This window comes from Mariniflexile fucanivorans (assembly GCF_004341235.1).
Lineage (GTDB): Bacteria > Bacteroidota > Bacteroidia > Flavobacteriales > Flavobacteriaceae > Mariniflexile > Mariniflexile fucanivorans.
Map to the genome: position 1 here is coordinate 230,685 of NZ_SLUP01000005.1, position 57,671 is coordinate 288,355.

At 34.9% G+C, this 57,671-nt stretch carries 35 protein-coding genes (2 of these 35 cut by a window edge); 5 read left to right on the forward strand and 30 right to left on the reverse strand.

The genetic code is table 11. The features are described 5' to 3' along the window. A protein-coding gene (locus tag EV196_RS11745; RefSeq protein WP_132217954.1) for a 3-deoxy-D-manno-octulosonic acid transferase crosses the window boundary here: on the forward strand, positions 1–1,221 show its 3' portion. Its footprint begins 15 nt before the window's first position; the window shows 1,221 of its 1,236 coding nt (coding positions 16–1,236); the start codon falls outside the window, past its left edge; it ends in the stop codon at positions 1,219–1,221. Positions 1,222–1,281: 60 nt separating this feature from the next. Here the strand turns inward: EV196_RS11745 and xylE are convergent, their stop codons facing one another. The 30 genes from xylE to EV196_RS11895 form a co-directional block, all read right to left on the reverse strand. Next, positions 1,282–2,700 carry a D-xylose transporter XylE gene (gene xylE / locus EV196_RS11750; RefSeq protein WP_132217955.1) on the reverse strand — a complete coding sequence of 473 codons (1,419 nt, stop codon included), beginning with the start codon at positions 2,698–2,700 and terminating at the stop codon, positions 1,282–1,284. A gap of 12 nt (positions 2,701–2,712) precedes the next feature. Further along, positions 2,713–4,038 (reverse strand): xylose isomerase, encoded by a 1,326-nt coding sequence (gene xylA / locus EV196_RS11755; RefSeq protein WP_132217956.1) that lies wholly within the window; start codon positions 4,036–4,038, stop codon positions 2,713–2,715. A 258-nt stretch (positions 4,039–4,296) separates the two neighbouring features. Next, the gene (locus tag EV196_RS11760) at positions 4,297–5,787 is read right to left on the reverse strand and encodes a xylulokinase (protein WP_132217957.1); all 1,491 of its coding nucleotides are present in this window, start codon (positions 5,785–5,787) and stop codon (positions 4,297–4,299) included. Between the two features lie 6 nt (positions 5,788–5,793). Further along, on the reverse strand, positions 5,794–6,780 hold the full coding sequence (locus EV196_RS11765; protein WP_132217958.1) for a GntR family transcriptional regulator: 987 nt from the start codon (positions 6,778–6,780) through the stop codon (positions 5,794–5,796). Between the two features lie 90 nt (positions 6,781–6,870). Next, complete coding sequence (locus EV196_RS11770; RefSeq protein WP_132217959.1) at positions 6,871–9,096, reverse strand: GH92 family glycosyl hydrolase; 2,226 nt, start codon at positions 9,094–9,096, stop codon at positions 6,871–6,873. 14 nt (positions 9,097–9,110) lie between these two features. Continuing rightward, a complete protein-coding gene (locus EV196_RS11775) occupies positions 9,111–11,411 on the reverse strand; it encodes a family 20 glycosylhydrolase (RefSeq protein WP_132217960.1) in 2,301 nt (766 codons plus the stop codon). A gap of 98 nt (positions 11,412–11,509) precedes the next feature. Then, positions 11,510–12,721 carry a tRNA modification GTPase gene (locus EV196_RS11780; RefSeq protein ID WP_132217961.1) on the reverse strand — a complete coding sequence of 404 codons (1,212 nt, stop codon included), beginning with the start codon at positions 12,719–12,721 and terminating at the stop codon, positions 11,510–11,512. Between the two features lie 61 nt (positions 12,722–12,782). Continuing rightward, positions 12,783–14,084, reverse strand: coding sequence for an alpha-L-fucosidase (locus EV196_RS11785; RefSeq protein WP_165876155.1), 1,302 nt, complete (start codon positions 14,082–14,084; stop codon positions 12,783–12,785). A gap of 21 nt (positions 14,085–14,105) precedes the next feature. Further along, positions 14,106–16,439, reverse strand: a complete 2,334-nt coding sequence (locus EV196_RS11790) for a GH92 family glycosyl hydrolase (RefSeq protein WP_132217962.1) — start codon at positions 16,437–16,439, stop codon at positions 14,106–14,108. Positions 16,440–16,465: 26 nt separating this feature from the next. Further along, the gene (locus EV196_RS11795) at positions 16,466–17,953 is read right to left on the reverse strand and encodes a sulfatase family protein (RefSeq protein WP_132217963.1); all 1,488 of its coding nucleotides are present in this window, start codon (positions 17,951–17,953) and stop codon (positions 16,466–16,468) included. 93 nt (positions 17,954–18,046) lie between these two features. Continuing rightward, on the reverse strand, positions 18,047–19,876 hold the full coding sequence (locus EV196_RS11800) for a beta-N-acetylhexosaminidase (RefSeq protein ID WP_165876156.1): 1,830 nt from the start codon (positions 19,874–19,876) through the stop codon (positions 18,047–18,049). Between the two features lie 84 nt (positions 19,877–19,960). Continuing rightward, entirely contained in the window at positions 19,961–21,391 is a 1,431-nt protein-coding gene (locus tag EV196_RS11805) for a glycoside hydrolase family 30 protein (RefSeq protein ID WP_132217965.1), read from the reverse strand. Positions 21,392–21,398: 7 nt separating this feature from the next. Further along, positions 21,399–24,089 carry a glycoside hydrolase family 3 protein gene (locus EV196_RS11810; protein ID WP_132217966.1) on the reverse strand — a complete coding sequence of 897 codons (2,691 nt, stop codon included), beginning with the start codon at positions 24,087–24,089 and terminating at the stop codon, positions 21,399–21,401. Between the two features lie 10 nt (positions 24,090–24,099). Beyond that, positions 24,100–25,470: a sulfatase family protein gene (locus EV196_RS11815; RefSeq protein ID WP_132217967.1), complete on the reverse strand. Its 1,371-nt coding sequence runs from the start codon at positions 25,468–25,470 to the stop codon at positions 24,100–24,102. 9 nt (positions 25,471–25,479) lie between these two features. Then, positions 25,480–27,792 (reverse strand): glycoside hydrolase family 95 protein, encoded by a 2,313-nt coding sequence (locus EV196_RS11820; protein WP_132217968.1) that lies wholly within the window; start codon positions 27,790–27,792, stop codon positions 25,480–25,482. After that, positions 27,785–29,386 (reverse strand): sulfatase family protein, encoded by a 1,602-nt coding sequence (locus tag EV196_RS11825; protein ID WP_132217969.1) that lies wholly within the window; start codon positions 29,384–29,386, stop codon positions 27,785–27,787. Before EV196_RS11825 ends, EV196_RS11820 begins: the two co-directional genes overlap by 8 nt. 5 nt (positions 29,387–29,391) lie before the next feature. Then, positions 29,392–31,977, reverse strand: a complete 2,586-nt coding sequence (locus EV196_RS11830; RefSeq protein ID WP_132217970.1) for a beta-glucosidase — start codon at positions 31,975–31,977, stop codon at positions 29,392–29,394. 5 nt (positions 31,978–31,982) lie between these two features. After that, complete coding sequence (locus EV196_RS11835) at positions 31,983–33,632, reverse strand: alpha-L-fucosidase (RefSeq protein WP_132217971.1); 1,650 nt, start codon at positions 33,630–33,632, stop codon at positions 31,983–31,985. Between the two features lies 1 nt (position 33,633). Continuing rightward, entirely contained in the window at positions 33,634–35,151 is a 1,518-nt protein-coding gene (locus EV196_RS11840) for a sulfatase-like hydrolase/transferase (RefSeq protein WP_132217972.1), read from the reverse strand. Between the two features lie 24 nt (positions 35,152–35,175). Beyond that, a complete protein-coding gene (locus tag EV196_RS11845) occupies positions 35,176–36,774 on the reverse strand; it encodes a sulfatase family protein (RefSeq protein ID WP_132217973.1) in 1,599 nt (532 codons plus the stop codon). A 438-nt stretch (positions 36,775–37,212) separates the two neighbouring features. Then, positions 37,213–38,310: a LamG-like jellyroll fold domain-containing protein gene (locus EV196_RS11850; RefSeq protein WP_132217974.1), complete on the reverse strand. Its 1,098-nt coding sequence runs from the start codon at positions 38,308–38,310 to the stop codon at positions 37,213–37,215. A 170-nt stretch (positions 38,311–38,480) separates the two neighbouring features. Next, entirely contained in the window at positions 38,481–39,665 is a 1,185-nt protein-coding gene (locus EV196_RS11855) for a PNGase F N-terminal domain-containing protein (RefSeq protein WP_132217975.1), read from the reverse strand. Beyond that, positions 39,662–41,887 (reverse strand): GH92 family glycosyl hydrolase, encoded by a 2,226-nt coding sequence (locus EV196_RS11860; protein ID WP_132217976.1) that lies wholly within the window; start codon positions 41,885–41,887, stop codon positions 39,662–39,664. Before EV196_RS11860 ends, EV196_RS11855 begins: the two co-directional genes overlap by 4 nt. After that, positions 41,888–42,910, reverse strand: a complete 1,023-nt coding sequence (locus tag EV196_RS11865) for a N(4)-(beta-N-acetylglucosaminyl)-L-asparaginase (protein WP_132217977.1) — start codon at positions 42,908–42,910, stop codon at positions 41,888–41,890. It lies immediately after the preceding gene. Positions 42,911–43,071: 161 nt separating this feature from the next. Next, complete coding sequence (locus tag EV196_RS11870; RefSeq protein WP_132217978.1) at positions 43,072–44,184, reverse strand: family 10 glycosylhydrolase; 1,113 nt, start codon at positions 44,182–44,184, stop codon at positions 43,072–43,074. 7 nt (positions 44,185–44,191) lie between these two features. Next, a complete protein-coding gene (locus EV196_RS11875) occupies positions 44,192–45,262 on the reverse strand; it encodes a carbohydrate-binding family 9-like protein (RefSeq protein WP_132217979.1) in 1,071 nt (356 codons plus the stop codon). 8 nt (positions 45,263–45,270) lie between these two features. Continuing rightward, positions 45,271–46,236 carry a glycoside hydrolase family 130 protein gene (locus EV196_RS11880; RefSeq protein ID WP_132217980.1) on the reverse strand — a complete coding sequence of 322 codons (966 nt, stop codon included), beginning with the start codon at positions 46,234–46,236 and terminating at the stop codon, positions 45,271–45,273. Between the two features lie 11 nt (positions 46,237–46,247). After that, positions 46,248–46,457 carry a hypothetical protein gene (locus tag EV196_RS11885; RefSeq protein WP_132217981.1) on the reverse strand — a complete coding sequence of 70 codons (210 nt, stop codon included), beginning with the start codon at positions 46,455–46,457 and terminating at the stop codon, positions 46,248–46,250. Positions 46,458–46,459: 2 nt separating this feature from the next. Continuing rightward, positions 46,460–48,337, reverse strand: coding sequence for a sodium:solute symporter family protein (locus EV196_RS11890; RefSeq protein ID WP_132217982.1), 1,878 nt, complete (start codon positions 48,335–48,337; stop codon positions 46,460–46,462). A gap of 20 nt (positions 48,338–48,357) precedes the next feature. Then, positions 48,358–50,640, reverse strand: coding sequence for a GH92 family glycosyl hydrolase (locus tag EV196_RS11895; protein WP_394343245.1), 2,283 nt, complete (start codon positions 50,638–50,640; stop codon positions 48,358–48,360). A 90-nt stretch (positions 50,641–50,730) separates the two neighbouring features. Here EV196_RS11895 and EV196_RS11900 point away from each other — a divergent pair, with 90 nt between their 5' ends. The 4 genes from EV196_RS11900 to EV196_RS11915 form a co-directional block, all read left to right on the forward strand. Next, entirely contained in the window at positions 50,731–51,789 is a 1,059-nt protein-coding gene (locus EV196_RS11900; RefSeq protein WP_132217983.1) for a sensor histidine kinase, read from the forward strand. Positions 51,790–51,843: 54 nt separating this feature from the next. Continuing rightward, entirely contained in the window at positions 51,844–52,554 is a 711-nt protein-coding gene (locus EV196_RS11905; RefSeq protein WP_132217984.1) for a LytR/AlgR family response regulator transcription factor, read from the forward strand. Positions 52,555–52,756: 202 nt separating this feature from the next. Further along, the gene (locus EV196_RS11910; protein WP_132217985.1) at positions 52,757–55,252 is read left to right on the forward strand and encodes a T9SS type A sorting domain-containing protein; all 2,496 of its coding nucleotides are present in this window, start codon (positions 52,757–52,759) and stop codon (positions 55,250–55,252) included. Positions 55,253–56,079: 827 nt separating this feature from the next. Beyond that, positions 56,080–57,671: the beginning of a SusC/RagA family TonB-linked outer membrane protein gene (locus tag EV196_RS11915; protein ID WP_132217986.1), read on the forward strand. The gene runs 1,744 nt beyond the window's last position; 1,592 of the gene's 3,336 nt are visible here — the first part of the coding sequence; its start codon is at positions 56,080–56,082; its stop codon lies beyond the right edge, outside the window.

Consider the following 57,671-nt stretch of genomic DNA (forward strand, 5'->3'; position numbering starts at 1 on the left):
AACATAGGAATTGCACTTGCTGGTTTTGGTTTAAAAACCACCTCTTTATTTAATGAAAAAATAAAAAAAGGGGTCGTTGGCCGCCAAAAGACATATTCAACTTTACAAAAAAACCTAAAACCTTCCGATAAAACACTTTGGTTTCATTGTGCCTCTTTGGGTGAATATGAACAAGGGCTACCTGTTTTTAAAGCATTAAGAAACCGTTATAAAGAACATAAAATTATATTAAGTTTCTTTTCGCCTTCTGGATACGACATACGGAAAAATTCACCCATAGCAAATGTGGTAGTTTATCTTCCTTTGGATACCAAAAAAAATGCAAATAGATTTTTAGATTTATTAAACCCAGAACTTACTGTTTTTGTAAAATATGATATTTGGCCTAATTTTTTAAATGAACTTAAGCGCAGGCAATTAAGAGCCATTTTAATTTCGGCTGCTTTTAGAGAAAACCAGTCATTTTTTAAATTCTATGGCAAACAAGTACGTGAAGCTTTATTTGCTTTTCAACATATTTTTACACAGAATGACCATTCAAAAAAACTACTGCAATCCATAAATTATAATAATGTAACCGTTTCTGGAGACACCCGTTTCGATAGGGTTTCCAGCCAGTTAGAACAAGACAATACATTAAAATTTATTGAAACATTCAAACAAAATAGACTCTGTGTTGTTGCAGGCAGCACGTGGCCAGAAGATGAAATTTTACTCATTAATTTCATTAATTCTGAAGATTCAAAAGGTGTAAAATTTATTATAGCACCTCATAATATAAAATCGAACCAGATAAAAAATATTCAAGAAAAGTTAACAGTTGAAAGTGTATTGTTTTCTGAAAAAGACAACAAAAACCTTGAAATAGCTGAAGTTTTTATTATTGATACGATTGGTATTCTTTCAAAAATTTATAGTTACGCCCATATTGCCCATGTAGGTGGCGCCGTAGGAACAACCGGACTGCACAACACTTTAGAACCTGCAGTTTTTGGAGTGCCTATTATTATTGGGACTCATCACTCAAAATTCCCTGAAGCCCAAGACATGATTGATAAAGGTGGTATGTTTTCAATTTCAAACCAAAAAGAATTTGATGCTATTTTGAATGAATTAATTCAAAACGACCAAAAGCGATTTCTTGCTGGAAACAATAATTTAAAATATATTGAAACCAACAAAGGTGCTGTCACTAAAATATTGAAGTATTTAAATTTATAAGCATAATAAAAGGGACTCTTTTATTGAATCCCTTTTATTATTATATTCTGAAAAAAATATTTATTTCTTCTTCCAGATTTCCTCCAATTCCTCTAAGGTTTTTCCTTTTGTTTCTGGTACAAATTTCCAAACTAACCACATGGCTAGTAAGCCCATAATACCATAAATCCAATATGCAAACCCATGGTTGAATTTTTCTAAAAGGTATGAGTTTTTATCCATCATTGGGAAAGTCCATGATACTAAATAATTTGAAATCCATTGCGCAGCAACTGCTACTGCCAAAGCTCTTCCACGAATTTTGTTTGGGAAAATTTCAGACAATAACACCCAACAAACAGGTCCCCAACTCATGGCAAAACTCGCCACATACAACAACATAAAAATCAAAGCTCCAAAACCAACCGATTCCATAAAGAAGGTGGTTCCTAAAGCAAACATAGAGATTGCCATACCTAGAGCACCAATAATCATTAAAGGTTTTCTACCGTACTTGTCTACGGTCATTATAGCTAATACCGTAAAAAGCAAGTTAACTGCACCAACAATTATGGTTTGCAATAAGGCTACATCGGTGCCTGAACCCATACTTTTAAAAATTTCAGGGGCATAATATAACACCACATTAATACCTACAAATTGCTGAAATACAGACAACAAAATACCAATTACTATAACGGGTACACCATAAGAAAATAATTTTCCGGAATGGCTTGTTACCGTGTTTTGAATGTCTGCCAATATTTTTTTAGCTTCATCAAGACCATTCACTTTTGTTAAAATATCTAACGCTTTTTCAGGTTGCGACTTCAATACCAAAGATCTTGGGGTATCGGGTACAAAAATTAACATAAATAAAAATAGTGATGCTGGTATTACTTCTGAAGCAAACATCCATCTCCATCCAACGGTATTTAACCAAGTATCATCACCCTGCCTTGCAATGTAGTAGTTAACGAAATAAACCACCAACATACCAAATATTATAGCAAACTGATTTAACGACACCAGTTTACCTCTAATTTTTGCCGGCGCAATTTCGGCAATATATAAAGGCGAAAGCATAGAAGCTAAACCTACCCCAATACCACCGATAATTCTATAAACAATAAAAATGTAAATAAATGTATGATCTGCTTCACCAATTGGTTTTAATAACATTTCTGGCATTGCAGAGCCTATAGCGGATAATAAAAATAGCACTGCTGCTAAAATTAAACCGTTTTTACGGCCTAGTTTTTTACTGATAATCCCACCTGATATACCTCCAATAATACACCCAATTAAAGCACTGGAAACAACCAGCCCTAAACGAGCATTAGCTTCCATTTCCCCTAATCCAAAAGGAAGGACGAAAAAACTTTCTAATGAACTTACTGTTCCAGATATAACGGCTGTGTCATATCCAAATAAGAGCCCTCCTAGTGTTGCAACTAAGGTTAATTTTAATAAATAACTCGTGTTTGCTGATGTTTCCATATTGCTAACTGATTAAATATATTGGTTAATAATATTTTCGAACAATTCTTGTTTGCCACTAGTTAATGGTAATTCGCCATTTTCTTGAGCTATTTTGTATAAATCTTGTAGGTTTAATTTTCCATTTTCAAAATCTTTTCCTTTACCAGAATCGAATGAAGCGTAACGTTCTTTTCTTAATTTTTCGTAAGGTGAAGATGTGATGATTTTATCTGCAATCAATAAAGCTCTTGCGAAGGTGTCGGCGCCACCAATATGTGCGTGGAATACATCTTCTAAATCGGTTGAGTTTCTTCTGATTTTAGCATCAAAATTAACACCACCACCTTGTAAACCACCTGCTTTTAGGAACACTAACATCGCTTCAGTCGTTTCTTGAATGTTATTTGGAAACTGATCTGTATCCCAACCATTTTGGTAATCGCCACGGTTAGCATCTAAACTTCCCAACATACCTGCTTTTGCAGCCGTTTCGATTTCGTGTTGGAAGGTGTGTTGCGCTAAAGTAGCGTGATTAACTTCAATGTTGATTTTGAAATCTTTATCTAAACCATAATTTTTCAAGAAACCGATAGCTGTTGCTGTATCAAAATCGTATTGGTGTTTTGATGGTTCCATTGGTTTTGGCTCGATAAAGAAGTTACCTTTAAATCCTTGCGCACGAGCGTAATCTCTACACATGGTTAAAAATTGCCCCATATGGTCTAACTCACGACCCATATCGGTGTTTAAAAGTGTCATGTAACCTTCACGACCACCCCAGAATACATAGTTTTCTCCTTTTAATGCGATGGTAGCATCTAAAGCTAATTTTATTTGTCCGCCAGCACGTGCAACCACATTAAAATCTGGATTGGTTGAAGCACCATTCATGTAACGTGGGTTTGAAAAACAGTTGGCTGTTCCCCAAAGTAATTTTACACCCGAATCGGCTTGTTTTTGTTTTAAATAATCGGTGATGGTTGCTAATCTGCTTTCAGATTCTGCAAATGTTGAGCCTTCACGAATTAAATCGTAATCGTGGAAACAGTAGTAACCGAATCCCATTTTTGTAATAAATTCGAAAGCGGCATCGGCTTTGTCTTTTGCAGCTTGAACCGCATCGGATGATTGATCCCAAGCGAAATTTTGTGTTCCAGGACCGAATGGATCTGAACCTTGTCCGCAGAACGTATGCCAGTATGCTACTGAAAATTTAAAATGCTCGCGCATGGTTTTACCAGCAACCACTTGATCTGGGTTGTAGTATTTGAATGCTAACGGGTTGTTAGATTCTTTTCCTTCAAATTTGATGTCGTTAATACCTTTGTAGTATTCTTTGTTTCCTACTAATGCCATTGTTTTGTGTTTATTTGTTTAACTGTTTAATTGTTGAACTTTGGATTTGTTGAATTGTTGATTTGGTGTTACGGGTTGCGTTAGGGATTGTAGCGATATCCTTTTTAAACTGATATTCTATGAACTTTATGTAAGTTTGAAATTTACAGATTGCCACGTCGCTCGCTCCTCGCAATGACGTTTAAAAAGATTTAGCGAAAAGCCCGACCCTTGTGGTAACGCCCAAATGATTATTATCTATTTTTTATTGATTATTGATTATTTTTTTGTGTTTAATATGATTTCTAATTCTGTTTTCCAGTTTTCATATGCTTTTTGATATGCTGTTTTGTCTTTAAAAGGCATGAAGGTCATAACGTGGTCGTTGTCGATGATGGCTTTACCAAAATTTTCGAAATCGCCTTTATGCAAATTAGCCGCACGTGCTGCACCTATGGCCCCTGTTGTGTTGTAAATTTCAATTTCTTGCTCAATTAACGTTGCAACAGTGTTTGCAAAAATTTCTGAACGGAACAAATTGTCGTTTCCTGCGCGAATAACAGTTGGTTTGATGCCATCGGATTTTAGAATTTCCATACCATAAACGAATGAAAACGCAATGCCTTCTAAAGCCGCACGACACATATGCCCTTTGTGGTGATTGTTTAGGTTTATATTTACAATTCTAGTTCCTATTTCTTTGTTGTTTAGCATACGTTCTGCGCCATTTCCGAAGGGGATTACGCATACACCATCGGAACCAACTGGAATTTCGGATGCTAAATTGTTCATCTCTTCGTAAGAACCAACCGCTAAGTTATTTAATAACCAACGGTATTGAATACCTGCTCCGTTAATGCACAGTAACTTACCTATTCTAGCCTCGGCGCCTTTGCTGTAATTTACGTGTGCAAAGTTGTTTACGCGCGCACTTTCTTTTACCGATAAACTATCGGTTACCGCATAAAACACACCCGATGTACCACCTGTTGCAGCGACTTCGCCTGGGTTGAATACGTTTAATGATAGTGCATTATTTGGTTGGTCGCCCGCACGATAATAAATAGGCGTTCCTGCTGCGATACCACTTTCTGCTTCTCCTGTGGCGTCTACTAGAGATTGCTCGCCAAATGTATCTACAATATCGGGTACCAATGCTTTGTCGATGCCGTAATGTTCTAAAAGAAAATCGGCTACCTCATCCTTCTTGAAATCCCAAAAAATGCCTTCTGATAATCCAGAAATAGTGGTGTTAATATTGTTTGAAAACTTATAGGCAATATAATCACCAGGAAGCATGAATTTATAAATGTTTTTATAGATGTCTGGTTCATTTTCCTTCACCCATTTTAACTTTGAAGCAGTAAAATTGGAAGGTGAATTTAATAAATGTGATGCGCAGGTATCTTCACCAATTTCTGCAAAGGCTTTGTTTCCTGTTTCAACGGCTCTACTATCGCACCAAATGATACTTTTTCTGAGTGGTTTTCCTGCTTTATCTACCACAACCAATCCGTGCATTTGGTACGAAATACCAATGCCCTTTATTTGGGTTCGAGATATATTGTGCTGTTTTTTTAACCTTTGTATGGCGTTACAAACGTGTTGCCACCATTCGTCTGGTTTTTGTTCTGCCCATCCATTTTTTTGAGCAAACATGCCCATTTCTTTTTCAGGTTCTTGTACAACACCTACGCTTTTGCCTGAAGCAATTTCAACCAAAGCCGCTTTAATAGATGAACTCCCAATGTCTAATCCTAAATAGTACATAATAATTTATAATGATTCTCTTAATATTAATTTAGTTGGTATATATATTTGTATTGGAGCTTCTTGGTTTATGAATTCTGCTGCTTTAGCTCCCAATGCTTTGAAATCGGTTGAAACTACCGAAATCCCTTTATAAATAAATTTTTTCATAGGTGTTTCATTGTATGACAAAAACCCTACATCTACCCCAGGTTCAAATGACTCTAATCTACATTGTTCTAAAAAAGCACCTAAAACCCTATCGCTTACACTTATGTAGGCTTCTCCTTTTATTACTTTAAAATCGGATGTCTCTGTAATTATTTTATATTTAAAATTGTAGGTTTCACAAAACTGCTTAAAAAAACTAACCGATTCGGATGGATGCTTGGTAAACGTTGGATAAACAAAAACCAATTTTTTATATTTTTTAAAGGGAATAACAGCCTCCTTAATGGCCTCAAAAAAAGAGGCTCCAAAATCTTGAAACACATAGTTGTTTGATGGTTTTGAATGTGCGTTCCAATCTATAAGCAGTAATTTTTCATTATCAAAATCTTGTAATACACTTGGCACTTCCTTATGATCGAACGTCATAACAACATATTTAAAGTATTTACCTTTACTATTGTTTAAAATAGTTTTGAAGTTATTGATGTTATAATGATGAAATTGTACATCTACAATTACTTTTTTTGGCAAATTATTTACGAAGGCGTGGTATAAAACTTCTTTGTATGCTTTAAATGTATCTAGAACCAGTAATACTTTTTTAGTGTCGTTTGCTACGTAATAGCCCTTATTAGGAACTGACTCTACCACCCCGTTTTCTTTTAAAATGGTATAAGCCTTAAAAACGGTATCGCGAGACAGTTTATAATCGTTGCAAATAGCATTAACAGAAGGCAGTGCATCGCCATTAGATAAGGTATTATTAGCCAATGCGTCATTAACTGCGTTCACTAATTGTTGATACCTAGGCACCTCACTATTAATATTAATATCAAAAGTCATCAAACCGTTCTGTTCTGTTCTGGTTTGTAAATATAATTAATATTTTTTATTCAGCGAATAGTTATTTAAAAATAATTAATAGCAAAATAACTAAGCGTTAATCTGTATATGTTTATTTGGTTTATTGCCTAACACAAAATGGAGTTCGCCACCTTTTAAAATTTCTTTATGGCTTATTGTTAATTTATTATATGACTTTCCATTTAAAGTCATTGATTGTATATACTTGTTATCATCAGATTGATTTTCGGTGGTTACTTTAAATTGATTTCCGTTTTCCAATTGGATGGTCGCTTCTTCAACAAAAGGAGACGTTAAACTATAAACACCATCGGCAGGATTTATTGGATACATACCCATTGATGAAAAAACTAACCATGCAGACATTTGTCCGCAATCTTCATTACCACAATAGCCATTTGGTTCGGTGCTGTATTGACTTTTAATAATTCTGCGAACCATCTCTTGGGTTTTCCAAGGTTGCCCGATGTTGTTATACAAATAAGCGACATGATGACTAGGTTCGTTTCCATGAGCGTATTGACCAATCATACCTGTGCTAAAAATGGGTAACTTATCGCCTTTAGTTGGGTAATAAGTAAACATGGAATCTAGCTTTGCTGTAAACTGTTCTTTGCCTAATGTATTTATTAAGCCATTCATATCATGAGGGACAAACCAGAAATATTGCCAAGCGTTACTTTCGCAAAATTCTTTGGTATACGCTTTCGCTGAAAAAGGTGTTTCGAATATACCTTCTTTACTTTTAGGTCGGAAAAACGTCGATTTAGAATCATATAAATTTTTCCAATTATTAGCTCTTTTCGAAAATGTTTGTTCAATAGATGTTTCGCCTAAAGCTTTTGCCAATTGCGCAATACACCAATCGTTATAGGCGTATTCCAAAGTTTTTGAGACTGACCAACTTTCTCCTTCTTCCGAAGTTGGCACATAGCCTAATTTCATATATGTATCAATTTGTCTTCCTTTTTCTGTGGCTGATGCAACACAGGCTTTCAAGGCTTTTTTAGCATCTAAAGGAATCCCTTTAAAATACGCATCCACAATAACTGGCACTGCGTGGTAACCAATCATCATATTCGTTTCATTGCCTGCTAAAGACCAAACGGGTAACAAGCCAGTTTCATCATAGTGTGATAAAAACGATTTAATCATGTCTACCGTTTCATTAGGAGCAATTAATGTATACAAAGGATGTGTCGCTCTAAAAGTATCCCAAAGTGAAAAGGTGTCGTATTTATTATAACCTTGAGCGATGTGGTTATTTCCATCGGCACCTTTGTAAGCACCATCTATATCGCTGTGTAAGGACGGTGTTAGAAATACATGGTACAAATTGGTGTAGAACAGTTCCTTTTGTTCTTTCGTTCCTTTTATTTTTATTTTTGAAAGATACTGCTCCCAAACTTGGTCTGCTTCTTCAACGGTTTGATTGAAATTCCAATGTGGAATTTCAGCTTCTAAACTTTTTCTAGCACCAGATATACTTGCTGATGATAAAGCTACTTTTACTTGTATTTTTTCGTTATCAACAGTTTTATAGTTAGCAACAATTTTAGTAAACTTCCCTTCTACAATGGTTTCTTTAATTTCTTCTGAATTTTCAAAAAGTTGTGCCGAATCTAATGGCTTTGAAAATTTCATAACAAAATACACCCGTTGGTCTGCTGCCCAACCTTTCGATTTTCTGTAGCCTGAAATGGTTTGATTATCTTCAATAGTTATTTTAGTTTCCATGGGTTTATCCCAATTTAAACTATAGCCCAAATCGAGAATGATTTGACTTTTTTCATCTGCAGGAAATGTGTATTGATGAAAGCCGACACGTGCGGTTGTAGTTAATTCGGCTTTGATTCCTGAACTTAATAAATCTACCGAATAATAGCCCGGACTTGCTTTTTCTTTTTCATGTGAAAATTTAGAATACGGTCTGTAAGCACCATCTGGCGTTAAACTTTCAGTGAACCTGCTATTCATTGGCATGACTAATAAATCATACATATCACCAGCTCCTGTTCCGGAAAGATGTGTGTGACTAAAACCTGCAATGGTGGAATCTGGATAAAAATAACCCGCTATTCTATCCCAACCAGGCAAACCGTTATCTGGACTTAATTGCGCCATTCCAAAAGGCAGAACAGCACCTGGATAGGTGTTTCCTGGACCATCGGTTCCTGTAAAGGTGTTTACATAACTGGTTAGTTTTTCTGCAGATATTTCCTCCTTTTGCTTTTCGCTTTTGCAAGATAAAAACAACAAAATTGAAAACATTGGTAAACAGATTAGCTTCTTCATTTTCTACATCAATATTAAAAACCGGTTACAGAGCTGCTGATTGGTGTTAATTCTTCGCCTTGAAAGGCGTACCACACATCAATCATTTTTGGATTTTCACTTGGTTTGTAATGTATGGTTATGGGATGCCAACCTTTTTTTAAGGCTACTTTTCCATAGCGTTTTCTTGGTCCGTGATAACCTCCGTTATCTACAATCACTTCTTCACCAATAAACAATAAATTACCACCGTCAGAACGCGTTTCAAATTCATAAACCCCATCTTTTTCTGCTTTGAAATACCCTTGATAGATGATAGAAAAATCTTTTTCATCTTTAAAATCACCCAAAGAAATACTATCTACTTTTGTGAAATTGACATCTATAGGCGTTTTTATGTCTTCTACTTTTTTGAATTTTCCTTTAGTAATCCATCTTTTTAGTCCGGATTCATTCGGATTTGCATTTACTGCTTCTATATAACTTTTACGAATAACTTTTGCCAATTTTAAATCGTTGAATTTCTCACCACGATAAGAACGTGCTTTAATAGTAATGGTATCTTTTACCACAAAAGGCGCTTCATATTTTATGGCTTCTTTTGTTGGAATACTGCCGTCCAAAGAATAATAAATATCGACACCATCAAGCGAGTAAGCTAATTCTAAAGGCACCTCAGTTTTATCAACAATGGCGATATCTTTTTCAAGTCCCTCAACAGCAGGAATGTAATAATGTACATCCAACACATCCAATCGGTCATACTGTTTTTCTACTCTTGAATTGAATCCTTCAAAATCTTTATTGTCCTTTGATGCCCAAGCATTTTCAGCTAACGCCAACATTCTGGGGAATGCTTGGTATTGTAATCTTGTAAAACTAGGAATGGTTTCCGCCCAAAGATTGGCTTGAACCCCTAAAACATTATTAGCTTCTTCTGCTGAGAAACTTTCAGGGATTGGCTCATAATTGTATATTCTTTCTAAAGGAGTTCCTTCATTTAAATAATCAAAATAATAGACGTCTGTTGTGGTTATAATTACATCATTACCGCTTTCTGCTGCTTTTTTGGGTGCTTCTGGTCGCCAACCTCTCCACCACATTACGGTAGCATCTTTTGTTAAACCGCCTTCTACAATTTCATCCCATCCCAAAAATTTCTTGCCTTTAGATTTTAAAAATTGCTCGATGTCTCTATTGAAAAAAGATTGTAATTCATGTTCATTTTTCAACCCATTTTCAGTGATAGTTTTTTGACAATGTGGGCATTTTTCCCAAGATTTGATGTTGACTTCATCACCTCCAATATGCATGTATTCTGCAGGAAACAATTCAACAACTTCACTCAGTACATTTTTCATGAATTCATAAGTTGTTTCCTTTCCTAAACAAGTTGGAAAGGTAAAAACAGTGTCCCAACCAGATTCTTCATTGCAAGATAAAAATGGGTAATTATCAATAGCCGATTTGAAGTGACCTGGCATATCAATTTCAGGAATTACCGTAATACAACGTTCATCTGCATAAGCTACAATTTCTTTTATTTGTTCTTGGGTGAAAAATCCGCCATATTTACGCTCACCATCAATTTCTTTAAATTTAGCTTCGTCTATGGTAAACAACTTGTTTTCCACGGCTCGTTCCATGCAAATGGTATCTTGATTATTTGGGGTTCTCCAAGCACCTTTTTCAGTTAATAAAGGATATTTTTTTATTTCAATACGCCAACCTTGATCATCAGTTAAGTGCATGTGGTAGGTATTTAACTTGTACAATGCCATGTAATCCAAAAAGGATTTCACTTCGTTGATGTCAAAAAAATGACGACTAAAATCCATATGCATCCCACGCCATTCAAAACGGGGTTCGTCTTTTATTGAAACGCTCGGTACAAACCAATCTGCCGCTACTTTTTCTTTGCTTTCAATTTCCACCGGTAACAATTGACGTATGGTTTGAACGGCATTGAAAAAACCTGTTTCTTCCGACGCTTTTACTATTATTTCAGTTGGATTTACTTCTAATTGATAAGCACCTTCCTTTAAGCCTTCCATAGTCTGAAAAACAATAGATTCCTCTACTTTGGAATTTGTCACCTCTAAATTGAAACCAGCGGCCTTGTTAAATAAACCCACCAAATAATTAACAGCCTTTTGTTGGTTTTCACTTTGAAGAACGATTTTTGTATTGGATTTAATTTGAAACGAACTTTCATTTAATTGAAAACTCAGTGGTTTTGGAAGCAGTGAAATATCTTCTTGTTTGAAAGAAGGTTTTGGCTGAGCGCATGAGGCAATAACCAGTAACAGAAGTAAATAAATTGAATATTTTTTCATAATGATTTCATTTTAATCGAATGTTTAGCTTAATGATTTCGTCTACATCGTTCATAGAATTAGCATTTGTAATTAATTCTGGGTTTGAATAGCAAGCTTTAAAATAATGTATATCCTAGAATCATTGAAAACATTGTGTACGTGGTTGAGTAATCAATCGATTGGTTTATAATATTTCTGTTTGTGTAATACCGTGCTTCAATACTATACTTATTTCTAAATTTATAGCCACCACCAAATGCAAAATTTACGCTTCCTTCTGGATTAAGTCTTTCTATAATATTATCATTTATCATATAAACTATAGAATTTGATTTTATAGGAAAATCAAAAACTACAGACGCGTTTACAAAAATTTTTGAGTTTGAATTGATATATGAATAATGTCTTAAAGTTAACGGTATATTGAAGGATTTGTAATTTAAGGCAACACTTTCTCCAATATTTACTCCATTATCAAATATTATTTTGGAACTGAATTCACCCACATAAGTAGGCTCAACAGAAGCGGACCATTTGTTATTTAGAAAAGGAAAAATGACCTCAAACTCAACACCAAAACCAAATAAAGTTTTATTTCCGAAATCATGTGACCTTGGGTTTATTCTACCTCCGCGTTCATCAAGAACCATTGAAGCAAAATCTAGTCTTGGTCTCAAACTGACATTAAAAATTTTTGTTTTGCTATTATAAATGGTCGTGTTTGAATTTTTACAGTCATTAAATTTTACGAAGAAGTCAATCAAATCTTTCCTTTCATATTTTAGATTATTTACAGTATCAAAGTTTATAATCTTGCAAATTAAATTCTCAAATAATTGCTTTTTGTAACCGAAATTTTCTCTTTTTACATTATTTTCTGATAACCAAGTTTTATAAACTAATTGTTTAATTTCTAAATTATTCAGGCTAAAAAAGAAAGTTTCTGTACCTTTTTCGTAGTAAGAATATAAACTTGCTTCTCCTTCTACCAAGACTTTTAAAAAAAGTTCTTCATTGTTAAAAGTGTAATCCGCATCATTTGAATTGAGTTCATTCGGTTTTCCAATATCAACCTTTCGCTTTATAAATTTATTAGTATTGAAAATAACAATCTCTTTAATAGTATTTAATTTGGTTGTCTGTGTTTTGGACGCTTCAGATAATTTATAACTTAAATTTTTTGTGATATCGGAATAATCATCATTTTTTATAAAACAATCCGTTTTATTATCAGCATTATCAATAAAATAGCCTTCAATAAAACTAATCTGACTAAAACAACTTAAAGTAAATAGTAAGGCAAAAAAAAGTGGCAGTATTTTTTTCATTTATTCGATGAATATGATTTTAAGTTATGGTTTAAATATAATTCCTCTTTTTAACGACAGATTATTTAATATTTAACTTTATAATTTCGTCTATGTCATTGATATTGTTGGTGTCAACATAAATAAAAGTGCCTTCGTTCAATTGCTTGAATTTGATTTTCGTTTTGCCATCAAACGACGTTGCAGAACTTATTTTTTCTTTCAATTCTGGAATAAAAATATAAGGTTCTGAAGTTCCATTTAATATATGTACATATAAGGTTTTATCTTTTTTGGTAATGGTTCCCCAATCTTGTGTCGCTATAACATCGCCTCTGGTGCCGTAAATACTTTCGCCATATTTAGTGGTCCATTCGCCCATTTCTTTTAAAGTGTCAACAAATTCTGGTTGAATTTTACCGTTTGGCATGGGGCCTACATTCAATAATAAATTGCCATTTTTTCCAGCTGCATTCACTAAAAAATGAATGAGTTGTTTGGTAGATTTGAACTTCTCGTCATAAATACTATAACCCCATTTACTTCCCAAGGTAGAGCAAGACTCCAAAGGAAGTTGACTTACATGAACACCGTCACTATAACCGCCATGGTTTTCCCCTGGTAAATCACGTTCGAAGGTTTGAATATCCTCTCCTGCAATAGGTTGAATGTGGTGATTGTTTGCTATTAAAGTACTCGGGCTTAAATTATGAATCAACGAGTAAATTTCATCGTATTGCCAGTTTGCTTCTTTTTGATCCCAATGGCCATCAAACCAAATCATGCCAATTTCACCATAATTAGTAAGCAATTCGGTAAGTTGCGCTTTCATAAAATCTACATAGTTATCCCAAGCTTCGGCATCTCCTTTTTTACCGTCTTTATAGTCATCACGTTTCCAATCCAATAAAGAATAGTAGAAATTTAATTTAATACCTTCTTTTTTACATGCTGCGGCTAATTCTTTTAAAGGATCTTTTCCGTAAGGTGTCGCATCCACAATATTAAAATCACTCGCATCAGTATCAAACATACTAAAACTGTCGTGGTGACGTGTGGTAATGGTGATGTATTTCATACCTGCAGATTTTGCAATTTTAACCCACTCTTCTGCATTAAATTCTTGAGGATTGAAAAAATCTGCTAAACGTTCGTAATTATCTGCTTTTATTTTCTTTTGAAACATGACCCATTCACCGTCGGCCAAAACACTGTAAATACCCCAATGGATAAACATACCAAATTTCATATCTTGAAATTCTTTACGAGCATCTAAATTTCCTTGAGTTGGCGTGTAATCAGGCATTGGGAAATCATAATGTTTTTGCGCATTACTGTTAAATGTAAGTAATCCTAATAGGCAAATAATAGCTATCTTCTTCATATTGATTTGTTTTTTATTTTCTTAATTAATAACTGGTTCTGGTCCCATTTCCATTTCTAAAACACCCCCTTGTGTAATTTCTTGATGGGTAATCCAATATCGATTTAATGGCTTTCCGTTTAAGGTCATGGATTGGATAAAAATATTTTCTTTTGAATTATTATTGGCGCTAATTTTAAAGATTTTGCCGCTGTGATACTTCGCATCCAATTTTATTTCAATATCATTAAAAACCGGACTTGTTATTTGATACTTATTGTCCCCGGGATTTATGGGATGGATTCCGATGGATGCCAGAACATACCAAGCAGACAGTTGCCCAACATCTTCATTGCCGCATAATCCGTAAGGACCGATGCCGTAAGCTTTATCACAAATTTTACGAGTGTACTTTTGAGCTAAATGCGGCACACCAACTTCGTTAAACAAAAATGGCACATGATGCACGGGTTCGTTAGCGTGGTTGTAATAATTGTTCCAAAGGAAATCTTCGGGTGTGTTTTCAAAAAAAGAAATCAGTTCATTTTTAAACGCTTCTTCACCACCCATCAATGCTTTTAAACCGTCGATATCGTGCGGTACAAACCAACCTTGTTGGTAGGGGTTACTTTCAATGCATCCCTGACCATGCTTTTCTTTTCCTTCCCATGGTAACCAGATTCCTGAGCTGTCTTTGGCGCGAAACCAGTTGACTTCATCATTCCAAATATTCTTATAATTTTTACTTCTTTTGAAATAATCTTCGGCAATTTCATTCTTTCCTAAAGATTTTGAAAAGGTTGCCAATGCCCAATCGGAATACGCATACTCCAAGGTTTTTGAGATGTGTTTATGGGAATAACCTAATTCGCCATTACCGGTGTTATTTACGGTGTTTTTAGAGTATGTGAATGCTTTTTCAATATCATAATTTCGAATGCCTTTTTGATAAGCATCATTAATCACCGAAACGGCAGGATTGCCCAACATAACTCCAGAATACGAATTAAGCATTTCCCAACGCGGTAAATACTCTCTTCCACTTAATTCTGCCATTTGCAATAAGGAGTTAATCTCATCATTAACCAAGGAAGGATTTATGATGGTTTGCAATGGAAATTGCGAACGAAACACATCCCAACCACTAAAAATAGTTCGGTAGGTAAAGTCTTTGGTTTGATGCACTTTTTTATCGGCTCCCATATAATTTCCATTCACATCGGAAAACGCCCGAGGATCTATCATGGTATGATACATGGCTGTGTAAAAAATGGTTTTTTCTACATCGGTGGCACCTGAAACTTTTATGCTTTTAATAGCTTCCCTCCAACTATCGCGGGCTTCTTTATGGGTTTTATCAAAATCCCAATGATTGATGTCGTGTTCTAAATTTTCTTTAGCACCTTCAATACTCACGAAAGAAATGCCACTTTTCACCAACACCTCTTCCCCTTCTTTAGTACTGAAATTAGTATAAAAACCTAAATGCTTGCCTTGCATTTCGTTTTTACCTTCAAATCTTTCAGCATTTTTTACAGCATCTTGGTAATTATCTTGTCTTATAAAACGCATTTTTCTTGGCACCTCTGGAATATCGGCACTCCAAATGCCGTAGTCTTTTAAGGGCTTGCTAAATTGGCAATAGAAATACACTACATAATCGGCATTTCCTTGGCCAGCTCCCCAACCGCCACCTTCTGGCGGACATTTCATCCAGCCTTCAATGGTGTTTTCGTTTACTACTTTTATATATTGCTCTGTGGAAGTTCCTCCAACTCTGCGCGATAAATCTATTTGAATTCGAGAACTATCATTTTCAGGATACGTAAACCGAATAATACCTGCTCTTGGTGCCGCAGTCAATTCTGCTTTTACTTTATAATCATCTAAAGTCACGGCATAATAACCCGCTTTGGTTACTTCGGTATCATGAGAAAAACGAGAGCGATAACCACCTTCCGGATTTTCTTGAACGCCTCTATTTGTTTGTAATTCCCCTGTGGTCGGCGTTACCAAAAAGTTTCCTAAATCACCAAACCAACCCACGCCACTCATATGCGTAAAACTAAAACCTTCAATGGTTGAATGTGCATAGGAATATCCAGAGCCATTATCCCCATCAGAAACCGTATCTGGACTTAATTGAACCAAACCGAAAGGGGTTGCGGCTCCTGGAAAAGTTTTACCAAAACCATGAGCATCTTTAGATTTTGCCCCATAGGTGATGGCTCCGATGATGGGATCTATATAGTCTACCGGTTCTTTTTCTGTTTGTGCTTTTTCGTTAGTAGTTTTTGAAGAAGAACAAGAAACCCCGACTAAAACTCCTAGCGCAAAACAAAAAACAACTCCTATTTTTATTTTTCTAATTAACATAAAATTCTTGTTCTTTTAAAGGTGTATTAATGTTCTGTTGCTTCTTCAGTACTCGCTGTTTTGTAAATATCTACAGGGACGTCATTTTGCTGTAATGGGCCTGATGTTGTTCTTCCGTTTTCAACAATTTGTTTTAATTCTGCTGTTAGTTTTTTCACAACTTTTGGATATTTTTGATACACATTCGTTGTTTCTTCTTCATCCTTTTTCATGTTATATAATTGAATTTCAGGAAGATTCAGTTCTCTGGCTTTTTTATCATTTGGATTCGTCCAACCACCAGAACCGGGTGTTAATTCTAATTTCCATTTTTTATTTCTGATTGAAAATTTTCCATTTATGGAGTGATGAACGACTAAATTATAGTCCGTTTTAGCCTTTTTGTTTTTCAACATCGGTAAAATGCTATAAGAATCTACCCCTGTACTTTCTGAAGTATTGACGCCTGCTATTTCTGCACAAGTTGCCATTAAACTGGTTTGACAGATTAATTTATCATTCTTTGAATTCGCTTCAATAGTTCCAGGCCATCTTACCATGAAGGGGATTCTATGTCCACCTTCCCAAATATCAGACTTCGAACCACGGAAATTCGCACTTGGGTAATGTCCGAATTCTTTCTCTAATTTTTCGCCTTTGGCAACAGGATACGAACACCCATTATCACTTGTAAAAAACACTAATGTATTATCTGCAATACCACTTTCCTCTAAAGCTTTTAACACACGACCTACGGCATCATCGGTTTCCATAACAAAATCCGCATAAGGGCTCATGCCACTTTTACCTTGCCAAGCTTCAGAAGGAACTACCGGACTATGTGGCGAATTCAAAGCCAAATACATAAAAAATGGTTTGTTTTTTTTAGATTCTTTAGCTATGAAATCAGTCGCTTGATCTCCTAAAAATTGTAACATTTTTATAGGAGCCATATGATCTATGACTTTATCATCTTTAATTATGGTATTCATGGATGCTGAATGATGAAAACCTATGTATGAATCAAAACCACGAGATACCGGACCGTTAGGCACATGAGCTCCAATGGGCGCATCTAATAATTTTTTGCCTTCATAAAGATCGTATGGTTTTCCAGCTTCATCCAAAAAGTTAAATCCTAAATGCCATTTACCCATGGCGGCCGTATTGTAACCTGCTTTTTTTAACATAGCCGGTACCGTTTCGAGGTTTTTGTCAATAAGTGCTTCAAATTCGTCACCACCACGTAATACACCTTCTTGTAACCTCGAACGCCATGAATAACGTCCTGTTAGAATGGCATATCTTGATGGTGTGCAAACGGCTGATGCAGAATGTGCATCGGTAAACGTCATCGATTCTTTTGAAAACGCATCTATTTTAGGAGTAGGGATTTTTCCTTTTTCCGGGTTTAAAATCTGCACATCGCCATAGCCTAAATCATCACAAATGATATAAACAATATTGGGTTTTTGCTGTGCTGATGCGCAACCCACAATCAACATAAATAATAGTACTAATTTTGAAATTTTCATGTGTTTTTTCTATTGTTTTTTATTGGTCACATGTTGCTTCCATAAAATCATTCCCATAGGGATTTAAATATAGTAATGGAAGTTTCATATTTTTTACTTTAATCTTATTTCTGTTATGGCTCCTAATAATTCTCCTGCTTCATTGAATAAGCCAGCTTTTAAAAGTTTTTTAGGAGTCGTTTTAAAATCGCCTTCATATTTAATAGCGTTGATGGTTGGATCTTCTCCGTCGAGCGTGTAATAAATATTATAACCTACTGTTTCGGTTTTTAAAAACACAATCGCTTCCGTATTTAATTGGTCGATAGCAAACGCAGGGTAAACTGTAAATATGCTTTTGGCTACATTAACATTTTCGCGCTCAAGCCTTTTAAAATGATCTGATACTAAAGCATTTTGAAAACGCTCCCAACTTTTTACTTTTGGTTGAATCCAAGACACCTCAGCACTTGCTAATGTTCTTGGGTATAACATATACTCAAAGTGCGATTCGGTTGGTGTAAATTCTGCCCATAAACTTGCTTGATTTCCTATAACCCTGTTGGCTTCCTCGGCTGTTAATTCGGATGGAATTGGTTCGTGATTATACACAACAGACAAAGGCAATACCGAATTTGGACCTTCCGGTTCCATAAAGGTTGGTCCTTGCACTCTACTAATATACGAGTGCAAATACGAGGTCATAATGGTTGGATACCCTTCTCTTGGTGCTTGTGTTTCGGGGGTATGCATGCCTCTTCGCCATGCCATAATGGTGGCGCCTTTAACACCATGACCGCTTAAAACTTCATCCCAACCAATCATCGTTTTCTTTTGCGCCGTTACTATTTTATGCATTCTTTGAATGAAGTAACTTTGCAATTCTTCTTCATCTTTTAAATTGTTGTCTGTTTTTACTTTTTGGCAATGCGGACATTTTTTCCAGTTGCTTTTATTACACTCATCGCCACCAATATGCAGATATTTTGATGGAAATAACGCAGCCACTTCTTTAATAACATCTTCTAAAAAGGCATAAGTCGTTTCTTTACCAGCACATAACGCATTATCGGGTGCTTTACCACCCACAGCCACTTCAAAATTCACTCCCTCAGGAACGTCATCATAACAAAATAAATGAGGATAGGATGCTATCAACGCTTTACTGTGCGCAGGCACATCAATTTCTGGAATAATTTCTACATTTCTAACTTTAGCATAAGCTATGATTTCTTTTAAATCCTCTTGTGTATAAAAACCTCCTACGGTTTTAGGTTCATCAGATGTAGCTGCTTCTCGTTCCCACCAGGCAATTCCTGTTCTATCGGCTCTCCAAGCTCCTTTTTTTGTCAGATTTGGATATTTTTTTATCTCCATTCTCCAACCTTGGTCGTCGGTTAAATGCAAATGGAATGTGTTTATTTTATACGATGATAACACATCAATCTGCTTTAATAAAAACTCCTTTGTTTGAAAATGACGTGATACATCGGCCAAAACACCGCGCCAGTGAAACCTAGGATTATCGGTTATTGTCATGCTTGGTATGGCTGTAGTTCCGAGACTTCCTACAGGAATGGCTTGTCTTAAGGTTTGAAACCCATTAAAAAATCCAGCGTAATCTGTAGCTTTTATGGTGATGCTTGATGCATTAATTTCTAAAATATAACCTTCAGCTTCTATAGAGGCATCTTTTACATTTTGAAATACTATATAATTTGAATTTTTGCTAACACGACTGGTTTTTATATTCAAATTTAAGCCCGTATCATTCTTTAATTTTGAATTTACAATTGGTATTAAATCTGAATATTTTTTTGGAATACAAATTTCTGTTTCAACATTTAAATTAAAACCTCCCGATTGCATGACTACAGACTCTGGTTGCGGAATGAAAGTATTCTGCCTTTTTTGCGCAAAGGAAACATTAGTAAAAACAAGCATTATTATAGTCAAAAACGCTATACTTTTATTATATAAGTTAATTATTCTATTTATGTTTTGCGAGTGTTTCATAAATAAGTCTTTCTAATTTAAATTAACGACCATCGTATTGAATGACTTTGGTTCTAAAGAGGCTTTTACCACTTTATTAGCGATGTCTAATTTTAATTCTTGTTGAATATCTTGATCATTATAAGTAAGAATAACAACTTCATTAGCATCGTGATTATAAAAAACGATGGCATTTTTAGTATCACCAGATGTTGCTAATTTTACAGAACCTGGTGCCACAAATGCACTTAAATGTTTCATTAAATAAAACTCCGGATTGTATTTAATAGCTTTTGTTTTACTATCAATAGAAATCATAGAATTTTGTTTCCATCCCCATTGGCTTTTGCCAGTTTCATCTAAAACCATATTCCAATACATATAAGAATTAGCACCATTTTCAAAATAATGTTTCATTAAATTGAAGGTGTATTCGGCAGCTTTCCAATCGTTAGAACCATCGCCACATTCGGTTTCGGTTTGCATCAATTGCATTTCTGGATATTTGGCGTGAACCGCTTCAATCGCACCTTTTCCGGCCCATTGAAAACCGACACCTTTTACAATATCTCGGGTGTTTTTATATTGCAACACATCATCAACCCGTTCTATTTGCGGACGCTCAATCGTGCCCAACCAAATATCGGTTTCTAAATTATCTTCTTTAAACTTTGGACCTAAATAGTCCGCAATAAATATGCCTAAATCTTGAGGTTTCCATACACACGATGGGAAATTTTGTGCTGAATTTGGTTCATTTTGAACATGTACCGCAGAAATATCGATACCCTCCTTTTCATAAGCTTTTATAAACTTTGAAAAATACAATGCATAAGCTTCAAAATATTTTGGTTCCGTGATGAAACGTGACACTAATTCTTCGGTATTACTCCATTCAATTGGTAAATCGTTAAATTCTGGATTGGATTTACATGCGTAATGTTTGCTGTGTTTCATCCATGATGGCGGACACCAAGGTGAGGCCCAAATTTCGATTTCGGAATTTATTTTTTGTGCTCCCTTGATGTAAGGAATCAATCGTTTTTTGTCGCGGTCAATTGAAAAATTAGTCATTGCAAAATCCCCTTCGGTTTCGTTATGGCTGTACCAATCTACCGCATAATCATTCGCACCAATGGGCATTCTGCAAATATTGAATTTACAACCTTTTTCCTGACTGAACAAATCGTTTAAAATTTGTTGTTTTTCTTCTGGAGTTACCATGCCTAAAGCATCCCAACCCAATTCATTAAAACAACCGCCAAAACCATCTATTTTTTGTTCTTGCTTAGTTACATCAATAGAAATTGAAATATCAGAAGCCTTTTTGCTTTTTATCGGTTTATATTTTTTTTTCACCCAAGCATTTTCATTAGTGGTACTTACCCAACTAACTTTAGCTTTTTGAGCGTTGACTGTTATACTTAACAGACATAGCACTATTGTAAGTTTAAATATTTGCATAATTTCTTTATTTTACATTTAAAATTCCTCGTAAACGAATGTCTTTTGATGAGGCTCCAATCATAATTCTGAAATCGCCTGCTTCAACCAATTTTTTCAGATCCTTATCCAACATGGAAAGCTCCTCTGTCCCTAATTGAAAACTTAGTTTTTTAGTTTCACCTGCTTTTAAAGCAATGCGTTGAAATCCTTTTAATTCTTTTATGGGTCTTGAAACGGATGCTAATTCATCTCGGATGTACAATTGTACCACTTCGTCACCATCTACAGATCCTGTATTTTTTACAGTAAATGAAACGGTTGTTATTTCATTGGGGTTAATATTATTTTTACTGAATTCCAAATTCGAATATTCAAATGATGTGTAACTTAATCCGTAACCAAAAGGAAATAATGGTTGCCCAGTTAAGTTATGATAATTATCGCCTCTTCCAGTCGGTTTGTGGTTATAATACAACGGACATTGTGCTGCATCCACCGGAAAGGTTATTGGCAAACGACCTGCTGGATTTTCATCCCCAAAAAGAACATCGGCAAAACCATTTCCACCATTTTCTCCTGAGTACCATGCCATAATGATGCCATCCACATCGTTTATCCAATTTGCCATGGTAATAGCGCTACCGCCCACCAATACTACAACAGTTGGTTTACCTGTTTTGGCTACCGCTTTTATTAATGCTTCTTGATGCCCCGGAAGTGACAATAATGCACGGTCTTGAAATTCACCTTCATGAATACCGGCAACTACTACCGCTACGTCGCTTTTTTTGGCGGCTTCAACAGCTTCGGCTATTTGTTGTTCCCATTCGTTTTGATGTGTGGCATCCCAAACCAATTTAAATTTCGCATTTCCTGCCGATTCAAAAAATTCAATTTTAATGTCGTATTCTTTATCTGCTTCAAAAGAAAACGCTTTTAAAATGGTATTGTACGATTGTTTTTGCCAATTATCAATAAGTAATTTACCATCTAAATACATGCGATACCCATCATTTCCTTCAATACCAATATTAAAAACGCCTGATTTTGGTGCTTTTAATTTCCCAGTCCATCGTGCAGAAAACCAATCGTATGGCAGACTTTCATCTGGTGAAAAAAGTGTCCAACCAAACTGTAATTGCTTGTCTATGCGCTCCACTTTTGGTTGTCCGCTTAACTTGATATTATCAAAATAATCACCTTTTAAACCTTCAAATCTTTTGCCATCTTGCATGGTTGATAAAAACGAAGAAGCTACCACTTGATAATTTTCTTCTTTAAAGGCAACCCCTAGAGCATAAATGATATTTTCTTTTCCAATTTTATTTGAAACCCCGTCCAACATGGAAACTACATTATTTCCTGGGCCACTGTAACCTCCCAAACGGGCAGCTTTAGCATCGTATCCAATAAGTGCCATTTTTGTAATAGACTGATTTAATGGAAGGATTTTATTCTCGTTTTTCAATAAAACCATCGATTTAGCAGCTGCTACTCTCGCTAGTTCTCGGTGTGTTTGATGACCGTTCCAAAGTGCTGCTTCTTTGGCATCCACATAAGGGTTTTCAAACAAACCTAACTCGAACTTAATGGTTAAAATGCGCCGTACCGCTTCATCAATCGCTTTAATATCTACCAAGCCTTTTTCATAGGCTTCCCAAAATAATGGGTAGTGATTGTAGTTGGTTTGAAACAAAACATCCAATCCTGCTTCAACAGCATCTTCGGTAGCTTCTGCATAATTCGCCGCCGTAAAATGCAACACATTGGCACCACCTACAGCACCAGCATCAGAAATCACGAATCCCTTAAAACCCCATTCTTCTTTTAATTTTTTAGTTAGCAACCATTCGTTGGAAGTACACGGTGTGCCATCTAAAGAATTGTAAGAGGTCATGACGGATCGTGCACCTGCTTTTTGAAACACTGCTTTAAATGCTGGAAAATAAACTTCCTCTAATAGACGCTCATTAAAATGGATTGGGTAACTATCACGACCACCATCACCCACATTGGCGACAAAGTGTTTTGGCGATGTTACAACGCCCTCTTTTTCAAATTGGCTTATGTACGAAACCGCCATTTGAGTTGTTAAATACGGATCTTCACCATAAGTTTCTTCGGTTCTTCCCCAACGTACATCGCGAGCAATATTTAACACGGGAGATAAAATTTGACGAATCCCTCTGGTTTTGGTTTCTTTTGAAATAGCCTTTGCCACATTTCCAACCAAAGTCGTATCCCAAGTTGCTGCTAAAGCAATGGCTTGTGGATAGGTTGTTGCCCCATCACGAGCCAAACCATGTAAGGCTTCATTAAAAGGAATTATAGGAATTCCTAAAGGGGTTTCTTCTAAAAAATACTTTTGAAGTTCGTTAATTTCTTCAGCCATTTTTTGCGCAGTTCCTGTAGAACCGTAGTCCATTATTTGTTCTGCAGCATTGTCATTTTTACCTTTTGAAGAAATTTGAAAGCCGAAAATACCATGCTTAAGCTTATCTTTTCCAATGCTTAAATCTCCCGGAATCATGAACATTTGCCAAAATTTATCTTCCAAACTCATGCGGCTCATTAAATCTTTTACCCGTTCTTGAACTGGTAACTTAGGATTTTTATAGGGTGGATCTTTTTTAGTTGAAAGCGCAAGTGAACTGGCAACAACAATCCCAACAACTAATATTTTTATAACGCTTTTCATACTATTTAATCTTTTCATTCGATCTTTTCTAATTAAATTGATGCTGATTTTTCTTCATATCGGCATCAAAATCTATCATCATTTTATGCAACTTCTTTACAATTTTTGGATATTGAGATGCTACATTATTACTTTCTGAAATATCTTCTTCCAAATTATATAGAGCGACTTTATCATCCACTATTCTTAATTTCCAATGGTCTTTGCGTACACCTTCTAAAATTGAATTTTTATTATGATAATAAAATCCTTCTTTTTTGTGAGGTGATTTGCTTTTCTTCCCTGATAGTAATTTCCAAATATTTTTTCCATCAATTGGTTTTTCTGGTAATTCGCTATCCGTTAAATAAGCCAAAGTTGGTAAAATATCAATAGTTGAAGCAAGCTCATTACAAACTGTACTTGCTGGTATTTTCCCTTTCCATTGCGCTATCATAGGTTCGCGCATGCCACCTTCGAAAGTGTCAAATTTAAAACCGCGTAATGGCAATGCACTTCCTCCTTGTCCGTTTTTTAAATCCCATGGCCCATTATCTGAAGTAAAAATCACTAACGTATTATCCTCAATTCCTAAAGATTCTAGGGTTTTTAAAATTTCACCTGTACTCCAATCTATTTCTTCAATCACATCACCATACAAACCACGTTTGCTTTTTCCTAAAAAATCTGGGGAAGCATATAATGGAATATGAGGCATGGAGTGTGCGAGATACAAAAAGAACGGTTGTTCTTTATTTTCATTAATAAACTCCAACGCTTTTTTAGTATAGCGTTGTGTTAATGAGGACTGATCTACTGGATACTCTATAATTTCATCTTGTTGCGTCAATGGCACTTTGCCTTTTCTCCATTTTTCTTGTCTAATGCTATCTATAGTCATCCCTTCTCTAAACAAAATGTTTTCGGAAACTTTTGCTTGTGGATATACAGACATATCGTTGCTGTACGGAATTCCATAATAAGAATCAAAACCATTAGCAGTTGGCATATACTCATCTTTATCCCCCAAATGCCATTTTCCAATACAAGCTGTGGCATAATTTTTAGCCTTTAGCATATCGGCAATGGTTAATTCTTGATTCGATAATCCGCCTGGTCTGTTAGGCCAAAGTACACTTGTAACACCCACTCTTGCTGGATAAGCACCTGTTAACAAAGCAGCTCTTGATGGCGAACATACAGGTGAAGCCGAATAAAAATCGGTGAATTTTATACCGTTTTTAGCCATGTTATCTAGGTTGGGGGTACTGATTAATGGTGAACCGAAAACCCCCACATCTTGATACCCTTGATCGTCAGTAAAAATGATAATGACATTAGGTTTTGCTGTTTTACTTTGTGCTTTAATTGAATAACTCCAACTAAAAACTACTATTAATATAACTGCTACTTTATTCATGTTTATTTTTTATATTGATTTTAACGAACCATCAAATTGGTACGTTTTTCCTTTAGTTGTTTCAAACGCTATCCATTTATCTTTGTACACAAGGATACATTTTTCACCTGCTTTAGAAAGTACTTCTACCTTTTTTAAAGTGGTATTTTCCCAAGAAAAAGACAACTCAAAGCCGCCTCTAGCCACCATACCTGAAACACTTCCAGTTGGTAAAGCCTCTGGTAACGCTGGTAATAATTCTATTTTATTTAACTGACTTTGTAATAACATTTCCAATATACCAGAAGCACCACCAAAATTACCGTCGATTTGAAACGGTGGATGGGCATCAAAAAGATTCGGGTACGAACCTCCTCCAATTTTTCGTTCTTCATGTTCCGCAGGACTTAACAAATTATGTAATAATTTATAAGCTCTATCACCATCTCTAAAACGTGACCAGAAATTGATTTTCCATGCTAAACTCCAGCCTGTACCACCATCGCCTCTATATTCTAAAGATTGTTTAGCGGCTTTCATTAAATCGGGGGTTTCTTCGTAATTAATTTCATTACCAGGGTGTACCGCCCATAAATGGGATACGTGACGGTGATGATTTTCTGGGTCATCAACATCTTCCATCCATTCTTGCAATTGCCCATGCTTTCCTATTTTGTTTGGCGCTATTTTAGGAATCATGGTTTTTAATTGTTCAGAAAAATCTTGATCTGTTTTTAAAATAGTCGACGCTTCAATAATCGTATTGAACAAGGCTCTAATCAATTGATGATCCATAGTTGGACCCGCCACTAAACCGCCAATTTCTGGAGAATTTGATGGTGAACTTATTAAATACCCTGTGTTTGGGTCTTCGTATAAAAACTGAGAATAAAAAAGAGCCGCATCCCGCATCAACGGATATTTTTCTTTTAAAAATTCTTTATCCTGTGTGAATAAATAATGCTCCCAAATATGAGAACTCAACCAAGCAGCACCTCCTAACCAAATGCCGTGGTGGGAGGCATTTACTGGAGCAGCACCTCGCCAAATATCAACATTATGGTGTACTATCCAACCTTCAGCATTATAATGTTCTTTTGCTACTGTTTTTCCTGTTTGGGCGATGTCTTCAATAAAATCAAACAAAGGCTCGTGGCATTCACTTAAATTATACATTTCAACAGGCCAATAGTTCATTTCCAAATTTATATTGGTGGTATAACTGCTAAACCATGGTGGATTTAATTTATGGTTCCATATCCCCTGAAGCGTGGCTGGTTTGGTTCCTGGTCGGCTACTTGCAATGGTTAAATAACGGGCGTATTGTACATAAAGTGCAACGAGTTGTGGATCGTTTGGGTCTTTCCAAAAATCATAAATTCTTTTTTCAGTGGTATTTGTTGATTTTCCGTTATCGCTAAAATTCAATTTAAAACGATTGAATAAAGATTGATAATCATTTATGTGTTTTGTTTTTACATCCGAATATTTTTCGTTTGAAACCTTAGCCAAAACAGCGGAGGTAATTTGCAGTGGATTGCCCGTTACGTCTTTAAAATTGATGAAATTAGTGGCAGCCGATAAATAAATAGTTGCTTTTGATGCTTTGGTGATTTGTAATTTGCCGTCAACCACTTTCAACTTCCCATTGGTGGTTATTTTAAATGTGGCGATGCCTTTTAAAACACCATCTTTTACTTTCACTTCAAGTGTTTGGGAATTCCCATTGGTTGTTATCGACTTATCTTCATGAATAGCATCTAACCAAAGTTCAAAATTCAATGCTTTTGCTTTGCTAGATGTTAGGTTTACGGCAATGATTTTATCTGGAAAACTAGAGAATACCTCACGTTTAAATGCCATACCTTTTACTTTATAAGATACGGTATGTACGGCGTTTTCTAAGTTTAATGTTCTGTTATAATCTGTGAATTTTTCATGACCTTTAAATGCCAGATATAAATCTCCAAATGGCTGATAATGAATTTGCTTAATAGGGTCGCTCATAAATTCTTCTTGAGCTAAATTTTGAGCGTCACGTTGTTTTCCATCAGCTAAAAGTTGTCTTATTTCTGGCAGATACTTACTGGCCCCTTTATGGGAATAATCATGTGGTTGCCCTCTCCATAATGTTTCTTCATTAAACTGAATATGCTCTTCTGTAACACCTCCAAAAATCATGGCACCAAGGCTACCATTTCCTATGGGTAAAGCTTCTGTCCATTCAACAGCAGGTTTGTCATAAAAAAGTTTGAAGTTGTCTTGTGCTTGCATGGTGTTAACAACCATGCAAGCAGAAAAACTTACTATAAATATTTTTATATGAATTAAACTTTTAATCATTCCAATGTGCTGCAATTGTTTCAAGAACCTCCTGATTATCTTGATCGGTGTCGCCTAATTCTTTTCTTTGATTCAAAATTTCATCCTTCATTGTTTTAATGATGTCTTGATATTCTGGGTCGTTATAAGCATTGTGAATTTGAAGTGGATCTTTATCCAAATCGAAGAAATCCCAATACTTTTTTGGTTGATTTTCTTTCGTATAACCATTGACCTTAAACCCATGTCCGTATGAAAATGATAAGGTATAGCGTTCTCCTTTAATGCCAAAATGTCCCGGACGGTCTTTGGTGTGGTCCCAATAGCGATAATAGCCATATTTGCGCCAATCCTTAGGAGTGTTGCCTTTTAAATTTTCGCGAAAACTACGCCCTTGCATGGTTTTAGGATATTCAAGACCTGCATAATCTGCAAATAAAGCCGAGAAATCCACATTTTCTATCAAGTCAGAATTACGTTTTCCTGCTGGAATTTCTTTGGGATATCTAATTACGAAAGGCATGTGGATGGATTCTTCATAAATCAAGCGTTTATCAAAAAAACCATGCTCTCCTAAAAAGTATCCTTGATCTGCTGTGTAAATAACTATGGTGTTTTCAGCTAATCCAGACTCATCAAGATATTTTAAAATTTTACCAATATTATCATCTATTGCAGCACCACATCGTAAAAAATCTTTCACATATTTTTGATAGGTTTTGTAACGTGCTTGCATTCTATCCAATCCATCTACATTAAAAGGCAATTCTGGATACTTCATAAATCCTGGTACATTATCAGGATCTTTTGAAGCTACTAAATATCTGTTTTTTAAACTATCAATAGATTGTCCGTTGAAAGAACGACCTGTAGTTTCTGGTCCTTCATCGTAAAAAGTAGAAGGCACTGGAAAATCTTTATCTCTATATAAATGGCTGAAACGCTCTGGATAATCAAATGGTTCATGAGTTGCCTTAAAGTGACACATGGTCATGAATGGTTTGGATTTATCACGGTTTTCAATCCAATCAATCGTCATATCTGTAATAACATCGGTACTGAAACCTTTGTATGGTTTTCCGCCGTCCTCATAATCTTGCCAGTTATCTTTTGTTTTTAAAACCGGATCCCAATAACGTCCTTGACCTGGTAAAACGCAGTAATAATCAAACTCTTTTGTAGGCTCTTGTTTCATGTGCCATTTACCAATTATAGACGTTTGATACCCACCTCTTTGTAGAACACCAGCGATAGTTGGATAGCTTGATGATAAACCAGCACCTAAAGTAGTTACACCATTTATATGGCTGTATTGCCCAGTAAGAATTGTGGCTCTACTAGGTGTACATAGTGAATTGGATGCCAAACAGTTATCCAACACCAAGCCTTCTGATGCTAAAGTTTGAATATTTGGTGTATGTGCATAGTCTTTTAAAATACCATCGTAAATACTCATGGCTTGCGAGGTATGGTCATCTGCCATGATAAAAAGAATATTAGGTCTTTCTGCAGCGGTTTCCTGTGTTTTTTCTTCCGATTTATTTTTACAACTTGAAATTATTAAACAGACAAGTGCCACTAAAATAAACTGTGTGTGTGTTTTAATTTTGTTCATTGGTTTTAATTTACAATTTCTAAATTAACTTTTATAAAATCATTTGAAGACGTGCCAACACCAACTTCAAATAAGCCAGGTTCAACCATTTGTTTTTCTTCTTCAAAATCATAGAAAGATAAGTCCTCTGGTTTTACCATAAAATATATTTGTTTTGTTTCTTGAGGTTTAAGTGTAATTCGTTGAATTCCTCTAAGGCTTTTTAACGGTCTTACTTCGTTGCTTTCCAAATCTTTTATATAAAGTTGCGCCATTTCATCCCCTTCGTAGTTACCTGAATTTGTTATTTCGACGGTTACTTTGGTAGAATCTTTACTGGTTATTTTTGAATTGGATAACTGTAAGTTTTTATATTCAAATTTAGAATACCCAAGACCATAACCAAATGGATATAAAGTTTCGCCTTCAAAATAACGATAGGTTCTTCCTTTCATGCTGTAATTTACGAAATGCGACAAATCTTTAACCGATTTATAAAACGTAACAGGAAGTTTTCCTGATGGATTGTAATCTCCAAACAACACATTGGCGATTGCTGTCCCTCCTAATTCTCCCGGATACCATGCTTCAACAATTGCTGGTAAGTTTTCATTTTCCCAATTAACCGCCAGTGCACTGCCGTTAAGTAATACTAAAATCACTGGTTTTCCTGTTGCATGCAATTCCTTTAATAATTTTTTTTGAATTTCTGGCAACTCGATGTTGGTACGGTCGCCACCTTTAAAACCCTCGTAATTTACCCGCATTTCTTCACCTTCTACACTTGGTGAAATGCCTCCAACAAATACGACAATATCCGCTTTTTTAGCAATCTCAATCGCATTTTCAAAAGAAGATTTTGTTGGTTGTTTCCAAAGCAATTTAAGTTTTGCGGGATATCCTGAATGTACATATTCAATATTTACAGGATATGTTTCACCTTTTTTAAGTGTTACTTTCTTTTCTATTAACTTTCTAACTGGTTTCGTCCAATTATCTGCTTCCAAATCGCCAATACTAAGTTTATATTTAGTATCGGCTTCTAAAGCAAACACATAATCACCCGTAACATCCACTACAATATCTCCAGTTACTTTAACTGAAAAATTGGATTCGTTAAGTCCTTTTATCGGATTTAAATTCCAATTAGAATTAATCGTGTTTTCTATTCCTGTTTGAATTGGGTTTCCTGAGAAATTATCGTTGTTATAATAAGAAACTTGTAAGCCAGCATTTTTGCCGGTTTTCAAATAATTTGTTGGTACTAATGACAATGCGCTAATTGTATCGACTAATTGACACCCCATTTCGTAATAAACTTTTGTATTTGAAGACACTTTGGCTTTTATACCATCAAGCGGCGTTGTATAAGTAGCTGGAAAACCGTTGTAGTTTCCTAGTAAAACTCCTAAATCGTTCGCATTCGGACCAATAACCGCGATGGCATTTACGTTTTTACTTAATGGCAAGGTTTGATTGGCATTCTTTAATAAAACCATCGATTTTTCGGCAGTTTCCAGAGCTAGTTTTCTATGCTTTTCCGAACTCACAACACTCATAGGAATACTTGTATATGGCACTATTTCGGCAGGATCGAACATTCCTAATTTAAAACGTGCTAGAAAAATACGTTTTAGAGATACATCAATTTCATATTCAGCAATTAAGCCCTTTTTAACAGCATTTGATAAATAAGTGTATCTGTCTCCACAATTGAGGTCGCAACCTGCCTGCACAGAAACAGCTGCAGCTGCTTCTTTAGAATCTGCAAAATTATGATAATCATGAACATCTCTAATGGCACCACAATCGGATACCACATACCCTTGAAAATTCCATTTTTTCCTTAAAATATCATCCAATAATTCGTGACTTGCGCAACATGGTTTACCCATATATCTGTTATAAGCACCCATAATTGAATAGGCTTTTCCTTCTACAATAGACGCTTCAAATGCTGGCAAATAGGTGTCGTATAAATCTCTTTTATTGGTTATGGCATCAAAAAAATGTCTTTCTGGTTCTGGTCCGCTATGCACCGCAAAATGTTTTGGTGTTGCTACTAATTTAAAATATTTAGGATCGTCACCTTGTAATCCTTTAATAAAATTAACGCCCATTTGTGCCGTTAAATAGGGGTCTTCCCCATAGGTTTCTTGCCCTCTGCCCCAACGTGGATCTCTAAAAATATTAATGTTCGGCGTCCAATACGTTAAACCTTCATACCTTTTAAAGGAGTTGTTTCGTAAAGCTTCGTGGTGTTTTGCTCTAGCTTCATCTGAAATTACTGAAGCCGATCTAAAAATTAAGTCGGTGTCAAAAGTTGCCGCAAGCCCTATAGCCTGAGGAAAAACCGTTGCTTTACCTGCTCGTGCTACACCATGAAGACACTCGTTCCAATATTCGTGTGCAGGAATATTGAGTCGAGAAATGGCAGGTGCATTGTTCATCATTTGTCCTACTTTTTCTTCTAAAGTCATTCGTGCGACTAAATCGTTCACCCGTTCTTCAAACGTTAATGCCGTATTTTGATAAGGAAGTTTCTGTTGTGCGAAATTTGCATGAAAACAACATAGGAAAACAAAAAGCGAAATACACTGAATTTTTTTCATTTTAATTATGACTTGATAGATTGAAATTTTGCTTTTAAAACTATTGGGTAACTTCTTCCGTTTATTGTTGGTAACGTTATTGCTAAATACTCTTGTGTTTGTTTGTACTTAACTTTGTCATCAGAGTCTAAACGTTCCAGTTTCTCCAACTTTCCAGAACCTATTACACTATTTTTACCAAATGTCGGAATTCTAACTTCGCCTTTCTTTGGATTCATAATCAAAATATATAAATTATCACCCTTTTTAGTGAATCTCACTTCATCTGAAGCAAATTCTGGAGACCCCGTTGTTCTTTGGTTGTAGTGTTCACCTTGTTTGGTTTTTTCTGCAATATCATCTCCTGCATTCCGAATCTCTCCATTTTCAGTAGCGTTGTTTTCACCTCTTACACTTTTACCATCACCATATACTTTCCATGGTCGTGTTCCGTAAATAGCTTCGCCATTTACTTTCAACCAATCACCTACTATATCTATAATTTCTCTTAATTCCCCAGGGATGGTGCCATCTGGTTTTAATTCGATATTAAGTAACAAGTTTCCATTTTTACTAACGGCTTCAATAAGCATTTCCAAAATGGTGCGTGCGTTGTGTGTTAAATGTCTATCGGTTTTATAAAACCAGTCGGTAAACGTGATTTCCGATTGCCATGGTTCATCGCGAAGTGTATTGCTTCCTCCCGATTCTACTTCGTTAACAGTACCCTTTTCTTTTCTCTTTAGTAGCATTACTGCTTGCACAGAACCATTTTCGTTATAATTATTATTATAAAGTGTACGCGCTACTTCTTTCCCATATTCACCATAAGTAAAACTGAATCCATCGTTATACAATAAATCTGGTTTGTACTTGGTTACCAACTCAACATGACGCTTTTGCCAGTTTTTCTTAATATTTTCAATAATTTCGGGTGTACGATTTTCTAGTGTAGGACCGTATAAATCTGCTGGATCTAAACCTTCCCACCATTTGCCTTTACCATCTGCTTTGGTTAATCGCCCATCATAAGGGACGCCTTTAAATTCGCCACTTTCATCGGCGCCAAAAGCTGGTTTCCACCATTCTAAAAAACGATCGTCATGACTTGTTACTCCGAATTTTAATCCTTCTTTACGCGTTGCTTTTTCAAACGCTCCTATAATGTCTTTTTTAGGTCCCACATTAACAGCGTTCCATGGATGGTAGGATGAATCAAACAAATCGAAATGGTCATGATGGTTTGCTAATGCCACAATATATTTTGCACCATTGTCTTTTGAAAATTTAATAAGTGCATCGGCATCAAATTTTTCTGCTTTCCATAAATTTATGACATCTTTAAAACCAAATTCTGATGGATGTCCATAGGTTTGTAAATGGTACGGATTTGCCATTTTTCCGAATTTTTGTTTACCAACATCTTTCATATACATGTGTCGCGCATACCATCCTCCACCTTGTTCGGGAACACTTTGTGGCCCCCAATGAAACCAAATACCGAATTTTGCATCTCTAAACCACTCCGGACATTCGTATTGTGAAGCCAACTCATCCCATGATAATTGCTTTTCTTGTGCATACGAATCATGAATATTGCACAAAAAAATCATTGCAATAAAAAACAGATTTTTTCTTAATGGTTGAAATGATTTACGTGCAATTAAAAAGGTCATCTTACTTTTTATTTTTAAAATTATAATCTTCAGGATGATCGAAAAGTCCGAATTCCTTCTTTGTTAAATCTGCAGGATCTCCTGTTTCTTTTATTAGTTTTTGAAGTTCTTCTAACAAGTCTTTTTTAACATCTTGATATTTTTCATTTTCAATAAGGTTATTCAATTCCCAAGTATCATTTTTCAAATCGAACAATTGATAGGTAAAAACATCATGTTTTGCGCTTACTACCAATTTAAAGTCCCCTTTTCGAACCGCTCTGTGCCCACCGCCTGGGTTATGATTTTGATTTTTAGCCAATAAATCACCCGGCCACGAATTATACGCATACATCATACTGCTTCTTACTTCTTTTTTATCGCCTTTAATAACAGGTGTTAAATCTTTAGTTTCAACCGATTTTGGAATTTCCAACCCTGTTAAACCGCATAATGTTGGAAACACATCGTGTAAATAAGCAAAAGCACCGTTCTTTTCGTTTTTAGGTATGTTTCGTCCCACAAAAATTAATGGTACGCTCACACTATGCTCATAGACACTTTGTTTTCCTAATAGGCCGTGTTGCCCTAATGCCAAACCATTGTCGCCCGCAAAAACGATGATGGTATTATCTGCTTCACCAGAATCTTCAAGCGCTTTTAAAATCCGACCAATTTGAGCATCGGTAGCCGTAATCATAGCATAATAATCTGAAATTTCTTTTTGAATGATGGCTTCAGTTCTTGGAAATGGCGCTAAAACTTCATCTCTAATTTTATTATCTGCAATATCAAACGGATGCCGAGGCATAAAATTAGTGGGTAACTCTATGCTTTCTGAAGGATACATATCATGAAATTCTTGAGGTGCCGTACGCGGGTCGTGAGGTGCTGTAAAAGCCACATACATTAAAAAAGGTTTTTCTTCTTTATAATCGTTTAAGAAATCAACCGCAGCGTCTGCAAAAACTTCACTGCTAAATTTTTCTTTATTTTGATAAGCTTCAGACCAGCCTGTTTCTGGCGAAAAATCTTGAACCTTAGTTCCAAAATGTGTTGTCATACCGCCTAAAAAAGCAGATTTAATATGGTTAAATCCGCGTTCCAACCAAATCTCCCCATTATGTTGCTTTCCTGTTGCAAAAGTTGTATAACCATTTGCCTTAAAATATTCAGGAAAGGTTAATTTATCACTTTTTCCTTGTTCTTCCTTAGGAAACGCAAATTGCGCGTAAACGTTGGGTTCAATATTGAAATAGTGACGCCCCGTCATTAACATGGCTCTACTTGGAGAGCAAACTGCTGCACTATTTGCTCCAAGAATATAGGAGTTTGTAAATGAAGTTCCACTATGGACTAATTTATCCATGTTGGGCGTTTGAACATGGTACTTATCCATCGCTCCAATGGTTCCCCCACGCTGATCATCAGTAAAAAGAAAAAGTATATTTGGCTTTTTCGGCTCTTCTTGTGCTTTCGTTTTACAGCTTGTAAATAGAGCAATTGATAGTATTAGGAATGCTTTAGTTAAGTTACGCATTGTGCTTGTTTTTAGTTTGATGGATTAATGGTTACTGATTTTACCCTTTAACACTCTATTTAAACTAGCTTGGTTTAGTTCATCACTATCCCCATATTTGGTTCTCATTTTTTCTAATTGCTCGTGCATGTTGTTTTTAACATCGGCATAAGATGGATCGTTGTAAACATTTTTCATTTCGGATGGATCTTTTTCTAAATCAAACAATTCCCATTGATCGATATCATAATAGAAATGAATGAGTTTATAACGATCTGTTCGTACGCCATAATGACGTTTCACTTTATGTTCTCCCGGAAATTCATAAAAAGTATAATAAATAGCATCTCGCCACTCGCTTGCTTCCCCTTTAACCAACTTTCTTAACGATTCTCCTTGAATATCTGTTGGAATATCTACCCCTGCATAATCTAAAAATGTAGGTGCAAAATCTAAATTCTGAACCAATTCATCAATAACGGTTCCTGCTTTAATTTCTTTAGGATACTTCACTAAAATTGGGGTTCTAAACGATTCTTCGTACATAAAACGTTTATCAAACCAGCCATGTTCACCTAAATAAAAACCTTGATCGGAGGTGTAAACTACAATGGTGTTTTCTTCTAATCCGTTTTCTTTTAAATAATCCAACACTTGCCCAACACCATCATCTACAGATTGTACAGTTCTCAAATAGTCGTGCATGTACCTGTTGTATTTCCATAATGCCAAGTCTTTCCCTTGTGGGTTTTTAGCTTTAAAATCTGCAATAATAGGGTCGTAATAAGCGTCCCAAGCGGCTTTTTGCTCGTCGGTCATTCTATCGTATTTTCTTTGAAACATGCCTCGATACTTCGTTTTTATATCGCCTTCTTTATCCAGCATTTTTAAATCGTACACCAAATCCATGTCGTTAAAAATGCTCATTTCTTGTGTGGCAGCTGCTGGTCTTCCTTCATAATCATCAAAGAAATTTGCGGGCGGATCGAATGTTTTGTCGTCAAACAAGGTGAAATATTTTTCCTCGGGCATCCAAGTTCTATGTGGTGCTTTTTGATGATAGAGCAATAAAAACGGCTTATCCTTTTCTCTTTTATTTTTAAGCCAGTTTAAGGCAATATCGGTGGTTATTGTAGTAATATATCCTGGAATAATTTTTTTTACGCCATTTTCAATAAATTCTGGAGAATAATATTCTCCTTGCCCTGGCAATACGTTAGAATAATCGAACCCTTGTGGCAATCCATCCATATGAATTTTACCAACTAAAGCGGTTTGATAGCCCGATTTTTGTAATGATTTAGCAAAATTATCTTGATCCCAATTAAAAGCACTCACATTATCAACCTTACCATTTACAAAGCTGTGTTTTCCGGTAAGCATCACAGCTCTACTGGGTGCACAAATAGAATTGGTTACATACCCTCTATTAAAAATAGCACCTTCTTTGGCAATTCTATCAATATTCGGGGTGTTGTTTAATCCATGACCATAAGCACTAATCGCTTGGTAAGCATGATCATCGGTCATAATAAACACGATGTTTGGTCTTCTTGTTTTATTAACTTCGCTTTTGCTTTTACAACTATTAAAAATTACAACTAGTATTAAAAAAACCAAGGTAATCCACTTATTTTTAACCATAACTCTATTTATTATCCTGTTTTTATTTCGTTAAATTTCTAAAAAATAATAAGACTGTTAATTTAAGCATAACTATTAAATTAAAGAGTGAAATTAGTATAAAACCCCTATCTTCAATAACCAATTAATTCAAACTAACAGCCCTAAAATAAACAACAAAATAGCATAGCCTAAAATTAGTTCGACCAACAACAAATCCAAAAAGGTGTTGGTAATGAAAACATATATTTAGTTTACAAAAACGTCTAAATTGTTAAGATAATAATAAATTTCACGAAAGAACTCGCTGAAAAGATTTTTCAACATAAATGCTCATAAAACCTAAAGTATTTAGATAGACCTGAAATTGCCATATTACAGAATCAAAAAAAAAAAATCCTGTTATATGTTTTAGATATAACAGGATATTCTATATGAATTTGCTAAACTTTTAGGTAATTATTTTTTAAGAATTTTTAAGTTCGCTACTTTATTATCTTCTCTAACTTTAACAATATATAAGCCAGAAGTTAAACCACGCATATCTACTGATTTACCAAAGGTTCTTATAATGTTTTTTCCAGTAATATCGAATACACTAATATGTAACGAACTGTTAGTTGTAGTTTCAAGATATAAAAAGTCTTCTACAGCATTTGGGTAGGCATTAAGTTCGTTTTCTCCAAAAGCAATATCTCCTACACTAAGATAACCACCGCCATAAATTGATGTGATTTGTGCTGCAGAAAGTGCAGAATCATAAACCCTAAGATCATCGATACCGCCTCCATCAAACCATTTTTGAGAATTATTTTGATGACCTCTACTTCCAATAACAAGTTTGTCTGAAGTTGTATTAAAAGCAACAGTGCTACTACCTCCATCATTAGTTGTTTGTACACCATCTATGTAAAATTTAACGTCATTCAAAGTTGTTCCACCGGCGTAAGTAAACGCTACATGATGCCAAACACCAACTTCTTCTAAACTTGGTGTTGTAATACCATTAACGTCATAATTACCGTTAACATTACCCCCGCCTACAGCTATTTGTATTCTATTGTTAGCACCATCTAATGTCCAAGTAACCCTTCCTTGAGCTGCAGAAAAACGATCTCCCATATTCAATATAACATGTGACCCTCCGCCAGAAGATATATCATCAAATCTTATCCAAGCTGCAAAAGTACGAGCAGAATTACCTGTAATGAATAAAGCATTATCACTTTCAATTTTAGCATCAAGAGAATTACTAATTAAACCTTCACTGCCCGTATAAGCCCCAGTACCATCAACAGGATAACTAGAAAAGTCTAAAGCATAACTACCTTCTTTAGGTGTACCACTATTATAAAGAGCTGGAGACACATCTGAACCAATAACTTGAAAAGCAACAGGAAGTGTCATTCCTGGAGTTGCACCAACGTTTGTGGTTCCATTTAAATTGTTTTCAAATTGCACATGTAACCAAGCATTAGGATCTTGTGCTTGTACAGTTGCAACTATTAAAGATACTATTGCAACAAAAGATAATTTTTTAAGTAATTTTTTCATCATAAAAAGGTTTATATGGATTAATTACTTAAAATTCTGAAAAAAGATATGTAAACCACTATTTTTTAGACGAATAACAAATATGAAAAGGTGTTGGTTAAAAAATTCACTTTTTCGGTTCCCATTTATGCTTTTAATGTACCAGAATTGATAAATTTAATATTATACAACAATCAATCTTCATAAGTAATATATGCTGAAACCAACCAATGGTTTGATTTGTCCTTTTCTGCTTTAGTAGCCGGAATAGAAATTTTTAATGTTTGATTTCCAGATTTTAAATCTCCTAAGTCAACAACATAAGGTTCTACTTTGGAACCTGGACACCAATTTGATCTTGACAAATCAGAGGATGCTAAACGTTCTTCAATTTCTTTTACTTGATATGTTTTTGTATTACGATCCATATAAGCCGTGGAGTCTTTTTTTAACCAAACTCCAGAGGTCGGGTTAAATCTTCTAAACGACGCACAGTCATCACGCCACGGAATGGTATCTAAAACCAATTTATTATTAATATAAACGCTATTTTTTATTTTAATGAATTCATCGCCGCCACTATGCCCACCATGACCCGTGGTTATATAATGTAATTTTGCGTTTTTAAGATTCTTTTTCAATTCAAACGTATAATCCAGAGGGCCATCAGCAAAAAAATACGGTAATCCTTGTCCTTTTACGTAGCTAATCGTGTTTACTAAAGGAATAACCTGAGTCGTTTTTCTGGGTCTGTTTGAATAGGATAAACTCAAATCTATAATGTAACCTTCTTTAACCCAAGAATCAATCCAAACACCAATATAAAACGTTCCTGTAACGATACTTTCAAGATCTGAGATATCTTGATTCCAAACCACTTCATTTTCCCATTTAGGAATATACACGGGTTTTCTGTGCTTCCCTTCTTCGTTGCTATAAAACCCAACTCCAAAAGGTGTCATAAATCGTAATAATTCAACAACAGGTTTATAGTCTTCAGTAGCTAAAACACCTCCATGTTTCTCACTCATAAAAGAGGCTTCTGGAAACTTTTCTTCGTCTTTTGAAACATCTATTATGGATATTTGATTAGGGTCTGTAACCACAAAACACGACCCTGATTTATCCCATCTATCGCCATTTGATTTTAAAGTTAGTTTGATAGAAACATCCGTTCCTTTAGGAAATTTTGGAACGGTTACTTTTTTTAAAACCACTCTTCCTCCTTGAAGCCTTATAACATCGGGATCTTGATTGGGGTCTGCTTTTCCGAAATTGATTATCTGATTTTTAAAAATGATTTTTTTGGAAGTATTTTGAGAAACTACCTTTTGATTTGTAATTAGAATTAGAAACAAAAAGATTAATCTGATGTTCATTTTAAATTGATTTTTAATTTCGACCCTTTTACTAAATCTGAATGGTTTATAAAGTAACTTTTATGAATTTTATCATCCAACCAAATTTCACTAATCACCCCTTCTTTATTGCCTGTTTTTTCAGTAACTAATTCTTTTCCTTGATAATAATTAGAATCTAGAGTTATAATTATTTTATCGAATACTGGAGTTGTTATCGTGTAAATTGGTTCGCCGGGAACTATAGGATAAATACCCATCATACTATAAATTAACCAAGCGGACATGGTTCCTGTGTCATCATTTCCTGGAAGTCCTGCTGGCTTATTTTGAAAGTATTCCTTTATCAATTTAGTAACCATTTTTTGTGTTCGCCATTCTTCACCTTTTACATAGTTGAACAAATAAGGATAAGCGATGTCTGGTTCGTTAGCCATATCAAATTGATTGGTATCAAACACTTTTTGTAATTGTGCACTAAACGCTTTTGGTCCGCCCATTAATTTCATTAACCCATTAATGTCGTGCGACACCATAAAGGCATATTGCCATGCATTGCCTTCAATAAAGCCAATGTTTTTGGTGAAATTGGCACCTGCTAAAGGGTCAAATGGCTCGTAAAATGTGCCATCATTATTTCGGGGACGTAAGAGTTTTAAATTTTTATCGAACAATGCTCTGTATGAAATGGCGCGTTTTGAAAATCGTTTGTAATCTTCTTTTTTATTTAATGCTTTTGCTAATAATGCTATTGAAAAATCGGTCGTATTGTATTCTTGTGTGGTAGAAACGGAGCCTTCTTGTTCTGTGGTTAAATAGCCTTTTTCTATATAGGTTTTTATTCCAGGTCGTAACGGATTATTTTCTAGTGCATCAGCGCTCTTAACCATAGCTTGGTATGCCTTTTCAATATCAAAATCCTGAATACCTTTTAAATAGGTATCGGTTAATATGATACCCGCTGGGTCGCCTACCATTGTGGTTGTTTCGGTAGCGTTTAGTTCCCATTTGGGCAACCAGCCACTTTCATCATAAATATCCAACATGCTTTTTACCATGTCTGACTGCTGCCTAGGATACACTAATGACATCAGCGCATGAAGGTTTCTATACGTATCCCAAAAAGAGAATACTGTAAACCGGGTCCCTGCTGTTTTTAGAGTCTCGCGCGTTGCCATTTTTGGATAATCGCCATTATAATCATTAAGAATATTTGGGTGAATTAACGTGTGATACAAGGCCGTATAAAATATGGTTTTATCATCTTCTGTTCCGCCTTCCACTTTAATTTTTGACAAGTTTTCGTTCCAAGAAGATGCTGTTTGATTATAAATTTCTTCAAACGATAAATCGTGTGTTTCCTTTTCTAAATTTTCTCTTGCATTTTGGATACTTACATACGACACGCCCACTTTCACTTCTATTTGCGTAGGTTTTTCAAAAGTATAGCTAAAATAACTTCCAATGCTATCGCCTAAAACCTCTTTACGATAGCCTTCCAACAATCTTGTTTTACCATTATAAGACATCCATTTTGCTTCTTCACCTTTGTATGTACTGGGTGTTTTCCAAACTCCAAAAACATCCGCTGGTTTACTAAATTTCGCAACAAAATAAACAGGATATGCTTCTTCTGGTTTGTAATAACAAAACGACCCAACTGTTCTCATTCCCTCAATTTCGGTGGAGGATACAATTTTAATAGACGCGCCTTCTTCATTGGTTAAACCTAAACCTAGATTTAATAAGATATTGGATTTTCCTTTAGGAAACGAATATCTGGAAACACCCGTTCTTGTTGTTGCTGTGGTTTCTACTTTTATATTGTACTTATTTAAAACCGAGCTGTAATAACCTGCTTTTGCTGATTCATTGGAATATGTAGAACCGTATTTTAAATGATTGGTTTCAACATTTCCAGTGGTTGGCATGAGTAAAATAACACCCAAATCTGGACAGCCAACACCACTTAAATTAACATGCGAAAAGCCCGTTAAAAACGTATTTTCATTCACGTATGGGTTGGACAACCACCGACTGTCCTTTTCTAAAATATTTTGTTTTCCTGCTACGTTAAAAGGTGACACACTTACCATGCCTCTTGGCGCAATGGCACCGGGGTTGGTAGCTCCATAATTAGACGTTCCTATAAACGGGTTTACATACGTAGCATACTCTTGAGCTGCTACGTACGAAACACTTGAACAAAACAAAATTAAAAACAAAATGACTTTTCTATACATTTATTTATCTTCTTTCGACATTTTTGAACTTGCAGATTCCATTCTATTTCCCTTTTCATCATCGCAAACAGCATAATTAAAACCTGGTCTTATACTGTAACCAGCATGCTCACCATTTTTATTAACCGCTATAAAACCCACTTGCAAGTATGCCATGTCTTTGTGGTTTTTATGTTTATTATAAATACGCTCCACAATTTCTTTACACGCTTCATGGGGTGATTTTCCTTGTCGCATAAGTTCTACTACCATGGCGCTTCCTGCGGTTCTTATAACCGCTTCACCTAAACCTGTTGCAGCTGCTGCACCAACTTCGTTATCTAGAAAAAGACCAGCTCCAATAATAGGAGAATCGCCAACACGACCATGCATTTTCCAAGCAGCACCACTCGTGGTACAACCGCCTGATAAATTGCCTTCTTCATCTAAAACCAACATACTAATGGTATCGTGGTTTTCAATATTTATGATTGGCTTATATTTTGAATTTTCTAACCACTTTTCCCAAGCCAACTTGGATTTTTCAGTTAGCAAATTTTCTTCTTTAAAACCTTCAGAAAGTGCAAATTGCAAAGCGCCTTCACCAGTAAGCATAACGTGCGGCGTGTTCTCTAATACTTTTTGCGCCACAGCAATGGGGTGTTTAATGCCTTGTAGAAAAGACACCGCACCACAATCGCTATTTTTATCCATAACGCAGGCATCCAACGTTACTTTACCCTCTCTATCGGGTAAACCACCATAACCTACGCTTCTCACTTCTGGGTCTGCTTCGGGAATACCAACACCAGCCACAATAGCATCCAAAGTAGACGCTCCGTTTTTTAATTGGTTCCAAGCTTCTTCATTGGCAGGTAAACCATGATTCCATGTTGAAATTATCAATGGTTTTTTTATTGGTTTTTTTGGAACTACTTTTTGAGTTGAAGTGACTACGTTTGCATGTGAAGCACAGGAAAATAACGCACTAAGTCCGACAGATCCTAATGCTGCTTTTTTTATAAATTTTCTTCTATCTGACATATTGCTATTACATAAAAAACTACTGAGTACATGACAAAAATAAAAAAGTATCACATTGAGTGCAATCGAAATACTTTTGAAAACGATATCTCTATTGTCTTCGACTGCGCTCAGACTGATACCTGAATAAATAATCAATTTTTGTCATATACTAAAAACTGTTATTCTTTTGAAGTTTTAATTACTTCAAATTGTTCATCAGTCATATGATAATCATCAAAAAACGCAACGCCTTTCGCGCCATTATCTTTTGCCATTTGGATGGCTTCGTTTAATTCGGCACTAGTCAATTTTGGCGTGTATAAACCTGTATGCAATTCTGTTGACTTACCTTCCAAATCATCAATTCCTTGTTTAGTTGCATAACCAATCCAATCTAATTCTTCATTGTAAAAGTTATAATAAATCATTGGCAACACCATATCAACTTTCCATTTATCCCAACGTTGGCGCACCATGTGGTCTGCCATTTCTGGGTACGGAAATACGGCGGCACTTAATTTTTTGTTGTGTTTATGAACCATATCATAAGCCTCAGCAACCAACGATTTTATTTCGTTTAAACGGAAATTTTTCCACTCCATATCAATCGCTGGGTTTTCCATTTCTCGCGGATTTTTATGGTGTATTGCCATAAATTTTTCGACACTAGCATCCGAATAATCGAAATCGTAATCCGGTAACTCTTCTTCTTGTTTTAAATCATATTTCGGCAATAAACCAATGGGCAAATACACGTCTGGGTAACGAATATAATCTAAATGGACGCTGGTTACACCTTCAACCTCTGCTAAACCTTCCACCAAACTTAAAATGTGTTTTCTAGCTTCAGGGTGACTTGGTGATAACCATTGGTAATACCCCACGTATGGTCTTTCATCTTTATTAAAACAAGATTTTCCGCTACGGCTAACCATGTACCATTCTGGGTGTTGTAACGCTATGGAATCTCCTGGTCTGTTCGTTGTAAACATCCACGCATGCACTTCTAAACCAGCCGCTTTTGCTAATGGCGTGACTCTTTTTAATAATTTTGGATCTGCACCGGTATTGATTAAAACCGCATCTATACCATTGCTTTTCAATTTATTGAAATGAGCTGTGAATTCTGAATCTGATTTTTTATTCCCAACCGTAATCCAATTCCAATATTTGAAACTTGGTTCTATCACATTTGATGCTTCACTTTCGGTTATTTCCTTAGATTTTACTTTCGTATTGCATGACACAAAAATCAGAGCAAGTGAAAAAAAGGCTATTTTTAATAATTTCATACTTAATTTATTTTGATATGAATTTTCCATCTTCTTTAACAATCAATAGTTTATTTGTAAATGGGCTTTGAATGGATACATTAAAACCCGTTTTATGATTTTCTAATTTAGGAATTATTGTTTTTCCTTCGACTTTTATGTCCGATTTTGTTAAGCTATCCATTGAAGTTAAATAGCTACCATGTTCTTTAAAATGAGCGTTTTGCTTGCGATACAGTTTGTACAATTCCCATTTAATTTTTTCATCTTTAGAAATTTGGAAACTATCTAAATCACCAACTGGTTTTGAAGAAAAATACACATAGCCCCATTTTTCAGGTTCGTGCATATTGATAACGCCCATGGGCGACCACACCCAGTTGTATTCGTGTAAAAATTTGCCGTTTGCACCCTTTTTTCTTTCGTATTTACCATCGGTAATTTGAAAATCCCAATTAACACGAGAAAAATTCACTCTCCAAAATGTATCGGTTGGTACATTTTTTTGGAAATATCCTGTTTTATAAGCTGACCACGGAATAGCCATTTCTAAAGTCCAGCCTGCATCTACATCGTTTGGATTGTTGATGGTTCCATGTACTTTTACTGCCGATTTTAATCCTGTAATATTCCAATCGTTTAATACTATGTTTTCATCGCGATATGGTTTCGAAACAAATAAATCCCACGCCGTATTTAAGGCATTGATTTCTAATTCGTAATAATTATGAGTATCGCCATCAGGGTCTATAAATACCTCAAAATCATTGTTATAAAAAATAATAGTGTCGCGTTTTGTTAAATTTGCCCAAACATGAGGTTCTTCCATTTTTGCCAAAATGTAAAAATAAGTATCGTCCCATAGCATTTTTACTTGGGTTTTGTACTTGGGCTGTTTTACGCCTTCAATATCGATAAAAGGGTTTGACCATTGGGTTTTATTCCAAGAACTATCGGAATCTTCACCATCAATTTTAATGGTTTCAGAAGTTTTATAGGCAATATAGCTTTTCGGCATTATTTCAATATTAGATTGCGAACAACCCAAGGCTGAAATGCCTCCAAATAATGTTATTAAGAATTTAAGTTTTAAACTCATTTTAACCTTTATAAGCTATTGTTTTTTGTAAATTCTACTACCTCACTAAGTTTTCCGAAAGCCAAAGCTACCACAGTATCTGCTGCCCCATAATAAACTGCTAGTTTATCTTCTTCAGTATCGTGCAATGCCGCACATGGAAATACCACATTAGGCACATCACCAACTTGTTCGTATAACTCCGCTGGCCCTAATAAATAAGGTTGCGTTCTATATTTCACTTTATCAGGTTCATTTTCTTCTAAAAGCGCGGAACCCATCGCATATCGAAATCCGTTACAAGTATTTATTACTCCATGATAAATCATGAGCCAACCTTCGTTTGTTAGAATAGGAATGGGGCCTGCTCCAATTTTTGTGCATTGCCACGCACTATCTGCAAAATTTGAGGCTTTCATAACGCAACGGTGCTCGCCCCAGTATTTCATATCTGGACTGAAACTAACGTAAATATCGCCAAAAGGTGTATGCCCATTATCACTCGGTCTGCTTAACATGGCGTATTTTCCATTTATTTTCTTCGGAAATAACACCCCATTTCTATTAAAAGGAAGAAAAGCATTTTCACACTGAAAAAATTCTTTAAAATCGAATGTGTATCCAATACCAATAGTTGGTCCGTGATACCCATTACACCAAGTTATCCAATAGCGGTCTTCAATAAAAACAACTCGGGGGTCGTATTTATAATCGGATTGAATCATGTCGGTATTTCCTGCTTTCATCTGTATAGGTTCGTGCTCGATATCCCAATTAATGCCATCTTTACTAAAACCAGCAAAAATATTCATTTGTACCGCTTTATTATCACATCTAAAAACACCTGCAAATCCATCTTTAAAAGGTACAACGGCACTATTAAAAACACTATTAGATGTTGGTATAGCATACCTGTCAATTATAGGGTTTTCACTATAACGCCACATCACATCATTACAATTTTCTGGCTTATCTTGCCATGGCATATTACTCATATTCTTACTTCTTATTTTTTGTGTTTTATAATTCTATCTAACCATGTGTATTTTAAAATAACCGAAGTTATTATAAATACAGCGAAAGTTATAAATGTTTTTGGGTAATCTTGTGAAGCAAAAAATATTGGCAACAAAATCATACTCGATTGCCATATAATAAAGACCATGAAACTTAACTTTTCTGGTTTATCTTGATAGATTATCCCGATTGTTTTCATTCTTAATCTTTGTATTTTTTCACTTTATCTAACCACGTGTATTTTAAAATAACCGAAGTTAAAATAAATACCACTAACGCCATCCCTGTTTTAGGATAATCCCGTATCATAAAATAAATTGGCAATAAAATCATACTCGATTGCCAAATAATACCAATGATACAATTTAACATGTCCATGCTAAAATCTGTGTTTTTAGTAACACTTTCGTCTTCGACTTTTAACGCTTTATAAACAGGACTCCACCAACCCCAAGGTCGTACGTTTTTATAAAAACTTTTTAAAGTTTCAATATGGGTTGCTGGGGTTAAAAGGGTTCCTAAAAACGATCCTAATAACGATACAATAAAAATAACGGGGAAAATATAAATAGCTGGAATTTGGGCAATTTCGTATAAACTTGAACCGACTTCAAAATTAGCTTTATTTTGATCCAATAAAAACTGTAATGTTGCAACAATTAATCCTGATGTCATTCCCCAAAAATAGCCCCAACCATTAAAACGCCACCATATCCATTTTAAAAAATTTGCTGCTACATAACCACCATATAAGGCACTCGTAATCCATAATGTGATGGAGTTAATAGATTCTGCAAAGAAGCCCATAATTACCCCTAATATAACCACCACAAAAGAAGCCACATGACTTACTCTTATATAGTGCTGACTTGTTGCAGATGGTTTGAAATATTTTTTATAAATATCATTTACAATATATGCAGGACTTGAATTTACAAACGCAGAAAACGTAGACATAAATGCCGCTAAAAGACCTGCTAGCAATAACCCTTTTATTCCCACAGGCACATGATTATTAATGACTTTTGGCAAAATAATTTCTAAATCGGCTAAACTTAATTCGTTTGATATAGCCATAGAAGGTGCTAAATAAGCGAGTGCCAATACCACAACACCACCAATGAGTAGGTATCGAGGAATAAAAAGAATTAGGTTCGTAAAACCACTCATATAGGCAGCTTCTTTAACCGACTTTGTAGATAAAATACGTTGCATATCGTAACTTGGTGTTGGACCTGCAATACTTGCGAAGAAGCCTTTAAATAGCGACATCCCAATGAGTGCTCCAAACATTTTATAACCCTGCGTATCAATCAAATTATTAAATGCTTCATATTTTCCCACCCAACCGCCTTTTAGCTCCATATCAAAGAAAATATTGCTCCATTCTGCTGTTATAATACTGTTTATCTGTACATCAGAAACCGTAATAAAGGCATAAACTGCTATTAATATGCCTGCAATTACCATAATACCATATTGTAATACTTCGGTAGCTACCACCGAAAACATACCACCTTTAACTGTATATATAGTGGTTAAAAGAATAATTAGCAATGCATAACTTTGATCGGATGTTAAAACGACATTGTTATTGAAAACACATGTTAAATCCCATGGAAGAATAATGGTCATGAATTTTCCAACACCTTCAAAAAAATAAGCTATAAAACCAATAGACGCTATAACTGCAAAAATGGCAACAATAAGATGCGATGCTCTACCTGCTTTATCATCACCAAAACGGGTTAAAATCCATTCTGAACCAGTCATTATATTTGATCGACGAATCCATGCCGCTAAAAAAATCATAATGAAAATTTGATTCCAAATAGGCCACATCCACATAAACATAAAACTCTTGGCTCCATATAAAAACAAGATCCCTACCATCCAAGCAGTTCCTGATACATCGAACATACCGGAACCATTGCTTAAACCCAAGTAGTACCATTTGATACTCTTTCCGCCAAGGAAATAATAATCCAATCCTTTTGATGCTTTTTTAGACACCCAAATACCAACACCCAGTGTTAAAATTATATAAAGCGCTATTATTAAAACATCTATTAAATTCATTATTGGTTGATGGTTGTTGGTTAATGGTTATTGGTTCCCCAGTTTTTATTTGGAGTATTGCCCATATCAAAATGAAGTGTACCACCACTTAAAATTGTTTTATGGGAAAGCGTAGTTTGATTAAATAAAGTACCATTTAATGTTGCAGACTGGATATATATATTTTTATCGGAAACATTTTCTGCTTTAATAGTGAATGTTTTTTTGTTCGGAACTGTTATAATAGATTTTTCAAAAACAGGACTTCCTATTTCGTACTCAGTTGACGCTGGATTTAATGGATATAAACCTATGGAGCTTAATACATACCAAGCACTCATTTGTCCACAATCTTCGTTTCCACTTAAACCATTTGGTGTTGTATTGTATTGCGTTTTTAAAATATAGTTCGACCAATATTGTGTACGCCAAGGCTTATTTGCATGATTGAATAAGTAGGCTATATGATGACTTGGTTCATTTCCGTGCGCATATTGCCCAATTAAACCAGAAATATCGGCAGACACATTGCTACCTGTAATTTCTGAACTTTCTGTAAAAAGTTGTTCTAATCTATCTGTAAAAACAGCGTTGCTACCATGTAATTTTATAAAATCTTCTACATTATGTGGTACAAACCAACTGTGTTGCCACGCATTCCCTTCGGTATAATCGGTATGTTCTCTATGGTTAGAATATTTAGCATCAAAAGGTTCATGCCATGAAACACCATCTTCGTGTTTACCGCGCATAAAACCTGTTTTATTATCAAATAGATATTGATATGCTTTGGAACGGTTTAAAAAGAATTTATAATCATCTTCCTTTCCTAATGCTTGTGCCATTTGGGCAACACACCAGTCGTTATAAGCATATTCGAGCGTAATGGTAACCGATTCATCTAACAAATTATAAGGAATATATCCGTATTTTTTATAATGATTTAAACCACGCTCATCTTGCATCATGGTGGTTTTCATCGCTTCATAGGCTTTTTCAGCATCAAAACCTTTAATGCCTTTTAAATAAGCTTCCACAATAACCGGAATGGAATGATACCCCGTCATGGTATTGGTTTCGTTGCCATAAAGTGTCCAAACAGGCAATATGTCTTTCGTATTATAATACTCAAGCATCGTGTTTACCATGTCGGACACGTTATCGGCTGCTATTAATGTAAGTAATGGGTGTTCAGCTCTAAACGTATCCCACAGTGAGAGTGTGGAATATGCGGTATAGTTACTTGCCGTTACTATACTATCATTTTCTTTTCTAAATTGGCCGTTTTTATCACTGAATGTAACGGGTGCCAATTGTGAATGATACATCGCGGTATAAAAAATGGTTTTTAAAGAATCGACTGATGTTTCAACTTTTATTTTAGATAAAGCTTCGTTCCAAGTGTTTTCTGCTTGGGTTTTTACTGCTTCAAAATCGAATCCGCCTTCATCTAAATTATCTTTTGCATTTTCTATACTTACCGATGATAAGGCCACTTTCACCAGTAATTCATTCCCTTCCTTTTCATTAAAAAAGAATTGCGCCGCAGTTTTAATCGCAACCTCATCTATACTTTCAACCACTTTTTCATCTTGAACTAAACTATATTCCACTATTGGTTTAGAAAACTTAGCTACAAAAAATACTTTTTGATTTTTTGCCCATCCTGTGCTAAAACGGTAACCCGATACCGTATAATCGTCTTCTACCTGAATACCTGTATTTGTAGCTTTGTCCCAATTAATGCCAAAACCTAAATCGATTACAACCGACTGTTTTTCTACTTCTTTATATGTGTACTTATGAAATGCCGTTCTAAGCGATGTTGTTAACTCGACATTGACGTTATGGTCTTCCAGAAAAACTTGATAATATCCTGGGCTTGCTTTCTCATTTGAATGACTATATGCCGATTTATAAGGAAGTGAATCGCGGTTTGCAGGCATGATTGTTAAATCGACCTCTTTGTTAATTGGCATAAATAGTACATCGGCCAAATCGCCAATACCCGTGCCGCTTAAACTTAAATGACTAAAACCAATCGCAATAGAATCGGAGTAATGATATCCCGAACACCAATCCCAATCGCTTATACCATTCACAGGGCTTACTTGCAGCATTCCAAATGGCACCGTGGCGCCTGGGTAAGTATGACCATGCCCGCCCGTACCAATAAACGGATTTACATATTTTGTTAAAAATTGTGCTTCGGTATTCTTTTTACTAATATTTTTGTTACAACTAACTGCAAAAATTACAAGAAGAAAAAGTAGTAGTACGTGTTTCATTTGATTAATTAGCATATTGATTTTATAAATTTTCATAAATTTAGTTATTAATGAAAGAAATTTAGACGGACAACATGTAAACGCAGTTAAACACCAGAAAAATAAACGCCAAACAATTTTCTTACAATGAAATTCAACTCTAAACAGGGCTACAAAGTATCCATAATTCATCATGTTATATTTTGGGCTATTTATTTTCTCTTCAATGTGTTTAAATGGGGAAGTTATTTTGATGATTATTTATACTCTTTTAAAACCAATTTGTTCGGTTTTCCTATTCATATGGCACTATGTTATTTTAACATTTACTTTCTTATGCCAAATTTTGTATTTAAAAAAAGGTATTTATCGTTTGTGGTTTTAATTTTATCTGCCATTTTTGTTATGGTGATTGTAAAATTCAATCTTACTTATTATTTAGTTAGTAATAATGTTTGGCCAGAAGGCCCTGTACCAACAGACAGATTAACGCTTAATTATACCATAGATATGATGATAGGCGAGCTTTACGTTGTAACCTTTGTAACCGCCATTAAAATAACCTTAGATTTTTTAAAAGAACATAAACGAGTGGCCGATTTAGAAAAAGCACAGCTAGAAACCGAACTCCTGTTTTTAAAAACCCAAATATCGCCTCACTTCTTTTTTAACACCTTGAACAACATATATTCTTTGGCGGTTGAAAATTCAAAAAAAACACCAAAAATTATTTTAAAGTTATCGGAATTGATGCGCTATCTTTTATACGACACAGCAAACAAACGCCAAACTTTAGAAAACGAAATACTTTGCATTCAAAACTATATAGATTTAGAACGTATTCGGCATAATGATGAATTAGAAGTAAACATGTCTATTTCTGGCGATATACAAGATAAAGAAATAGCCCCTATATTACTTTTATCGTTTATAGAAAACGCCTTTAAACATGGCGCACATAAAAACATTGGAAAAGTTAAAATAGACATAAGCTTAATATTTAGAAAAGAATTTCTTTACTTTAGAATTTCAAATCCTATGCCTTTAATTACAGAACACGAAGAGCGCTTTGGTCAATCAAGTGGTATAGGTTTAGAAAATGTAAAAAAGAGGCTAGCCTTAGGCTATAAAAAAAGTGATTATAAACTTATCATTAAAAATGACAAAAGTATGTTTGTTGTGAAACTTAAAATAAAAGTGTCATAAATTTGATGCTTGATTTTTTCTTAAGAAACAACTTTAACAGCAAAAACAAAAGCGATGAAAATAAAATGTTTAATTGTAGATGATGAACCTTTGGCGATTAACGTAATTAAAAATTACCTAGAACAAATTGAAGACTTTGAAGTAATTAATACATTTACCAATGCTATTTCCAGCTTAAATTTTTTAAAAACCAATAATGTTGATGTTATTTTTTTAGATATTAACATGCCTGTTTTAGATGGTATCAATTTTATTAAAAGTTTAGAAAATCCGCCACTGGTAATTATTACAAGTGCTTACGAAGAATTTGCCGCAGAAACCTACGATTTAGATGTGTTAGATTATTTAGTGAAGCCTATCGAGTTTCCTAGATTTATGAAAGCTCTAAACAAAATAAATAGAAGGCTAGATAATAATAAAACCTTTAACGATACTACCAAAGATCGCCCGTATCTTTTTGTTAAAATTGACAAAAAGAAAATGAAAAAGATATTTTTAGATGAAATACTTATAATTGAATCGTTAAAAGATTATTTAAAAATAAGTACAACAACGGGAAAATATATTATACATAGCACACTATCTGACTTTACAGATTTGCTGCCTTCTAAAGATTTTATACGCATACACAGATCGTATACCGTTGCCATGGATAAAATTGACGCGGTTGAAGGTAACAGTATAGAAATAGAAGGTCTTAGATATGTTATTGGCAGATCTTACATTGATGAAGTGAAACAAAAAATATTGAATTCTTCTATATAAAAACCTCTCATCCTTTTACTCATATTCTGTAATGCTATTCCAGATAGTTCATTTTTTGCTTTAACCCTGTAAAACTGAGTTAAAAACAGTCTATCGTTTCTGTTAAGTTATCTGCCTAAGTAATCAATACCTTTAGAGAAAAAATTAGATATTTTTTCTTCTTCTTTCTATCTTCATAAGATTAATCCGCAACAAACTTTTTATGATGAAAGAATTACTTAAAAATTTAATGCTCACTGTTTTATTGGTTGCAACTTCTGCAACTTTTAGTCAAGCTAGTTTTAATTTCACAGGAAAACCAACGGAATTTCATCCAGATGGAACTTTAGCAACCTCTGCGCCTATTTCGTTTGTGATGAGCAATGTTCCAAATGATACCGATAATATTATCCGTTTACGGTTATATCTATATGCCAATGGTATTTCTACTACAGATGCCTCTGGCAATCCAGTTGATGATGGCATAACCTGGAGTACAACTACTGATAAAAACAACTATTATCTGGGGCTTATAAATGATGCCGATGTAAATAACGGTTTTTACAGAACGGAAACAATAGACAATGGCAATGGAACCTTCACAAAAACCTATACTATTTTTAATGTTTCAAATAACGGCTCTGGTGATACATATAGAAACGGCGGTATTGATGATGGTGCATATTATGCACCTATAATAATATTAATAAACGCAAATGGTCAGCCAAGGTATAACACCAATGGAGATTTGGGAACTGGTAATGGAAATGATCCACTTATAGTAGATCAAGCAACTTTAGACCAAAGTCCAGATGAAATTGCAGCACATTTAGCGTTTTCTTACTATCCACCAGAAGAAAACGAAACCACAGGTAATGGTGAATTTCCACATATTCTCGCAAACTCATCCATCGATTTACTTGGTACTGGAGATGGATCTGGAAAACAAAATCAAATTATAACTTTTGATACCGTAGGCAAAAAAAGTACAACTGATGCTCCTTTTAATGTTTCGGCTTCATCCACTTCCGGCTTAACCGATATATTTTACAGTGTTACATCAGGGCCTGCAACAATTAATGGTAGTACGGTAACATTAAATGGTACTGTTGGTACTGTAACCTTAAAAGCAGAACAAGCAGGTAATGCAGATTTTAATGCAGCAGAAACCTTTCAGCAATTTGAAGTTATAGATCTTAGCACTTTTTCGCCTTCCATTTCAACACCACTTACTGAAGATTATCCTTTAGAGATGCCCGCATTTTATGCCTATCCAATTTATGTAACATCTGCTATTGAAGAAGCTGATTTAATAACCATAAATAATATAGAAATTACGGTTGATGAGACACCTATAGCAGTAACCAGCAAAAACAACTTGCATTATGCGCTATGGACTCCAACTTCATATGGATCTCATACCATAAAAATTACAGCTTATGGATCCAATGGTGTTAATACAACCATTACAAAAACCATTCAAGTTACCGATGTTATAAATACTCAAAATGTAAAAACTATGGATGATGTTATCATAGAATACAACACTACAAATAGCCGTAATTTCTATGGAACTTTTACCATGCCACAACATGTTGGCAGTTATAACCAAATAATAGCAAATTTATTAGTAGAATGTCCATCTACAACCGGAGATTGTGATAATTGGGACCGTAGAGCATTTATTGATGTTATGGGGCCAGACAGAAACTGGATTCAAATTATCCGCTACGTGACTCCTTTTGGTGTGGGTTGTAGCCATACTATTGATTTAACCGATTATGCAAGTCTACTTCAAGGTGAAGTACAATTTAGAATGTTTATTGATACTTGGGGTACAGGTGGTTGGCAAATATCTTTAGATTTTGATTTCAATAAAGGGACACCTCAATATTTATATTCCAAAGTAGATGAATTATGGGATGGCAACTGGGATCTTGGAAATCCAGACGACCTACAACCTGTTCCTGTGGCAAACTATACTTATGATGCTAATATATTAAGCTCTCATTTGCGTTTATCTAATACTGGGCATGGTTGGGGAAGTAATAATTCTCAAAATGCTGCTGAATTTTATCATGCTACTAATTATATTGATATTGATGGTGTACAAAATTACGAGCAAAACTTATGGAATACATGTAATCCAAACCCTGATGGTTGTAGTCCGCAAGGAGGTACATGGACCTACAACCGGGCAGGATGGTGCCCAGGCTCCATTGCGCCTCCAGACATTGTTGATATGACCTCTCAGATTTCTAAAGGTTCTGTTAACTTCAGTTATAGATTCGACCCAACCTATGTTGATTATTGTCATCCTAATAATCCTGATTGTGTTACTGGAGTTACTTGTACCGATTGTAATGATGGATATAAGGCACAATACTATATTGATGGTCAACTTATTAATTTTAGTAACACCCCATTATTACAAGTTAGTTTAGACGTGGAAGAGGTTAATAACACAGCAAACTACAAGTTCCTTGCACACCCAAACCCATCAAATGGCATTTTCCATATATCGAGTACAGGTACTATGGGTAAATCTGTAATGCATGTAGTATCTGTTTCTGGAGAAATTTTAAAAACCTATTATTTTAATTCTTCTGAAGAAATAAATAACACAACGTTTAATTTATCATCGCTGGCTAAAGGTCTATATTTTGTAACTATAGAAAATAATGCTGGTCAAGGAAATTTAAAGCTTATTATTAAATAAGTTAAGGTAACTTATTTAAGTAATTTACACAGTATTAAAAAAAACGAGGCTGTCTAAAAAGTGTCATTCTGCGTTATATTGTCCCGAAAGATATCGGGACTGTCGAAATATTTTAATTTATTGATAATCAATATCAGTTTCGACACACTCAACCGCACAAAGTAAATATAATACACTTTTCAGACCGTCTCGCTTTATATTATAAATTATGAGTATTACCGAGTTTCTTCATTATTAAATTCTTTTCTAAAATTGAATTAAAAACTTGTCTAAACTATTTATTAAAAGAACTTAATTTTTAAAAAGTATAGGGTGTTTAAAAACAAATTAAGTGAATCAACTACAAATCTCTATAAAAAAATTCCAATTCATAAAAACTTACAATTCTGTAAAAACAGTACTTTAGTTTTCAACAATTACCACTAAATCTTCCAAATAATTAAGGTTTATTTAACATAATAATCCATTTTTTGTCGAAGCACCGAAGTTATTGGTCGAAATTATTCATTTATATAATGAGGAAACATTTAAGTTTAATGAATAGTAATAAAATTAGTTTTCGTAAATTAAACGTGTAACTAACTAAAAGTGTTTATAATTTTGAATTAAAAACCAATATCTTTTACAATAAAAAAATTTAAACTAATTCAATTATTAACTAAAACCTAACATGTATGATAAAAAAACTACTCCTAATTACTAAACACACGCAGCTTCTAAGAAACTTACTCGAATATTTTAGACTGTACAAAAAGTATCAAGGTTTAGCTCCCTTTTAAAAAATTACTAATTAACTAATTGTCTAACAATAATAACTAAACAAGCTTATGAAAATTAAATTAAACAGTACTTTTTTCTTTTTCAGAAAAAGGCTACTACTAACCATTTTAAATTCTTTTGCTTTTTTGTGCTTCACAAGTGTTTTTAGTTTACCTACAAACACGATTGGAACCGAAGAAAAAACAGATAAAACTACACAACAACTTCAAATATCTGGTGTAGTTACAGATGCTAACGGGCAACCGCTATCTGGCGCAAATATTCTTGAAAAAGGAACTACTAATGGGGTACAAGCAGATTTTGACGGTAAATTTTTAATTAAAGTATCGAGTGAAAAATCAATCATTGTAGCTTCTTATATTGGTTTTGTTACTAAAGAGGTTACTGTAAACAATCAAAAAAATATAAACATTGTTTTAAATGAAGATGTATCAGCACTTGATGAAGTAGTGGTGGTTGGGTATGGTACTCAGAAAAAGGTAAACTTAACAGCAGCTTTATCTGTAGTAGGCACTGAAGTTTTTGCAGATAGACCAACAGCTAATGCTGTGCGTTCTTTACAAGGTACAGTGCCAGGTTTGGTAATTTCAAACTCTACTTCTGGTGGTGAGCCTGGTGCTGATTCTAATATCAACATTCGTGGTTTTATTACGGCTAGTGGTGGAACTGGAAACATTGGGGATGCTGAGCCCTTAGTGCTCGTAGATGGCATCCGAATGAATATGAACGATATTAATCCAGAAGACATAGAATCTGTCTCTGTACTTAAAGATGCTGCGGCTGCCTCCATATATGGTTCTAATGCAGCGGCAGGTGCTATTTTAGTAACCACTAAAACCGGTAAAAATTCAAAGGGCAAGGCTAAAGTGAGTTACAGGAGCAACATATCCTTTACGCAACCAACAACATATCCAAAATTGGCGAGTCCCATCGACTTTGCTTATACCATGAATGATGCACGTATTAATAACTTTCAAGCCCCATATCATGATGAGACCGATTTAGCCAATATTAGAGCTAATATGGCAAACCCTGGTAGCGCACCTTCTATTGTAAGTAATGCAAATGGAAATGATTGGAATTATGGCGTTATAGGTCTTGAAGGTACAGGTGCAACAAATTGGGATGATATTATTATAAAAAAATGGTCTCAAAGAACAAAACACGATTTAAGTATAAGTGGTGGTGACCAAAAATTAAACTACTACGTTTCTGTTGGTGCTTATGATGAAGATGGATTACTTGCCGTTACGGACGAATCTTTCCAAAGGTATAATCTAGATGCCAAATTTAGTGCACAGGTCAATAAATGGTTAACCGTAGAACTGTATAGTAAATTCTTGAAAAGTTTTACTGATTTCCCTACACAAACTGGTAATGGAAGTACCATACGAAACAAAACTCAGGTATTAGATTTACTTACAAAAATAAAACCTACATTGCCACAATTCGATCCTATTTATGGTGAAGAATTAATAGCACACACGTATTATCCATTTTGGAAGTATCAACGTATAAAAACTAAAAACGATCAGATTATACTGTCTCCTAAATTTATTATACAAGCGTCAAAAGATCTTAAATTAAACGTAGATTTAAACTACAGAAGAAATAATAATTTTCAAGAAATAAGTATTTT

Bases quoted from the DNA above. Each gene is read 5' to 3' on its own strand.
- EV196_RS11805 (WP_132217965.1), bottom strand. From the start codon at position 21,391: ATGCAAATATTTAAACTTACAATAGTGCTATGTCTGTTAAGTATAACA.
- EV196_RS11910 (WP_132217985.1), top strand. From the start codon at position 52,757: ATGATGAAAGAATTACTTAAAAATTTAATGCTCACTGTTTTATTGGTT.
- EV196_RS11760 (WP_132217957.1), bottom strand. From the start codon at position 5,787: ATGTACTATTTAGGATTAGACATTGGGAGTTCATCTATTAAAGCGGCT.
- EV196_RS11785 (WP_165876155.1), bottom strand. From the start codon at position 14,084: ATGAAGAAGATAGCTATTATTTGCCTATTAGGATTACTTACATTTAAC.
- EV196_RS11880 (WP_132217980.1), bottom strand. From the start codon at position 46,236: ATGAGTAATATGCCATGGCAAGATAAGCCAGAAAATTGTAATGATGTG.
- EV196_RS11830 (WP_132217970.1), bottom strand. From the start codon at position 31,977: ATGAAAAAAATTCAGTGTATTTCGCTTTTTGTTTTCCTATGTTGTTTT.
- EV196_RS11875 (WP_132217979.1), bottom strand. From the start codon at position 45,262: ATGAGTTTAAAACTTAAATTCTTAATAACATTATTTGGAGGCATTTCA.
- EV196_RS11810 (WP_132217966.1), bottom strand. From the start codon at position 24,089: ATGAAAAGATTAAATAGTATGAAAAGCGTTATAAAAATATTAGTTGTT.
- EV196_RS11770 (WP_132217959.1), bottom strand. From the start codon at position 9,096: ATGAAGAAGCTAATCTGTTTACCAATGTTTTCAATTTTGTTGTTTTTA.
- EV196_RS11765 (WP_132217958.1), bottom strand. From the start codon at position 6,780: ATGACTTTTGATATTAATATTAATAGTGAGGTGCCTAGGTATCAACAA.
- xylA (WP_132217956.1), bottom strand. From the start codon at position 4,038: ATGGCATTAGTAGGAAACAAAGAATACTACAAAGGTATTAACGACATC.
- EV196_RS11790 (WP_132217962.1), bottom strand. From the start codon at position 16,439: ATGTTAATTAGAAAAATAAAAATAGGAGTTGTTTTTTGTTTTGCGCTA.
- EV196_RS11850 (WP_132217974.1), bottom strand. From the start codon at position 38,310: ATGATGAAAAAATTACTTAAAAAATTATCTTTTGTTGCAATAGTATCT.
- EV196_RS11865 (WP_132217977.1), bottom strand. From the start codon at position 42,910: ATGTCAGATAGAAGAAAATTTATAAAAAAAGCAGCATTAGGATCTGTC.
- EV196_RS11845 (WP_132217973.1), bottom strand. From the start codon at position 36,774: ATGGTTAAAAATAAGTGGATTACCTTGGTTTTTTTAATACTAGTTGTA.
- EV196_RS11890 (WP_132217982.1), bottom strand. From the start codon at position 48,337: ATGAATTTAATAGATGTTTTAATAATAGCGCTTTATATAATTTTAACA.
- EV196_RS11885 (WP_132217981.1), bottom strand. From the start codon at position 46,457: ATGAAAACAATCGGGATAATCTATCAAGATAAACCAGAAAAGTTAAGT.
- EV196_RS11815 (WP_132217967.1), bottom strand. From the start codon at position 25,470: ATGAATAAAGTAGCAGTTATATTAATAGTAGTTTTTAGTTGGAGTTAT.
- EV196_RS11795 (WP_132217963.1), bottom strand. From the start codon at position 17,953: ATGAAAATTTCAAAATTAGTACTATTATTTATGTTGATTGTGGGTTGC.
- EV196_RS11835 (WP_132217971.1), bottom strand. From the start codon at position 33,632: ATGACCTTTTTAATTGCACGTAAATCATTTCAACCATTAAGAAAAAAT.
- EV196_RS11860 (WP_132217976.1), bottom strand. From the start codon at position 41,887: ATGTATAGAAAAGTCATTTTGTTTTTAATTTTGTTTTGTTCAAGTGTT.
- EV196_RS11870 (WP_132217978.1), bottom strand. From the start codon at position 44,184: ATGAAATTATTAAAAATAGCCTTTTTTTCACTTGCTCTGATTTTTGTG.
- EV196_RS11800 (WP_165876156.1), bottom strand. From the start codon at position 19,876: ATGCTTGTTTTTACTAATGTTTCCTTTGCGCAAAAAAGGCAGAATACT.
- EV196_RS11855 (WP_132217975.1), bottom strand. From the start codon at position 39,665: ATGAACATCAGATTAATCTTTTTGTTTCTAATTCTAATTACAAATCAA.
- xylE (WP_132217955.1), bottom strand. From the start codon at position 2,700: ATGGAAACATCAGCAAACACGAGTTATTTATTAAAATTAACCTTAGTT.
- EV196_RS11900 (WP_132217983.1), top strand. From the start codon at position 50,731: ATGAAATTCAACTCTAAACAGGGCTACAAAGTATCCATAATTCATCAT.
- EV196_RS11820 (WP_132217968.1), bottom strand. From the start codon at position 27,792: ATGATTAAAAGTTTAATTCATATAAAAATATTTATAGTAAGTTTTTCT.
- EV196_RS11840 (WP_132217972.1), bottom strand. From the start codon at position 35,151: ATGCGTAACTTAACTAAAGCATTCCTAATACTATCAATTGCTCTATTT.
- EV196_RS11905 (WP_132217984.1), top strand. From the start codon at position 51,844: ATGAAAATAAAATGTTTAATTGTAGATGATGAACCTTTGGCGATTAAC.
- EV196_RS11780 (WP_132217961.1), bottom strand. From the start codon at position 12,721: ATGAAAAAAATACTGCCACTTTTTTTTGCCTTACTATTTACTTTAAGT.
- EV196_RS11895 (WP_394343245.1), bottom strand. From the start codon at position 50,640: ATGAAAATTTATAAAATCAATATGCTAATTAATCAAATGAAACACGTA.
- EV196_RS11775 (WP_132217960.1), bottom strand. From the start codon at position 11,411: ATGAAAAAATATTCAATTTATTTACTTCTGTTACTGGTTATTGCCTCA.
- EV196_RS11825 (WP_132217969.1), bottom strand. From the start codon at position 29,386: ATGAACAAAATTAAAACACACACACAGTTTATTTTAGTGGCACTTGTC.